Origin of the sequence: Pseudonocardia sp. T1-2H, from assembly GCF_038039215.1 — a bacterium.
GTDB lineage: Bacteria > Actinomycetota > Actinomycetes > Mycobacteriales > Pseudonocardiaceae > Pseudonocardia.
In genome coordinates, this window is the sequence record NZ_JBBPCL010000003.1 from 110,714 (window position 1) to 167,141 (window position 56,428).

Annotated in this window: 56 protein-coding genes and 4 pseudogenes (2 of these 60 cut by a window edge); 31 read left to right on the forward strand and 29 right to left on the reverse strand. The window is 69.8% G+C overall.

The window, feature by feature from the left end; genetic code table 11:
- A protein-coding gene (locus tag WBK50_RS34135; RefSeq protein WP_341339879.1) for a serine hydrolase domain-containing protein crosses the window boundary here: on the forward strand, positions 1 to 225 show its final stretch. The gene continues 975 nt to the left of window position 1, outside the view; 225 of the gene's 1,200 nt are visible here — the last part of the coding sequence; its start codon lies off the left edge, out of view; it ends in the stop codon at positions 223 to 225.
- Positions 226 to 315: 90 nt separating this feature from the next.
- Here WBK50_RS34135 and WBK50_RS34140 read toward each other — a convergent pair whose 3' ends face one another.
- Positions 316 to 918 (reverse strand): recombinase family protein, encoded by a 603-nt coding sequence (locus tag WBK50_RS34140; RefSeq protein WP_341339880.1) that lies wholly within the window; start codon positions 916 to 918, stop codon positions 316 to 318.
- Between the two features lie 357 nt (positions 919 to 1,275).
- On the opposite strand from WBK50_RS34140, the gene WBK50_RS34145 reads away from it, so the two are divergent.
- Together WBK50_RS34145 and WBK50_RS34150 are read left to right on the forward strand one after the other, a co-directional pair.
- Positions 1,276 to 1,734, forward strand: a complete 459-nt coding sequence (locus tag WBK50_RS34145) for a helix-turn-helix domain-containing protein (protein WP_341339881.1) — start codon at positions 1,276 to 1,278, stop codon at positions 1,732 to 1,734.
- Between the two features lies 1 nt (position 1,735).
- Positions 1,736 to 2,287 carry a PIN domain-containing protein gene (locus WBK50_RS34150; RefSeq protein WP_341339882.1) on the forward strand — a complete coding sequence of 184 codons (552 nt, stop codon included), beginning with the start codon at positions 1,736 to 1,738 and terminating at the stop codon, positions 2,285 to 2,287.
- 21 nt (positions 2,288 to 2,308) lie between these two features.
- Here WBK50_RS34150 and WBK50_RS34155 read toward each other — a convergent pair whose 3' ends face one another.
- Positions 2,309 to 2,515: a hypothetical protein gene (locus WBK50_RS34155; RefSeq protein ID WP_298798935.1), complete on the reverse strand. Its 207-nt coding sequence runs from the start codon at positions 2,513 to 2,515 to the stop codon at positions 2,309 to 2,311.
- Positions 2,516 to 2,890: 375 nt separating this feature from the next.
- Between WBK50_RS34155 and moaA the strand changes: the two genes are divergently transcribed.
- Positions 2,891 to 3,940, forward strand: coding sequence for a GTP 3',8-cyclase MoaA (moaA, locus tag WBK50_RS34160; protein WP_341339883.1), 1,050 nt, complete (start codon positions 2,891 to 2,893; stop codon positions 3,938 to 3,940).
- A gap of 71 nt (positions 3,941 to 4,011) precedes the next feature.
- Positions 4,012 to 4,407 (forward strand): hypothetical protein, encoded by a 396-nt coding sequence (locus WBK50_RS34165; protein WP_341339884.1) that lies wholly within the window; start codon positions 4,012 to 4,014, stop codon positions 4,405 to 4,407.
- Here the strand turns inward: WBK50_RS34165 and WBK50_RS34170 are convergent.
- From WBK50_RS34170 to WBK50_RS34225, 12 genes are all read right to left on the reverse strand, one after another.
- Positions 4,361 to 4,819 carry a CsbD family protein gene (locus WBK50_RS34170; protein ID WP_341339885.1) on the reverse strand — a complete coding sequence of 153 codons (459 nt, stop codon included), beginning with the start codon at positions 4,817 to 4,819 and terminating at the stop codon, positions 4,361 to 4,363. The two genes, WBK50_RS34165 and WBK50_RS34170, sit on opposite strands and share 47 nt — an antisense overlap.
- Positions 4,812 to 5,399 carry a hypothetical protein gene (locus tag WBK50_RS34175; RefSeq protein ID WP_341339886.1) on the reverse strand — a complete coding sequence of 196 codons (588 nt, stop codon included), beginning with the start codon at positions 5,397 to 5,399 and terminating at the stop codon, positions 4,812 to 4,814. The genes WBK50_RS34170 and WBK50_RS34175 overlap by 8 nt, the downstream gene beginning before the upstream one ends.
- A gap of 518 nt (positions 5,400 to 5,917) precedes the next feature.
- Positions 5,918 to 6,223: a helix-turn-helix domain-containing protein gene (locus WBK50_RS34180; RefSeq protein ID WP_214371352.1), complete on the reverse strand. Its 306-nt coding sequence runs from the start codon at positions 6,221 to 6,223 to the stop codon at positions 5,918 to 5,920.
- Positions 6,216 to 6,593, reverse strand: coding sequence for a type II toxin-antitoxin system RelE/ParE family toxin (locus WBK50_RS34185; RefSeq protein ID WP_341339887.1), 378 nt, complete (start codon positions 6,591 to 6,593; stop codon positions 6,216 to 6,218). The genes WBK50_RS34180 and WBK50_RS34185 overlap by 8 nt, the downstream gene beginning before the upstream one ends.
- 607 nt (positions 6,594 to 7,200) lie before the next feature.
- Positions 7,201 to 8,229: a site-specific integrase gene (locus tag WBK50_RS34190; RefSeq protein ID WP_341339888.1), complete on the reverse strand. Its 1,029-nt coding sequence runs from the start codon at positions 8,227 to 8,229 to the stop codon at positions 7,201 to 7,203.
- Positions 8,226 to 9,356, reverse strand: coding sequence for a hypothetical protein (locus WBK50_RS34195; protein WP_341339889.1), 1,131 nt, complete (start codon positions 9,354 to 9,356; stop codon positions 8,226 to 8,228). Before WBK50_RS34195 ends, WBK50_RS34190 begins: the two co-directional genes overlap by 4 nt.
- A gap of 99 nt (positions 9,357 to 9,455) precedes the next feature.
- A complete protein-coding gene (locus tag WBK50_RS34200) occupies positions 9,456 to 9,716 on the reverse strand; it encodes a hypothetical protein (protein ID WP_341339890.1) in 261 nt (86 codons plus the stop codon).
- Positions 9,717 to 9,746: 30 nt separating this feature from the next.
- Entirely contained in the window at positions 9,747 to 10,733 is a 987-nt protein-coding gene (locus WBK50_RS34205) for an IS481 family transposase (protein WP_341339891.1), read from the reverse strand.
- 118 nt (positions 10,734 to 10,851) lie between these two features.
- Positions 10,852 to 11,394: a hypothetical protein gene (locus tag WBK50_RS34210; protein WP_341339892.1), complete on the reverse strand. Its 543-nt coding sequence runs from the start codon at positions 11,392 to 11,394 to the stop codon at positions 10,852 to 10,854.
- Between the two features lie 58 nt (positions 11,395 to 11,452).
- Positions 11,453 to 12,166, reverse strand: coding sequence for a hypothetical protein (locus tag WBK50_RS34215; protein WP_341339893.1), 714 nt, complete (start codon positions 12,164 to 12,166; stop codon positions 11,453 to 11,455).
- 200 nt (positions 12,167 to 12,366) lie between these two features.
- Complete coding sequence (locus tag WBK50_RS34220) at positions 12,367 to 13,752, reverse strand: B12-binding domain-containing radical SAM protein (protein ID WP_341339894.1); 1,386 nt, start codon at positions 13,750 to 13,752, stop codon at positions 12,367 to 12,369.
- Positions 13,753 to 13,800: 48 nt separating this feature from the next.
- Positions 13,801 to 15,417, reverse strand: a complete 1,617-nt coding sequence (locus WBK50_RS34225; protein ID WP_341339895.1) for a M36 family metallopeptidase — start codon at positions 15,415 to 15,417, stop codon at positions 13,801 to 13,803.
- Here WBK50_RS34225 and WBK50_RS34230 point away from each other — a divergent pair.
- Positions 15,411 to 15,977 carry a hypothetical protein gene (locus WBK50_RS34230; RefSeq protein WP_341339896.1) on the forward strand — a complete coding sequence of 189 codons (567 nt, stop codon included), beginning with the start codon at positions 15,411 to 15,413 and terminating at the stop codon, positions 15,975 to 15,977. The two genes, WBK50_RS34225 and WBK50_RS34230, sit on opposite strands and share 7 nt — an antisense overlap.
- Here WBK50_RS34230 and WBK50_RS34235 read toward each other — a convergent pair.
- The 7 genes from WBK50_RS34235 to WBK50_RS34265 form a co-directional block, all read right to left on the reverse strand.
- Entirely contained in the window at positions 15,968 to 18,208 is a 2,241-nt protein-coding gene (locus WBK50_RS34235; RefSeq protein ID WP_341339897.1) for a MarR family transcriptional regulator, read from the reverse strand. The genes WBK50_RS34230 and WBK50_RS34235 overlap by 10 nt on opposite strands.
- Positions 18,205 to 18,996 (reverse strand): SagB family peptide dehydrogenase, encoded by a 792-nt coding sequence (locus WBK50_RS34240; RefSeq protein WP_341339898.1) that lies wholly within the window; start codon positions 18,994 to 18,996, stop codon positions 18,205 to 18,207. Before WBK50_RS34240 ends, WBK50_RS34235 begins: the two co-directional genes overlap by 4 nt.
- Positions 18,997 to 19,006: 10 nt before the next feature.
- The gene (locus WBK50_RS34245; RefSeq protein WP_341339899.1) at positions 19,007 to 20,281 is read right to left on the reverse strand and encodes a YcaO-like family protein; all 1,275 of its coding nucleotides are present in this window, start codon (positions 20,279 to 20,281) and stop codon (positions 19,007 to 19,009) included.
- A gap of 44 nt (positions 20,282 to 20,325) precedes the next feature.
- Positions 20,326 to 21,399 carry a TOMM precursor leader peptide-binding protein gene (locus WBK50_RS34250; protein ID WP_341339900.1) on the reverse strand — a complete coding sequence of 358 codons (1,074 nt, stop codon included), beginning with the start codon at positions 21,397 to 21,399 and terminating at the stop codon, positions 20,326 to 20,328.
- 48 nt (positions 21,400 to 21,447) lie between these two features.
- The gene (locus WBK50_RS34255) at positions 21,448 to 21,939 is read right to left on the reverse strand and encodes a hypothetical protein (RefSeq protein WP_341339901.1); all 492 of its coding nucleotides are present in this window, start codon (positions 21,937 to 21,939) and stop codon (positions 21,448 to 21,450) included.
- 363 nt (positions 21,940 to 22,302) lie between these two features.
- Positions 22,303 to 22,647 (reverse strand): transposase, encoded by a 345-nt coding sequence (locus WBK50_RS34260; RefSeq protein ID WP_341339902.1) that lies wholly within the window; start codon positions 22,645 to 22,647, stop codon positions 22,303 to 22,305.
- 619 nt (positions 22,648 to 23,266) lie between these two features.
- A complete protein-coding gene (locus tag WBK50_RS34265) occupies positions 23,267 to 23,605 on the reverse strand; it encodes a transposase domain-containing protein (protein ID WP_341340011.1) in 339 nt (112 codons plus the stop codon).
- Between the two features lie 253 nt (positions 23,606 to 23,858).
- Between WBK50_RS34265 and WBK50_RS34270 the strand changes: the two genes are divergently transcribed.
- A complete protein-coding gene (locus WBK50_RS34270; protein WP_341339903.1) occupies positions 23,859 to 24,578 on the forward strand; it encodes a class I SAM-dependent methyltransferase in 720 nt (239 codons plus the stop codon).
- 503 nt (positions 24,579 to 25,081) lie between these two features.
- Positions 25,082 to 25,588, forward strand: a pseudogene (locus tag WBK50_RS34275) (transposase family protein); the annotation flags it as partial.
- Here the strand turns inward: WBK50_RS34275 and WBK50_RS34280 are convergent.
- Positions 25,523 to 26,709 (reverse strand): annotated as a pseudogene (locus tag WBK50_RS34280) (transposase). The pseudogenes WBK50_RS34275 and WBK50_RS34280 sit on opposite strands and share 66 nt — an antisense overlap.
- Positions 26,710 to 26,783: 74 nt before the next feature.
- Between WBK50_RS34280 and WBK50_RS34285 the strand changes: the two are divergent.
- Entirely contained in the window at positions 26,784 to 27,431 is a 648-nt protein-coding gene (locus tag WBK50_RS34285) for a hypothetical protein (protein ID WP_341339904.1), read from the forward strand.
- 116 nt (positions 27,432 to 27,547) lie between these two features.
- On the opposite strand, the gene WBK50_RS34290 is transcribed toward WBK50_RS34285, so the two are convergent.
- The 4 genes from WBK50_RS34290 to WBK50_RS34305 form a co-directional block, all read right to left on the reverse strand.
- Positions 27,548 to 28,447 carry an MsnO8 family LLM class oxidoreductase gene (locus WBK50_RS34290; protein WP_341339905.1) on the reverse strand — a complete coding sequence of 300 codons (900 nt, stop codon included), beginning with the start codon at positions 28,445 to 28,447 and terminating at the stop codon, positions 27,548 to 27,550.
- Positions 28,425 to 29,645, reverse strand: a complete 1,221-nt coding sequence (locus tag WBK50_RS34295; RefSeq protein ID WP_341339906.1) for an MAB_1171c family putative transporter — start codon at positions 29,643 to 29,645, stop codon at positions 28,425 to 28,427. Before WBK50_RS34295 ends, WBK50_RS34290 begins: the two co-directional genes overlap by 23 nt.
- Complete coding sequence (locus tag WBK50_RS34300; protein WP_341339907.1) at positions 29,642 to 30,163, reverse strand: hypothetical protein; 522 nt, start codon at positions 30,161 to 30,163, stop codon at positions 29,642 to 29,644. Before WBK50_RS34300 ends, WBK50_RS34295 begins: the two co-directional genes overlap by 4 nt.
- A gap of 138 nt (positions 30,164 to 30,301) precedes the next feature.
- Positions 30,302 to 30,823, reverse strand: a complete 522-nt coding sequence (locus tag WBK50_RS34305; protein ID WP_341339908.1) for a hypothetical protein — start codon at positions 30,821 to 30,823, stop codon at positions 30,302 to 30,304.
- Between the two features lie 784 nt (positions 30,824 to 31,607).
- Here WBK50_RS34305 and WBK50_RS34310 point away from each other — a divergent pair.
- The 13 genes from WBK50_RS34310 to WBK50_RS34370 all read left to right on the forward strand — a co-directional run bounded on the left by WBK50_RS34310 (position 31,608) and on the right by WBK50_RS34370 (position 46,503).
- Positions 31,608 to 32,276: a hypothetical protein gene (locus WBK50_RS34310; RefSeq protein ID WP_341339909.1), complete on the forward strand. Its 669-nt coding sequence runs from the start codon at positions 31,608 to 31,610 to the stop codon at positions 32,274 to 32,276.
- A 326-nt stretch (positions 32,277 to 32,602) separates the two neighbouring features.
- Positions 32,603 to 33,607: a MinD/ParA family ATP-binding protein gene (locus WBK50_RS34315; RefSeq protein ID WP_341339910.1), complete on the forward strand. Its 1,005-nt coding sequence runs from the start codon at positions 32,603 to 32,605 to the stop codon at positions 33,605 to 33,607.
- 384 nt (positions 33,608 to 33,991) lie between these two features.
- Positions 33,992 to 34,753, forward strand: coding sequence for a glycoside hydrolase family 16 protein (locus WBK50_RS34320; RefSeq protein WP_341339911.1), 762 nt, complete (start codon positions 33,992 to 33,994; stop codon positions 34,751 to 34,753).
- Between the two features lie 51 nt (positions 34,754 to 34,804).
- The gene (locus WBK50_RS34325) at positions 34,805 to 36,583 is read left to right on the forward strand and encodes a transglycosylase family protein (RefSeq protein ID WP_341339912.1); all 1,779 of its coding nucleotides are present in this window, start codon (positions 34,805 to 34,807) and stop codon (positions 36,581 to 36,583) included.
- Positions 36,580 to 37,638, forward strand: coding sequence for a hypothetical protein (locus tag WBK50_RS34330; protein WP_341339913.1), 1,059 nt, complete (start codon positions 36,580 to 36,582; stop codon positions 37,636 to 37,638). Before WBK50_RS34325 ends, WBK50_RS34330 begins: the two co-directional genes overlap by 4 nt.
- 11 nt (positions 37,639 to 37,649) lie before the next feature.
- On the forward strand, positions 37,650 to 37,964 hold the full coding sequence (locus tag WBK50_RS34335) for a hypothetical protein (protein WP_341339914.1): 315 nt from the start codon (positions 37,650 to 37,652) through the stop codon (positions 37,962 to 37,964).
- A gap of 87 nt (positions 37,965 to 38,051) precedes the next feature.
- On the forward strand, positions 38,052 to 38,828 hold the full coding sequence (locus WBK50_RS34340; RefSeq protein WP_341339915.1) for a hypothetical protein: 777 nt from the start codon (positions 38,052 to 38,054) through the stop codon (positions 38,826 to 38,828).
- A 41-nt stretch (positions 38,829 to 38,869) separates the two neighbouring features.
- Positions 38,870 to 40,360, forward strand: a complete 1,491-nt coding sequence (locus WBK50_RS34345; RefSeq protein WP_341339916.1) for a hypothetical protein — start codon at positions 38,870 to 38,872, stop codon at positions 40,358 to 40,360.
- A gap of 4 nt (positions 40,361 to 40,364) precedes the next feature.
- Entirely contained in the window at positions 40,365 to 41,897 is a 1,533-nt protein-coding gene (locus WBK50_RS34350) for an SCO6880 family protein (protein ID WP_341339917.1), read from the forward strand.
- Complete coding sequence (locus tag WBK50_RS34355) at positions 41,897 to 43,444, forward strand: ATP-binding protein (protein ID WP_341339918.1); 1,548 nt, start codon at positions 41,897 to 41,899, stop codon at positions 43,442 to 43,444. The genes WBK50_RS34350 and WBK50_RS34355 overlap by 1 nt, the downstream gene beginning before the upstream one ends.
- Before the next feature lie 100 nt (positions 43,445 to 43,544).
- On the forward strand, positions 43,545 to 44,294 hold the full coding sequence (locus WBK50_RS34360) for a hypothetical protein (protein ID WP_341339919.1): 750 nt from the start codon (positions 43,545 to 43,547) through the stop codon (positions 44,292 to 44,294).
- Complete coding sequence (locus tag WBK50_RS34365; protein ID WP_341339920.1) at positions 44,294 to 44,620, forward strand: C40 family peptidase; 327 nt, start codon at positions 44,294 to 44,296, stop codon at positions 44,618 to 44,620. The genes WBK50_RS34360 and WBK50_RS34365 overlap by 1 nt, the downstream gene beginning before the upstream one ends.
- Positions 44,617 to 46,503: a type IV secretory system conjugative DNA transfer family protein gene (locus tag WBK50_RS34370; protein WP_341339921.1), complete on the forward strand. Its 1,887-nt coding sequence runs from the start codon at positions 44,617 to 44,619 to the stop codon at positions 46,501 to 46,503. Before WBK50_RS34365 ends, WBK50_RS34370 begins: the two co-directional genes overlap by 4 nt.
- A gap of 338 nt (positions 46,504 to 46,841) precedes the next feature.
- On the opposite strand, the gene WBK50_RS34375 is transcribed toward WBK50_RS34370, so the two are convergent.
- Positions 46,842 to 47,222: a molybdopterin cofactor-binding domain-containing protein gene (locus tag WBK50_RS34375; RefSeq protein WP_445942425.1), complete on the reverse strand. Its 381-nt coding sequence runs from the start codon at positions 47,220 to 47,222 to the stop codon at positions 46,842 to 46,844.
- Here WBK50_RS34375 and WBK50_RS35565 point away from each other — a divergent pair.
- Positions 47,210 to 47,511 (forward strand): annotated as a pseudogene (locus WBK50_RS35565) (IS701 family transposase); the annotation flags it as partial. The gene WBK50_RS34375 and the pseudogene WBK50_RS35565 sit on opposite strands and share 13 nt — an antisense overlap.
- 28 nt (positions 47,512 to 47,539) lie before the next feature.
- Here WBK50_RS35565 and WBK50_RS34385 read toward each other — a convergent pair.
- Positions 47,540 to 47,716 carry a hypothetical protein gene (locus tag WBK50_RS34385; RefSeq protein ID WP_445942426.1) on the reverse strand — a complete coding sequence of 59 codons (177 nt, stop codon included), beginning with the start codon at positions 47,714 to 47,716 and terminating at the stop codon, positions 47,540 to 47,542.
- 1,047 nt (positions 47,717 to 48,763) lie between these two features.
- Here WBK50_RS34385 and WBK50_RS34390 point away from each other — a divergent pair.
- From WBK50_RS34390 to WBK50_RS34420, 8 genes and pseudogenes are all read left to right on the forward strand, one after another.
- Positions 48,764 to 49,576, forward strand: a complete 813-nt coding sequence (locus WBK50_RS34390) for an alpha/beta fold hydrolase (RefSeq protein WP_341339922.1) — start codon at positions 48,764 to 48,766, stop codon at positions 49,574 to 49,576.
- Positions 49,577 to 49,692: 116 nt separating this feature from the next.
- Positions 49,693 to 50,925 carry a Rieske 2Fe-2S domain-containing protein gene (locus WBK50_RS34395; protein ID WP_341339923.1) on the forward strand — a complete coding sequence of 411 codons (1,233 nt, stop codon included), beginning with the start codon at positions 49,693 to 49,695 and terminating at the stop codon, positions 50,923 to 50,925.
- Positions 50,926 to 50,950: 25 nt separating this feature from the next.
- Complete coding sequence (locus WBK50_RS34400) at positions 50,951 to 51,289, forward strand: Rieske 2Fe-2S domain-containing protein (RefSeq protein ID WP_341339924.1); 339 nt, start codon at positions 50,951 to 50,953, stop codon at positions 51,287 to 51,289.
- Between the two features lie 323 nt (positions 51,290 to 51,612).
- Positions 51,613 to 51,747 (forward strand): annotated as a pseudogene (locus WBK50_RS35570) (zinc ribbon domain-containing protein); the annotation flags it as partial.
- A 635-nt stretch (positions 51,748 to 52,382) separates the two neighbouring features.
- A complete protein-coding gene (locus tag WBK50_RS34405; protein WP_341339925.1) occupies positions 52,383 to 53,657 on the forward strand; it encodes an NAD(P)/FAD-dependent oxidoreductase in 1,275 nt (424 codons plus the stop codon).
- A 129-nt stretch (positions 53,658 to 53,786) separates the two neighbouring features.
- Positions 53,787 to 54,350 carry a hypothetical protein gene (locus WBK50_RS34410; protein ID WP_341339926.1) on the forward strand — a complete coding sequence of 188 codons (564 nt, stop codon included), beginning with the start codon at positions 53,787 to 53,789 and terminating at the stop codon, positions 54,348 to 54,350.
- Between the two features lie 277 nt (positions 54,351 to 54,627).
- Positions 54,628 to 54,801: a hypothetical protein gene (locus WBK50_RS34415; protein ID WP_341339927.1), complete on the forward strand. Its 174-nt coding sequence runs from the start codon at positions 54,628 to 54,630 to the stop codon at positions 54,799 to 54,801.
- Positions 54,802 to 54,978: 177 nt separating this feature from the next.
- A complete protein-coding gene (locus WBK50_RS34420) occupies positions 54,979 to 55,344 on the forward strand; it encodes a transposase (protein WP_341339928.1) in 366 nt (121 codons plus the stop codon).
- 595 nt (positions 55,345 to 55,939) lie between these two features.
- On the opposite strand, the gene WBK50_RS34425 is transcribed toward WBK50_RS34420, so the two are convergent.
- On the reverse strand, positions 55,940 to 56,428 hold the 3' portion of the coding sequence (locus tag WBK50_RS34425) for a GntR family transcriptional regulator (protein WP_341339929.1). 264 nt of this gene lie beyond the right edge of the window; 489 of the gene's 753 nt are visible here — the last part of the coding sequence; its start codon lies beyond the right edge, outside the window; the stop codon is at positions 55,940 to 55,942.

The following is a 56,428-nucleotide window of genomic DNA, read 5'->3' on the forward strand; positions in this document are numbered from 1 at the left end:
GGCGTGGTCCGCTCAGGCTCGTGGATCCTGCAGAACCCGCAGTTGAGCGGCTTCTCCGCGACCGAGGCCTACCTCCCATCGCACAAGATTGCGATCGCGGTCGCGGTGACCTACCTTCCCGAGGCGTTCGACGCCCAGGGCAACTTCGCGAACAGCAGCGACCTGCTCTTCCGTCGGATCGGCGCGGTCGTGGCGCCGGACGCGGCCCCACCGATGCCGAAGTAGGGATCGCACGGCCCGGCATGCTCCGAGCCCGGCCGGCACCGGACGGGCCTGACGCGCTTGGCCGAGTTCGGCGCCCGACCGGAGCGGAGGTCAGCTGCTGACCCGCGCCGGCGGCGTCTCCCGCCGACTAGCCTCGAGTTCGTCGAGGCGGTCGAGATGGCGGTAGATCGTCGGCCGGGTGACGCCGAACTCGGCGGCGATCTGGGCGACGGTGAGTTCCCCAGCCTCGTACATCTCCCGCGCCAGCCGGGCTTGGCGCTCCCCCAGCTTCGGCTTCTGCCCGCCCGTCCTCCCCCGCGCCCGGGCGGCGGCGAGCCCGTCGCGGGTGCGCTCGGACATCAGGGCGTGTTCGAACTCGGCGATCGCACCCAGAATCTGGAAGAACATCCGCCCGACCGCGGTCGAGGTGTCGATGCCCTGATCGAGCACCACCAGATCCACCCCCTCGTCCTGCAGCCGGCCGGAGAGGTCGATCAGGTGCTCCAGCGACCGGCCGAGGCGATCGAGCTTGGTGACCACGAGCTGGTCCCCCGCACGCAGCGTCCGCAGGGCCTCGTCGAGCTCGGGCCGGCGCGCCAGCTTCCCCGACGCGGTGTCGATGAACACCCGCTCGCAACCGGCCGCACTCAACGCGTCGGCTTGGGCCTCGGGATGTTGGTCGCGGGTGGAGACCCGTCCATAACCGATCCGCACGCCGTGGAATGTATCGCAAACCCAGTTGTGCGTGACTTAGGCGCGGACACGAGTCTTGTTACAACCTTCACCTGCGGAAACGCCCGGTCGTCGGAAGCGTCTCGCGAACGATCGTTTCTCCGACACCACGTCTCGGACTCCTGGCCTGCTGTCTCCGATGGCGCTGGGACAGGTGAGGTCATGCCGGTGTCAGCTGGCTCCTCTGTTCATCGTGCTCGTATGGCCCACCTCACAGGCCCTTGCAAGACAGTTCGCAAGTCAGGTGTTGCGGTTACTGCGATTATTGCGGATAGTGCATCTAGCGGCTCCGCACGCCCGCGGCAGCCGCTAGCGATACAGAGAGGCCAGGAGGCCGTCATGGCATCCCTACTGCTCGACCCGGTCCGCCCGGACGACACCGACGTCACCACCGCAGTTGAGGCGCTCCCGCACGTCAAGGACTACCTGACCCGGCACCCGGGTCATGAAGCTGTTCGACTGGTCGTCGACGACGAGCGCCAAGACTCCCTGACTGTCCCGCGTGGTGCGGTCGAACTGCTGGCCCGCATCCTCGCGCACATGGCCAAGGGTCAAGGCGTCTCCGTCGTTCCCTCACATGCGGAACTGACGACCCAGCAGGCCGCCGACATGCTCAACGTCAGTCGTCCGTTCCTCATCGGACTGCTCGACGCGGGCGAGATCGAGTACCGCAAGGTCGGCAAGCACCGCCGGATCAAGGCCGAGTCACTGATCGCCTACATGCGCGAGGACGACCGCAGCCACCGCGCGGCCGCGGACGAACTCTCCTCGCTGAGCCAGGAGATGGGCCTGCTCTGACGTGGCTTTCGTAGTCCTCTATGACGCATGCGTGCTCTACCCGAACCTCCTGCGCGACCTGCTCATTCGGGTCGCGCAGGCAGGTTTGGTACAGGCGAAGTGGACGAACGAGATCCTCGAGGAGACCTTCCGCAACCTGAAGGAAGACCGCCCGGACCTGGACCCGGCGATGCTCGACCGCACCCGCGAGCTCATGGGCCGGGCGATCCGTGACGTCCTGATCACCGGCTATGAACCCCTGATCCCGATGCTCGAACTGCCGGACGCGAACGACCGTCATGTCCTCGCGGCCGCGATCAAAGCGCGTGCGCAGGTCATCGTCACCACCAACATCAAGGACTTTCCCAAACCTGCGCTGAGCCCATGGCAGATCGAGGCCCAGCACCCCGATGAGTTCGTGCACGACCTCGTCGACCTCCACCCGAAGGCCGTCTTCGGCGAGGTTCAGCGCATCGCCGACTCGACGAGCAAGCCACCGCTGAGTGTCGATGAGGTGCTCACCGGACTCAGTCGCTGTGGACTGGTCGAGTCCGTCGCCGCACTCCGCTCCTGATAGGTCTGCGGCGCCGGGCCGTTAGACCTCCTCCAGAGGCTCGACCCGCTTGAGGAACGAGCGGACGGCGAGGTAGTCGGCGAGCGGCTGCTTGTGCTCACCGCAGGCCACCCAGACCTTCTCGCGGTCGGGAGTGTGCAGCCTGGGGTTGTTCCACACAACCGCCCAGGTCGCGGGGGCCTGGCATCCCTTGGCCGAGCAGATCGCTGGGCCCTCCTGGCCACTCACCGGGTCAGTCTGGCAGGCGGGCGTGACCTGCCGCCAGGAGAGACCCGCCCGTCGTCGGCCGCCTCGACGGCCGCTCGGCTGTGCCGACGGCACGTCGTACGTCGCGGAGCAGACGCGCGAGGCGCATGCCCAGGTGATCCGCAGCCCCGGAGGCTGAGCTCCTGGCCGAGCACGATCTGCCGTTAGCGTCGAACGACGTGCTGGTGATGCCGTCCGAGGCGTCGGCCGACGGCTGCGGATGACCGAGCTGGCCGGCCGGGTGCTGCTGTTGCGGTCGTGGCTGACCCGGCTGAACCGCCGCCCGTACAGCAAGATCCACTCAGTCGGCGACTCACTACCGACGGCTGGGTGGTGGATCCGGGCCTAGGCTGGGGTATGGCGCAAACATCGGGGGACGCAGGAGGGGACGCGGTCAGGCCGGCGGTCCGCGACCGCCGCGCCCGACCACTGCGCGACCTGCGGATATCGGTCACCGACCGCTGCAACTTCCGCTGCGGCTACTGCATGCCGCGCGACGTCTTCGGCCCCGACCACGCGTTCCTGCCGCGCAGCGAGCTGCTGTCCTACGAAGAGCTCGGCCGGCTGGTACGGGTCTTCGCCGACCTCGGCGTCAGCAAGGTCCGGCTCACCGGCGGTGAGCCGCTGCTGCGCCGCGACCTCGACGCCCTGGTGTCCCTCGTCGCGTCGACACCGGGCATCACCGACGTCGCGCTGACCACCAACGGCTCGCTGCTCGCCAGCCACGCGCAGAGTCTGCGCCACGCGGGGCTGCACCGCGTGACGGTCAGCCTGGACAGCCTCGACCCGACAGTGTTCGCGGCCATGGGCGACACGAAAGTCCCTCTGTCGAAGGTGCTCGACGGCATCGCCGCGGCCGCCGACGCCGGGTTGTCGCCAATCAAGCTCAACACCGTGCTGCGCCGAGGGATGAACGAGGCCGGTCTGCTCGACCTGGTCGAGTTCGCCCGCGACGGCGGCCATGTGCTGCGGTGCATCGAGTACATGGACGTGGGCAACTCCAATGGCTGGGACCGGTCGGAGGTCGTCACCTCGGCCGAGGTGCTGGACCAGATCGCCGCAATGCACCCGGTCGAACCCGTGGCGGCGGCGCGCCCGGGCGAGGTCGCCCAACGCTGGCGCTTCCTCGACGGACGTGGCGAGTTCGGGCTGATCTCGTCGGTGAGCACGCCGTTCTGCAGCACCTGCACCCGAGCCAGGGTCACCGCGGTCGGCGAGCTCTACACCTGCTTGTTCGCCGCGCACGGGCGTGACCTGCGCGGCCTGCTCCGGGGTGGGGTCGACGACGACGCGCTGCATGCTGCGATCGCCGCCGCTTGGGGCGCCCGGGACGACCGCTATTCCGAACTGCGTGGCCTGAGCACCGTAGACCTCCCGAAGCCGGAGATGTCCTACCTCGGCGGCTGATACCCGGCTTTGGTGCGGACGCCGGTCAGGACTGCGATGCCGCGGTCCGGGGCAGGGTCGACGACGAGGGGTTGCCCCAGGTGCTCGCCGACCCGCCGGATCTGCTGGCGCGGCGGCTGGATGAGTGGGTGGTGCGCCACCGCGAGCCCGGCGATCCGATCGCCGGCGAGCATCCGGTCAGCGACGCGCTGGAGCGGATGAACCCGCTGCGCGAGCTGCTGCACCTCGAGGGGGTGCGCCGCGAGCTGTGGGCCTCCTCCGCCGGCGCCCCGCCGCCGGCGCTGCTGGCCCCGCTTGCGGAGCGGGAGGCCGAGCTCGAGGAAGCCCTCGCGAAGGCTGCCCCGCCCAACGAGGCTGGCGAGCACGCCGCAGCGGCGGCGAAGGCCCGCGCCTACGCCGCGCAGTTGCGCGGCCCGACCACTAGTACTTGCGGCGGCGAGTACCCCGCCCGCGGAATACGTCCTTGACCTTCTCCCAAGCCCGCTTCACCTTGCTCTTCACCTCATCGGCCCCGCCTTCGACTTGGAGGCGCCTGTCTCCGGTGACCTCGCCGGTGTTCCGCTTGATACGGCCGCGGAGCTCCTGCGCCTTGTTCCTGACCTTGTCCGCGAAGCTCACAACAGCCCCTTCCTCGTCGCCGAAAGTGGTCAGCCCCGTGCTCGGGGCGCCGCCGGCTCGACCCCACGACGCCCCGATCGGAACCGTGCCGGCCGTCGTCGATATCGCCTTCCGCCACCCGTCCCGAGCCCTTCTCCCTCGGCGCGTGCGCTGGACGAGCGGGCCGAGCCGCCGCTGCCCGGCACCCGCCAGCGCGTCCTTCGGCAGCGCCTCGGTGAGGCCGCCGGTCTTCTCCTGCTCAGTACCCGCGTCGTCAGCCATTGCTGTTGCCCGGACGGGCTCGAGCAGGGCGGGCGCCCTTGCCGGCGGCCGCGGTCTTCTTCACGGCGCGGCCCGGCCCGCCGGAGGTCGAGGTAGCGCTGCGCTTGACCGTCGCGGTCGCGGCGCCGCCTCCGCCGCCGCCTGCTCGGGCCGGTGCCGCCTTCGCTGCCCGGCGGTTTGGACCGCGCGGGGGTGGCTTCACCTCGCCGTTTTCGTCCGCCGCCACGTCGTCGGGCTCGGGTTCAGGTTCAGGCCTCGCGCGGCGCGGGGTGCCGAGGTCGCCCCTGGACTCCACACGCTTGCCGACCCGATCGGCCAGGGACTCCACCTGATGGGCGGCCATGCCCATTGCGGCGCCCTTGCCCGCCTCGATGAGTCGGCCCCGCACCTGATCGGTGAGTTGAGCAAGCTCCGGCGAGCTGCTCAGAAGCTTCGCCCCGCGGGCAAGGAGCTCACCGGGACCCCCGGCGCCCTCGCCCGCTGCCCTACCGGCCAGCATCATCGCGAGCTTCATCTTTTTGGTCCGCCCGAGGACGTAGCCACCGACGATGCCGAGGGCTACCCGCGCTCCGCACTTCACGGGATCTCCTATGTCGGTTTACCGGGCCCCGCCCGTACCGCGTACCGCATCACTCACATGCGAGCGGCCGTTCCTCGCGTCACCGACTCTGCGCAATGCACGACCGCCCGTGGGGACGCCAGGATCCACCTATGATCAAGCTCTTGCACGCCTTTGAGGACTGCTCTGGACCAGATTTGACCATTCGGCTGCACTGACCAGGTCCAATAGCCCTCGACGTGGACACAGATACGACGGTCGAGGGACACGACCCTTGTCCCCGGACGGCGGAACCGGCGGACACGTACCCGGTCTCGCCCAAGATCGTCTGACACGACGGACCCGGCAGCCGGAGCCAGACCCCCGCGGAACGGCTCGCGAACGCTTCGAATCTGACCGTCGAAATTGGGATTCCTCGACCCGGCTCGGCACCCCGGGACGCGCCTACCTGGTGCACGGCCAGAGCTCGGCGCGTGATGATCCAGGCCGGTGACAGGCGCTCGTGGTGAGCAGAGCCGCGTACGGCGATCTGAGGCGTCCTACCCGAGGACGACGCGTTGGTCTCCGAAGTTGGCCACCACATCGACAGTGCCGCCTAGAGCCTCCACGTACGCGCGGATGGTGCCGAGACCAGCCTTCGTCAGCTCGCCGCGTTCAATTGCGGAGACAGACGGCTGGCTGACATGCATCCGCTGGGCGAGCTCGCGCTGAGTTACACCCTGCTCGGCTCGGATCTCGCGGAGCTGGTGTGCACGGACGACTTCGTCAAGGTGTGCACGGTGAAGGGCCACGCGGTCCTCTCGCGGCGGCCGCTTTGCCCGAACCTCGCGCCAGTTACTACTCATCGCCCTCGCCCTCCATCCAGCGTTCGTATCGCTTCTCTGCGACCGGTACGGCTTCGTCGTACCAGTCCTGCCAGCGCCCGGACTTGTCTCCCGCTACCAACAGCACAGCCCGCCGGGCTGGATCGAAGATGAACAAGATCCGCACCTCCGACGTTCCTGCTGATCCGGACCGAAGCTCTTTCAGGTTGTGAAGCGGTGATCCCTTGATCTTGTCGACCAAGGGTCGTCCTAGCGTGGGTCCGTCCTGCTCCAGCTTGTCGATAGCGATCCGGGTCAGGAGCACCTCTGGCGGTGGGCCGGTCGAGCCGCACCGAGTTCCCGGCCCCCGGTTCAGGGCACGTAAACGCGACGCGCGCTGATCGCCGCACACGACGGCTCACCGCCGAAGGTGCTCCTGACCCGGCTCGCCGACCGCGAGCGCACTCTCATCGCGACGGCGTCCGCCGGCCGTGACGGGCTGACCGTTACCCGGGCCGACTGATGGTGTCGACGTCGGCTCACTGGCGCGCGAACACAGCCAGAGCACGCCCGAGCTCGTCCTGCGCCGGCGTGTCCGCCGCCGATTGTCGCGCTGACCTGCCCCGACGAGGAACGGCCCACGGTTCGGGAAGCCAGCGTCTCCGAGGCACGGTAGAGCCGGATGGTGGTGCTCACGTCTGTCGGGGCACGAGGGTCCCCATCCTCTCGATCGTGGTCAACATCCGGTCGAGCAGATTCGCGGCGGCGCAGCGGCGCGCCGGCCGCCGGGACCAGACAGGACGGCCCGGCGTTGGTCTCGGTCTCGGTCAGGTTGGCGAGCGCGGGGAAGCTCGGCTGGTGATTCCCGCGAACGGATCGCGCATCTCGGTCGCTTCCCGCCGATCGTGTTCCGCGGAGGCTCGATCACCGTCGAAGCAGTCCGGCGACGGGTGCAGCGGCTCAGATCCCGAGCATCGTCGTGGCGTTCTCCTGTCACGGCGGCGGCAACCATCCAGCTCTTACAGCCCGAGCTGGGTGGCCGCGTTGTCCTGCCAGGCCGTCTCGAGCCGCACGTAGGCCCCCAGCGTGGCCAGCGACCGGTGTCGGGTCTGGTGGGCGATGGCGCGGTCCGACGCGCCGCGCAGGTGGGCGTAGGTGACGAACCCGGCGCGCAACGAGTGCGCGGAGAACGGGCCGCCGGGCAGCCCGGCCCGCGCGACGGCCGCCTGGACCAGGTCGTTGATCGACTCGGGGTGCAGGGCGCGGCCCAGCACCCGGTTGCCCCGGCTGATCTTGCGGAACACCGGCCCGTCGGCGATGCCGGCGGCGTCCAGCCAGGTCTGCACCGCGGTGACCGGGCAGTGCGCCCGGCGCCCGGCGCGGGGGAGCACGACGAGCTCGTGCTCCTCGCCGCGCTGGTTCGTCTTCGACCGCGGCAGGGTGAGGACCAGCCCGCGGTCGTGCGCGCTGATCTCCTCGACCCGCAGGGCCGCGAGCTCGGAGCGGCGCAGCGCGGCGAAGAACCCGACCAGCAGCAGCGCCCGGTCCCGGAGGCCGGCCAGATCGGGTTCGGGCGGGCGGGTCTTCCAGACCTTGGTCTGCGGGCAGTGGTCGAGCACGTCGAACAGCGCCGGCGGCATCAGCGGGGCGGCCTGGTCGGGCGGGGCGCCGTGGGTGCGGCGGATGCCCTCCCAGACCGCGACCACCCGGGCGCCGGTGGTCGGGTCCGGCAGGTCGCGCAGCTGGTGGGCGAACCGGATCGAGGACAGCCGACGGCTCATCGTGCCGACCTTCGCCCCGGCCCGGGCCAGCTCGGTCAGGTAGGCCGAGATGGTGTCGGCGGCCGCGGGCAGCGGATCGCGGGGCAGCCGGGCGCACCAGGCGGTGAACTCGGCCCAGTCGCTGCGGTAGCCGCGCAGGGTGTTCGGGGCGCGGGCGGCCTCGACGTAGGCGGCCTCGTCCTCGGAAAGCGGGAGCTCCGTGGCAAGCTCGAGCGGGTCGGCGTGGAGGCCTGGGACAGGCGGGCCGCCGCTCGGCTCGATGGTCATGCCGATTCCTCGGAGGCCTGGCGGGCGAGAAGCCGGTCGGTGAGCTCAATCGTGGCCAGGTACCACCAGAACACCCAGTCGTGGAACGCCGGGTCGTAGTCGGTGTGCTGCTTCTCGTTGCTGTGCCGTAGATCGAACCTGTTCGCGATGAGAAAGAGAGCATCCTCGTCTGCGCTGAACAACCCAGCCTTCAGCAGGCCCTTCCGCTTCTCCAGGATCCGGTGCAGCGCGACGACTGCTGAGCGCTTGTCGTGTGTTGTCGCCTCGCGCCGTCGGAACAGCGAGATCGCGTGTTGGACCTCATCAGCGGCTTCGGGGTCGGGGGAGGCCAGGGCCCGCTCGATGAGCTCGCTGCGTGCCTCGTCGGTGACCCGCACCAGCCGGCCCTCGTCCTCGCCGGTGTCGGCGAGCCGCAGGTCGTCTCTGCAGTCGGCCAGGACCCGGTTGACCAGCACGCGGTACACGCGACGACCCGCATCGACGTCGAAGTCCTCGAAGTGCGGGCCACAGACCTCGGGCTCGTGCAGCCAGCGCCGCCGCGGCCGGGCCACGAGGTCGTGGAGGACTTCGACCAGGCCGTAGAACGTGTCCGGATCAAGCGTCTCGGGACGCACCGGCCAGAGCTTCCGGCCGGGCGGCCCGGGGTTGTTCAGGCGTTCCATCAGCTCGGCGTCGAGGTCAGGCTGCTTCGAGGGGCCCTTCTCGACGCACGGCGTACTGAAATCCCGGGCCAGGTAGCCCAAGTCGTCGAGCCGCCAGACAAGGAACGCGAAGTGGAACGGCGCATCCACCGGCGTGAGCGGGGGCTCGATGAGGGCTCCGGGTTGCCGCGCGGGCCAGTAGGGCCGGGGCTCGACGTGCTCGCGGAGCTCGTCGAGGTGCAGGAGGAGCTCGTCGACCCAGCGGCGCCCCGCCCACTGCTCGCCCTGGGCCATGTCGACCTCGAAGACGTGGTGGAAGTCGCCGGCGGGGATCTGCGTGTGGAAGGCCTCCTCCAGCAGTCCGTAGACGTCCGAGGGCGCCCAACCGCGGAAGGGATGTTCGTAGAGCGCGAGCAGCTCGTCGCGGACGAGCTCGCGGGGCCAGTCCAGCGCGTAGTCGACGGAGGTCCAGATCGAGGGCGGCACGCGGGCGCACGCTACCGGCTATTACCCGGGATTCCGTGCATTATCCCGGGTAATACGAGTCGGTGAACGGATCTCGGTCCAGCCTCGGTGCCGGCTCGGTCAGTGGCCGAGCAGGGTGGCTAGCGCCGCCGCGGTGGTGCCGCACGACAGGTAGCCGGTGACCTTGTGAAAGTTGAACACGCCGACCGGAGTGGTCAGGTCGGCGTCGATGCCGGTGAAGTACCCGGCGGCCAGGCCGCACGGGACCGCGATCACATCGCCCGGGTCGGCGATGTTGATCCACCGCTGGACTCCCGGCGGGCGCTGCCCGCGTCCCCTGGTGGGGCCAGGTTGGAGCCGGTCGAAGATGACGTTCGGCATGCCCAGTGGCGACCCAAAGGTGACCAGCAGCTAGATGTGGTGACCCACCAGGTTGTTGACCGGCCCTAGCTTGGGGAGTCGGGTGATGGGTGGGTGGCCGCCGATGGCGGAGTGGGCTCGTTGAGTGTTGTAGGCGTGGACCCAGCTGTCGAGCGCGGCGAGCCGTTCGGTGTTGGACAGCCACGCCTGGGCGTAGGCGAACTCGTCGAGCAGGGTCCGGTTGAACCGCTCGGCCCTCCCGTTCGTCCAGGGACAGTGCGGGCGGGTGAACCGGCGTCGGATCTGGAGTTCGGCGCAGGCCCCGGTCCACTGCCTCCCGACGCGGTAGACCCTGGCGTTGTCGGTCAGGACACGGCGGACGGTGACCCCGTGGCGGGCGAACCAGGCCGTTGCCCGGCGCAGGAACCCGGCGCAGTTGGGGTCACGCTCATCGGGGAGTGCTTCGAGGTAGGCCAGCCGGGAATGGTCGTCGACCGCGACATGGAGGAAGTCGTAGCCGTTGCCACGCCCACGAACCGCTTCGCTGCGTCCGTGTAGCCGCCAGCCGCCGCCCTCGGGGACTCGTCCGAGCTTCTTCACATCGACATGGAGCAGGTCGCCGGGTCGGGGGTGCTCGTAGCGGCGGGGGGAGTGTTGGCGGCGCACCGGGGCGCCGGTGATCGGGTCGATCGCGCGCAGCGGCAGGACCTGGTTGCGGCGCAGGATCCGTCCAACGGTCGAGGCCACCAGCCCGAGCCGGCGGGCCAGGAACACCGGGCCCCGACGAGCGGTGGCCCGCAAGGCCAGGACCCGTGCTTCGATCTCGGCCGGGATCCGGGCAGGGCTGCGGTGTGGGCGGGAGGAACGGTCGAGTAGCCCGGCCCAGCCCTCGGTCTGGTAGCGGCGGATCCACTTGTAGACGGTGGCCCGGGAGATCCCGAGCTGTTCAGCGATCCGAGCCGCCGGCCACCCCGCCCGCCAGCGAGTCACGATCAGCCGGCGGGCATAGACCGTCGTGCGGGCATTAGCGTGTGCCACCGAGGACCTCCGGTGTTCGAGGCGGATGCGTCAGACACACCCACTTCGCCCGGAGGTCCTCCCTCAGATCAACCCGACACGCCCTGCGGCCCGTCAACAACGTCCCGGGTCACCACAGCTAGACCTCAAGATCGGCCCGCGCCCACAAGGTCTCGTAGGCGACCACCGAGCCCAGAGAGTGCGCGAGCACCACCCGCGGCCGCTCGCGCCCGATCGTGTCGGCGACGGTGTCGCGCACGGCGGCCCGTCGGTCTGGGTCGGTGAGATAGCGGTTGACCTCTCGACAGGAGGTGGCGACTAGTAGCCGCACCAGCGCATGATCGAGCCCGAACTCCTTCGCGATCCAGTTCGCCGCCGCCCGGGCTGGTTGGGTCAGCCGCCCCTGCGCCACCTCGGTCGGGGCACCGAGCGCGTGGGCCCACCCGAGCAGGAGCTGCTGCTCGGGATCGGTCAGCTGCGCCGGGTCGCCGACACCTTGCGCGGTATCGCCGGCGAGGTGGTGGGCGTAGTAGGCCACCACCGCCTCGACCTGCGAACCGGTGCCGAGACCCTGACGGACCGCCGGTGTCCACCGGCGGCCCAGGATCGCGGCTGCGTCGTCGGGGGTTCGGCCGGCCTGACAGTTCCCGATCCCGTGGATCCCCACCACACGGACCGTCACCGCGGCTCCTTCTCGGTCCGCTCAAGGATCACGATGTCCCAGCCGATCCCGGCCACGATCACCTCTCCCGCGCCCACTGCAAGCGCCTGGCAGCTCCCCGGCAGATCCACGCGGTCGATCTCCCCCGCCCGGACAGGTCCCAGATCCGCACCCTGCCGCCGACGCCGCCGGTGACGGCGATCGGGCGCCCGTCGAGCGTCGTGCAGGCCACCGCCGTCACGCCGCCGCGGTGGGCGGTGAGCGGGTTGCCGATCGGGGTGCCGGTGGTGAGGTCCCAGATCCGCACCGTGCTGTCGCCGCCGACGCCGACGCCGCCGGTGACGGCGATCGGGCGCCCGTCCAACGTCGTGCAGGCCACCGCCGTCACGGCGGCGGTGTGGCCGGTGAGAGTCGCGCGGAGGGCGGTGTTGACTTGGCTACCGGTAGCCCAGCGTGGCCGCCACCAAGGAGGCGGTGGCACGGCGGAGATGCTCTCACTAAGGCGCGGTACGCCGTAGCGCGCCGCGTCGATGGCCAGGATGTCGCGCCGTTGCCGGGTAGTCCGGGTGGCGTGCCGGTCGGCCGAGGCCCGGTAGGTGGCGGCGGCCAGTCGGGCGTTCGGGTCGATGGCGTGGTCGAGGGCAGGGGTGAGCGTGGCCGGGTCGGCGTGGACGAGGAACCCGGGATCGGTGAGGAGTTCATCGACGCGGTGCGCGTCGGTGGCGTGCTGGATGAGGTGGTGCACCCGCCCGGACTCGCCGTGGCGCCGGGCGCTGCTCCCAGCGGCGGCCACGGGGCTCGATCGGAACGGTGCTCAGGAGGCCGTCGAGGTTTCGGTCGGCGCCGGTGTCGGGGTCAGTGGCACCGATTCGGGGGTCGGTGCGAAGGTGGTCGGCCAGGCCTTGGTGGAACAGCCGGTACAGCGCGGCGCCGTCGGTGTCGGCGGTGGTGCGCAGGTAGAACGACAGCGCCGCGAGCTCGTCGGCAACCTCGTTAACATTCGGCGGCTCCGGGCGCCCCGTGACCGCTGCCAGCACCGCGGGGAGCACCGCGCGTGCGATGCCCGCCCCGCGTGCGGCCGGGCCCCCGCGCCGCGACGTAGATCTTCGCGAAGACCTGGTGGAGCAGGTGATACTGCCGGACGAACTCCGAACGATCCAACGTCGTCTCCACCACGGCGTGCTGCAGGTCGTAGAGGTCCCAGCGTGGGCGGCCGTTGGGCTGCAGCTCGACCACCTGCTCCAGGTGGGCGCCCCACTCCGTCCCGGGGATCGGGGTCAGGATCGTGAAGGTCGGATAGTCGACGTCGTTGTCCCGGATGAAGGCTACGACGTCGGCGAACTGGCGGTGGGTGTAGCTGGGCTTGATGATAAAGTTGGACATGGTCGCGATGCCGAGCTCGCGGGCGGTGGCGAGGGCCTGCACGATTTGGCCCCGGCGCTGGCGCTTGTGGTACTCGGCCAGCTCGTCGTCGAAGATCGACTCGATGCCGAAGAAGACGCGCCGCAGGCCGAGGTCGTGCCAGCGCTCCATCAGCGTCCTGTCCCGCAGGAACGAGTCGATCCGGCAGTAGCTGAAGTACTCCTTCTGCAGGCCTGCCGCGGCGATCCGGTCGGCAAGGGCGTGCATGCGCCGCACATTGACGAAGGGCTCGTCGTCGACGAGGAACACATCGGACTCGGGGATCGCGGCGATCTCGGCCACGACATCGTCGACGTCCCGGACCATGTACTTGCCGTCCATGATCTTCCAGAGGGAGCAGAACGAGCACCGGAACGGGCACCCGACCGTGGTCCGGACCAGCGCGATCGGCTGCATCCAGTCGATGAAGTACCGGTGCCGGTCACCCCGCGTCAGCTCGCGGTCGGGCCAGGGCATCCGCGTGAGGTCGACGGCCGCCGGCGGCCCGCCCGACACGAACTGCCGGTCCCGCAGGCGGCTCCACAGCCCAGGGATGCCGGTGCCCGAGCCGCCGCTCCCGATCTGTTCGAGCAGCGCGCCGAACGGTGCGGTGCCCTCCCCCACCACGACGTGGTCCACCGGCGGCTCGAAGAAGTCGTCAGGGAGCAGCGTCGCGTGGTGGCCGCCGACGACGGTGCGACACGCCGGGAGGACGCGCTTGACCAGAGCGCAGATCTCCAGGTTGCGCAGGACGTGCATCGAGTAGCCGGTCACGCCCGCGACGTCGGGTCGCCATGCCGCGAGCACGCCCTCCAGGTCGTCGGGGTGCAGCCGCAGGTCGAGGATCCGCACCTCGTGCCCGGCCAGCCGCGCGGTCGCACCGACGTACTCGAGGGCGAGCGGCTCGGCGATCGCACCCAGGTCACCCCACCCGATCAGCTCCCAGGCCACGTTCGGGTAGATCAGCAGCACCCGCATCGCCGGCTCCTCATCCGTCGGTCCCCAGGCTCACCGGATCCTTCGCACTCACCGGAGGGTCACCGTCAACGTCCACGACCGGAACACCCCGAGGCTCAACCGGAACCGGTCGGCGACCCTCAGCCGCCACCGTCCGCGGATCGGCTGGCCGGTCAGGCCCAGCAGGCCGGGCGCCGACGCCGCGTCGTACACCATGACGAGGTCCGTGCCCGGGTCGGGATCCGCGGTACGCAGGACGACGTTCGTGCCTGCTGGGCTCGTTACCGTGACCTCGAGGTCGCCGCGGAACTCGTGCGCGACGTCGACCGCCACCTCGACCGTCCCGACCACGCCGTCGACGTCGAATGACACCTCGCTGGAGATCCCGACCGGATCCTTGTCCGGGATGGCCCGCCGGGGCCGGGCCGTCGCGCTGTGCCGCGTGGGAGTAACGACGGGGATCCCGGGCGTCGAGAAGTCCTCGACGAGACCGTCGAGGCGGGCCCCGTCGCTCGACGCCCCCGGCCCCATCCCGAACCGGGCGAAGGCCGTCCACAGCGCGGTCCGCGCCGCGGCGTGCGCGACGGCGGTGAGTTTTCCGCTGGCACGCATGCCCTCGAGCGCGCGCAGCATCGCGTCGCGCGCGTCGAGGAAGCTCGGGTTGGCCGGGGCGAGCTTGAGCGAGTCGACCACGACCTGCAGCGCCAGCGGCGTGCCGGTTCCGCGGGCGAACTCCATCAGGGTCGCACACCACAGCTCGCCGATCTGGTGCTTGGTGGCGAACTCGGGCGTCCCGAGGTCGCCGAAGCTGCCGGGGTAGTCGGCGTCGTAGCGGTGGCGGCGGATCCCGTCCGGATTGTCCACCACCCACGCACCGATGACCGGCTCCTCCGTGATGCTGCAGGCGAAGAAGTCGCTCCAGCCCTCGCTCATCCCAGCGCTCTGCGCTGCGGTGAGCGACAGGGTGTTGATCGGCCCGCCGACGAGGCGGCTGGTCACCCCGTGGGTGTACTCGTGGAACACGACGGTCGCGTCGAGCGCGGTGTGCCGGCCGGTCGCCTCGACGATCCCCACATTGAGGCGAGGCCGCGCCCCGTCCTTCGGGGTCGTCATGTTCGCGGTGGCCGCGACGGTGCCCGGGAACACCGTCGCCACGACCGAATCGCTCGCCACCCCGCCACGGCTGAGCGTGTCGGCCTGGAAGTTCCCGTCGGCCTCCCGGAACCCGAGCAGGTAGAACAGGTCGTGCAGGAGGCAGCAATAGTAGAAGAGGTTGACGACCCGTTGCGGGCCGGCGTCCGCGCCGCTGAACTCGACCTGCCCCCCACGACGGTGCCGCTCACCGGCTCGCCACCCTGCGTGTCGACCGCGGACACGCTGTTGCCCACCGTCTGCAGGCCGACGAGCCAGTCGTCGGGGAAACCGGCCGGGAGCGCGGTCGCGGTCTGCACCGGGTACTCCCCCAGTGGTCGCGGGAACTGCACGGTGGTCCGCTGTTCGGCGCCGTTCTGCAGGAAGACCTCCCCGCGCCCGGCTATGCCCTGCGTGATCGAGGTCGCGTAGAGGATGGCGCCGTCGACGCCGTCGACGATGACCACGACGGACCGCACTGGCTCGGGGAGGTGCAGCTCCATCAGCCAGCCGAGGCGCAGGCCGCCCCGGACCGGCAACCACACCAGGTGGCACGCGATGCCCCTACCGGCGAACGGCCCCGGCTCAACGACCGTCGGTCGGGCCGGCAGGTCGGGAAAGGCGGCGATGACGTTCACCGGTACGACGGCGAGTTCGGGGAGGGTCCCGGTGCTCTGGCCGAAGGCATCGATCTCGGGCTCCCGGTTCTCGGGCTCGTTCAGGAATCCGACGGCGCGGGAGACGGCGTCACCTGCGTCGACCGGAAGGGAGCCCGGGTCAACGCGGCCGACCTCGACGGTCGACCCGATGCTCTCCTGAAGTGCACCGTCGGGCCCGAACAGGACCGTGGTGTCGGCCTGGAACAGCGGGATCCCGCGGTGGACCTGCTGGGCGTGCACCGCGACCGCGCCCGAGCTGGCCGTCTGGACGTTTGGGTCGGTCACGAACTCGATCTGTTCTCCCTCTCTGAGCCCCGACGACGGCCGCGTCTCCTGCAGGTGCAGGAGGGCTCGGCCGAGGAAGGTGCCCGGCCGCACCTCCAGCCCGGAGGCGGCGGCTGCCGACGTCTGGACGTACCGATCGAGGTCGCGGGTGTCGACGTCTTTCATGTCTGAGCCACCTCCCACGGCGCCCCGCCGAGCGCCGTGCTCTCTAGGAGCCGCCGGCCCTCGTGGTCGTCGAGCGTCAGGTCGAGGACACCGGCGGCCTCGAGCCGGCGCACCGTGCGCACGGTCGCGTCCGGGTCGACGCCCAGCCTCTCTAGGAGGTCCGCCATCCGGGGGACGGTCGCCTCCGTGGCGATGTGCAGAACCTCCTGCTCGTCGGGACGGAGCAGGCGAGGTCGCCGGTAGCGGTGGAAGCGGACGCGGTCGTCCCCCGGCGCAGGGCGGCCGACCGCTGCGGAGACCGTCACCCGGAGTCGGAGCAGCGCCGCGCCGGCCTCGACGGGGTCGATCCGGTGCTCGCGCCCGGCGATGACGAGCCGTCGGACACCCAGTCGCAGGGCGCTCTCCACCGCATGCGTCGGTCGGCACGGTAAGCCGCGGCGAAGCCGGTCGTCGACCAGCACCGCCGGGGACCGGCACCAGTCCGGCAGCGGTCGCTGCGTAGCGAGTACGTCGATCACGGCCTGACGCAGGTCGGTACGGCAGTCGTCGCGCTCCGGCGGCGTGACGGTGCGGGCCGCGGCCAGGACGACCGCCCAGTGCGCCTCGACGACCAGGGCGGCGTCCGGGTCGACCGGTGTGTCCGGCGCGAGCCAGGCGATGCCGGCGGGCCGGCCGGACGCGGGCACTGCCCAGCCGCACCCGCGCAGCCGGGCGAGCAGCGCGTCGGTCACCCGCCGCGGATCCGGGGTGCCGCGCAGGTTCACGGTCCCGTCGACCGCCGCGGCGACCCGCGCGCCCACGGCCTCCGGATGATCGATCGCGGCCCACAGCAAGGCCGCGCGCAGCCACGACCACGCCGCCCTCCCGGGCGCCCCTTCCAGCGCGTCGAGGTGTGCCGCGCACAGCTCGGCGTGCAGCAGGTCGAACTGGCTCCCGACGCGATGGGTCGTCGCGAACGCCGCGGCGTAGTGGGCCCGGGCGGCACCGGCCTTCCCGCGCCGCCGGTGCAGGCGGGCGAGGTTCATCTCGTTGACGTAGCGCAGCCGCTGGTCGGGCTCCGCCGACGAGCGCAGCGCCGCCGCGATTTCGTCCTCGAGGGCGAGGGCAGCGGGAAGGTCACCGTTGCGCAGCGCGGCCAGCGCGGTGATGTTCATCAGGTAGAGGAACTCGCGGCGCTGCCGCCAGCCGGCAAGGGAGTCGGCGGCCGCGGTGAACTCGGCGAGTGCCTTCTGCGGTTCCCCGGACATCACCAGCCCCCATCCGCGGCTCTGCTGCAGGAAGCCCCGCAGCTCGGCCGGTGCGGACGCCGGTGCCGGTACGGCCGCCGCGGCGACGTCGAACCGCCGCAGCGCGATCGCGAGCCCGCACAGCTGGGCTTCGCACACGGCGCGCGCATGCGGGGTGCGGGCGCACCGCACGGCGTGGCCGAGCAGGTCGAACGCCGCCTCCTCGTGGTGGTGCGCGAGCTCGGCCCACGCCTGCCGGCACAGGAGGGCGAGGTCGATGAAGTGGGCGTTCCCATAGCGCTGTGCGTAGGCGCACAGGCCGGACAGGCCGCGGGTCCGGGCTGCGAGGCGGTCGAAGTCCAGCGGGCCGGCCGCGGCCGCCGTACACCGCAGCGCGGGCGGCACCACGAACAGCCCAGAGGGGGTCGGGAGCAGGGCCGCTACAGCGGGGTCGTCGGCGAAGGCGCCCTGCAGCGCAGGATCGACCAACCCCGGGACCAGCGCGAGCGTCGTCCGCGCGGCCGAGCCCGGATCGGGACGCCCGAGGTTGCCCGCCGCCGTGAGTGCCTCGGCATCCGCGACGACCAGGGTCAGGTCGGGCTCGATCCGGCGGCGCAGCCCGGCCAGGAACGCGCGGTCGTAGCGGCTCGGCGCCTCCGGTGAGACCGGCAGGACGGCCAGGCAGCCGCCGACCCCCCTGCGGCGCAACCGCTCGCCCACGATGTCCGCGGCCGTGATCGCGTCGATCACCAATAGGTCGCCGAGGGACTCCCGATCAACCGCGTGCCCGATGAAATCCGCGTACTCAACGGCGCGCAGCGACCAGTCGACGTCGGTCGCGGCGGCATCGGCGATGCCCAGGTCGATGCCGGACCCGAGGGCGGCATCGACCTGGGCGGCGAGCTGCGCCGCCGCGCTGCGGCCCCCCCAGGCACCCAGGCTGAGGTCGGCGACGACCCACACGCCCGACTCCAGGCCGCGAGCGTCCAGCCCCGCCGGCAGCACGGTCATCTGTCCGGATCACCGCCTAGTGCGGTGAGGTAGACCGTGGAGTGGTTCAGACCGTCCAGGTCGAGGTAAGCGTCGACGTCACGGTCGAAGTAGCCGCCGACGTTGACAGCTGCGAAGCCGAGCGCCGCTGCGATGAGGTCGATGTTCTGCCCGACATGCCCGGCCTCCAGCAGGACGAACCGGTAGCCCCGGTCCCCGTACTTGAAGGTGGAGCGGTAGAAGATCGCGGTGATGAAGATCGTCGCCGCTGCCGCGCGGGCGATGCCGGGCTGGACGAGCGCCGATTCGAAAGCCGGTGCGGGTTCCTCGCGCAGGAGCCGGAGAACGTGCCGCACCGGCTCGTAGTGGAACAGGCCGGCGGGGAGCCCGACGACGGCGGCGGCGTGGACGTACATCTCGAGCGGGTAGAGCGCACCGCCCGACGGGACGCTGCGGAAGGCGCGGGGGAACGGACCGTCGGGTTGCTGTTCCCGGACGCCGTAGGCGTAGTGGAGAACCGTCGAGAGGTCGCCGAGGGGTATCGCGCAGGAGGTCAGTTTCCGGCCCGTGGCTCGGCGGTCAAGCGCGGTCTGGAGGTCGACGGTGCGCAGCCCGGTCCGTCGGGGCAGCTCGAACAGGGGGTGGCCGCGGTAGGACAGCGACTCGTGCAGGCGCTGCATCTGGTCGACGACGACCTGGTCCGGGGGAACCCCGCGGTGGCGGCTGGTCTTGGAGTTCTCGTGGAAGATCTCCCACGCGACGTCGTCCGACGGCGGTGCCGTTGTGCGGGGGGCCGGGATCCTGCTCACCTCGGGCTCCTCACGGGAAGGGGTGGGGCGCGGGGTTGTCCTCGGCGACGATGCCCGGGTGGCCGAGGCGCTGCGGCACCTCCCACAGCCGCGACCCGCCCAGCGCGCGGTAGCGGTGCCCCATGTAGAGCGGATGCAGGCCGGGCACGATCGCCCGCACGACGGTGAAGCCGGCGGATGCCACGTCCGGTGTGGTCAGATCAAGCAGCAGGACGTCGTGTCCTGCCGCCGCGAGCTGCCCTACGATGTGGCGGAAGCGCTCGCCGTCGTCACGGCCGGGGACCTCGCGCCGCAGGTCCGCCGGCCCGCCGCCGGAGAGGAAGTCGGCCCGATCGGCGTTGCGGTGATCGCACCAGAAGTTGAGGTGGTCGAGCTGGTCGACCACGTTGTCGTGATTCTCGCGCACCTCGAGCCGCGGAAGGCGGTCCATGATCTGCTGGGAATAGCGGCGGGTGTGCTCGAGCTCCTCGAGGGCCTTCCGGACCGCGTCGGCCGGATCTGGGGCGCATGCCGCTGCAAAGACCAGCGCGGCGCGCTCCGGCGACGTCGCGAGCAGAACAGTCATGATCGCGGGCACACCCAGGTCCGTGGTGATGTCGAGGATCCGGACCTCGAAGCCTGCCGTGCGGAACCGCTCCACCCGGTCCCGGTTTCGCGGGTCGAGGCCCGCAGGATCGAGCCCCGGTGGCGCGATCATGGCTTGCCAGGTGATCGTGAACGCGTCGCGTTCGACGACCTCGCACACGGCTCCGAGCGCTGCCTCGAGCGGGCTGCGCCCGCAGGCAAGACCGGTCGAGATCGGTTCCATGACCGGGGCCTCGCCGCTGCCCTGGTAGTAGAAGTAGGGGACGAACACCGCCGGGGCCGGAACGTGCTCGAGCGATCCGGTGGTCGCGTTGAACGCTGGGACCCAGCGGGCCGGCGTGTCGTCGTCAAAGGGCACGAACTGGAAGCCGGGGTCGGCGTACTGGGCGGCGCGGTAGAGGGCGAGCCGGGCGGGCGCGAGGCACGGGAAGTCCGCCTCGCGGCGGGTCACCAGCGGCAGGTCGTTCACATCGTAGACCGCGGCGCAGTAGCGCTCGACGGCCTCGCCGACCGCCTTGGCCGCTGCCGCCTCGGGATCGGTCGAGGCTCCGCCGCTGTTGCGGAAGTTCTGCTGGTGGGTGAATGCCCGGGTGTCGCAGGCCCGGGCGGCGTACTGGAAGAAGTCCGGGGCACCCGCGGCGCGAGGTACCTCCTGCAGCTCGGAAACGATGCCGACGTGCTCGTCGCAGAGCAGACCCATTCGGAAAGGCGGCTCACGAACCACGGTCGCCCGCTGCGCGCTCCTCATCCGTGCGGTCCGTGCGTCCCCGGCAGGAGCACGTTGCAGAACAGCTCCGTCGTCGAACGCCTCTCGGCGGTGCCGCAGACGGGGCACCGCGGAAGTTTTAGGACCGGCCGGGCCGTCAGCTGCGGGGCAAGCAGGTCGACCTCGACGAGGGTGCCGATGGTGCGGGGGCTCGCCCACTCCCCGAGGAACCGCGACACCTCAAGCGCGGCGAGGTTGCCGAGCACGGCCGGCAGCGCCGGGTGGAACGCCGCATTGACGCCCTGCCCCACGAACGCCAGCTCCTCGGCGGCCCGGAACGTCTCCGGGTTGTCGACGTTGGAGTTCCGGCGGACGCGGGCGCACTCGAAGCAGGCGGTCTCGCCGGGCAGGAAGAGCGGTCCGACGTACCCGACGAGGTCTTGGAGGACGACTGGAAGGAACGCGATCCCGCGGCGGGCGCAGTAGACGTTCCAGACCCGCATGAGCTCCAGGCCGCCGAAGTCCGACGTGGCGACCAGGCAGTCCACGTCGTCGCCGACGTCGGACACGGCCGCCCACGAGGCGTACTCGACGGGCTGCGGGAGCGACGGCGTCCACTCCCGCGGCTCGACCGTCCCGCTCTCGTCGAGCAGCCGGAGGTTGCACAGGAAGGGGTAGTTGACGACCTCGACGGACTCGAACCCGGCCGCGAGGAGGTTGCCGACGAGGGTCCGTGACACCTCATTGACGCCGACGACGGTCACCCGGGCCTTGGCTGCCCGTTCCGCGGCGTCTGCGGCGGCAGGTCCGGCCGACCAGTAGAACAGGTCGAGCGGCGTCTCAACGTGACCGTCACCGTCCGCCGACGCCGCGGGGACGAGCAGGCGGTGCCGGTCGAGCTCCTCGAGCAGCCGACGGACGTTCGGGTCGTCGCCGTCGTCCGGGGGCAGTCCGCGCGCCATCCGGTCCAGCACACGCAGGGTGAGCCCGTAGGCGCCCGCGCCGGCCACCCGCAGCTCCATCCGCCCGCGCTTGATGATCACGCCGTCCGTCACAGGGACGAGCTGGAGAGGCAGGACCGCCGCGCGGCCCGGCCGCAGCTCACTGGACATAGAATCGCTTTCCGGACCGGGCACCACAGACGGGACCACGGGCGCCGGTCACGCCGCGCGAATCATGGGCTCCGGGACGGCCGCCGCCGTGCAGCAACAGCACGGGGTGCAGCAGCAGCAAGCGTCGCCGTCGCTCTCGACCGTCTGCAGCCCACTGACGTCGAAGCTCTGGTGGAAGGCCTCTTCGACGGTCTTGAGGTCGTCGAAGGTGATGTTGAGCTCCGCCATCTTCGCTTTGCCACCCGGCTCCTGGAGCGCGAGCAGGTCCGCCTTTGTCAGCTTCATCGCCGCAGGCGACAAGAGCTTCGCCTGGTCCGGCGACAGCATCTTGAAAATCGGCGTGTCGAGCGGGAGCGGGCCGCTGTGCCCGCCGGCCGTCGGCCCCTCCACTTCAGCCGTGGCGTCCAGGGCGTGCCGCAACGCCTGCAACGCCAGCAACGGATGCGCCAGCACCGCATCGCGCAGACTCTGCAGGCTCAGCTCGGGAGCCGCTGGTGGGGCGCTCGTGTCGACAACGAGAATTCGGAACTCGATTGCCATGTGGGCCCCCTCAGGCACGGACTACGCGACATTGCCCACGAGTGTCCCGACGCCCATAAAGTATGTCAACGGTCACATTCTGATCTGGAGAACGTTTTGTCAAGGGCGCAGGGTGAAACGGTGTCCGCGGCCGTCGCCGGGGACACCGCTTCGTTGACCTGGGTGAGGTAAGTGGTGACGAGCGTGTCGGCTATCGACGCGTCGTCAGTCTGATATACGCGGGTTGGTTACCGCAGGACGGTCTGTTCGGCTCGAGCAGGTCCGCTTGTCTAACACCGAGCGTGACCGGCACCCACCCGGGGCGGCGGTTGCTCATAGGACTTTCGCGGATTCGCTCACAGGCGTTGCCGTCACCTCTGCTGCTCATCCAGGACATCTGCCGTTGATCGTGGAGTCGACCGAGACGTCCCAGCGGATCAACCCGCCGGCGTCGGCCCAGGCTAGCAGCGTCGACCACACCAGCGCCCATACCTTCTGGCGCTGCCAGCGCCGGAACAGCCCATAGATCGACTGCCAGTGCTCGTAGCGTTCCGGCACGTCGCGCCACGGCGCACCCACCCGGGTACGCCAGCGGATGCCGTCGATGAGGGTGCGCCGGGGCCACTTGCGGGGGCGGCCGCTGCCGGTCGGGGCCAGGAGCAGCGATTCCAGGATCCGCCACTGCCGGTCCGTCAGGTCCTTACGTGCTCCGATCGATCGGCTGCTCAACGAGGTCTCCGGGCGGGCGGTCTTCTTGGTCGTTGATCACTTACCGGAGACCTCGCCCATGCCCGAGCACCGACACGCTCCCGCCGGCGTCCCGGAGACTTCTTAAACAGCGCCTAGTCCCAATGCCGATCACTTAGGTTGATCTTGCTGGTCGCGGTTGGCGTCCGGACTTGGACGGTGGGGCGATCGTGACTGCGGAGTGCGGTGGCCAGCTATAGCGGTGTCGTTGTTGATGGTGGGGCCTCTTGGCGGCGAAGTTGCTCATTTTCCGCTTGATCACCCGGGGGTAGGAGCGGTCGCGCCGTGGCGGATTGATCTCGGCTGCGACCTTCTGGACAAGGCGCTGGTAGTGATTGTCATTGCAGGTAAGGGGGGAAAGAACCCGGAATCCAGACTCTGGATCGGATGATTCGGACGGCGTTCTTGTGGGATATGCGGTCCGGGTCCAGGCCTGCGTGGCGGATAGGCGGCCTTTCCCTCACCCCGACCTGACCCGGGGCGCCCAAACTCGCGATCGTTTTCCTCGGAGTCGGGCACCGTGAGGTGGTCCCATCGAACGTAGTAAGGCGCCAGTTCCGATACCACACGCCACAGGTTTCCTTGTCCGCCGCGGGTCGAATCACTGCCCGGGCGATTGTTTCCATGGCTCGGATCCCAGCCTGCGACGAGCCTTGACGATCGCAGCGAGCGCCGGCACTCGGCACTCCGCCGTCGGGCGACCGAACGCTCCCATGAGGATCTTCAACATCGACCGATAGGACTCCTGCGGAAACAGACACAACGCCAACACGAAATAGAACACAAGGCGGGTGGGCAGCGCCCGAATCCGCTGTTCCCTGCGCCAGTACTGGTCGATCACCCGATCAAGCAAATCGACCGGAAACGCCTGAGCCAGCACACCGACCGCGGTCCACTGCGCAAAGCGACCGCCTGGCTCCGCGCCCCCCTCAAAATCCACAAAGGTCAAGCTACAGCACCCCTGGCCTCCCTAAGTGATCGGCATTGGGCCTAGCCCCGACGGGCGCGACGAAGATGTGATTGTGCTTGACGGTGCGGGCGTTGGCGTTGGCGGGAACGGCGCGGAGGTCTACCTCGTGCGTCGTCACGACCGCCGAGGGCGCGAGCGGTGTACGGGCCATGCCTCAACGTAGGCCCCCCGATCACCCGAGATGAAGCCGCGCGGCCACCCGGATCTGCCAGTATCGGCCGCCATGGGGCGCAGATCCGCATCGCCGTCGCGGCCAGGCCGGTTCCGGTACGGCGTCGAGGCGCCGTACGCGCTGGGCGGCCTGGCGGCGGCGGGGCTCGTGTTCCTGGCGGCGGCCGGCTGGTGGCGGTCGCCCGCGCTGGCGGTGGCCGCGGTCGTGCTGTTCGTCCAGGCCGGGTTCTTCCTGCACAGCACCGTCCGTGGCAAGCACCGGGTGTGGGAACGCGAGGTGGACCGGCTGAACCTGGACGGGCCTGAGCGCCTGTTGGACCTGGGCTGCGGACGGGGTGCGGTCCTGATTATCGCCGCCCGGCGGCTGCCCTGGGGCCTCGCGGTCGGCGTCGACCTGTGGCGCACTCGCGACCAGAGCGGCAACGCCTCGGGGGTCACACTGGCCAACGCCGCCGCGGCGGGGGTGGCGGACCGGGTCGGACTGTGCACCGTGGACATGACCGCCCTGCCGTTCGCCGACGGCACCTTCGACGTCGTGACCAGCGCACTCGCGGTGCACAACATCCCCACCGCCGACGGCCGCGCCAGGGCGCTCGACGAGGCGGTCCGGGTGCTCCGCCCGGGCGGACGGCTGCTGCTGGCGGACTTCCGGCACACCGAGGAGTACCGGCGACACCTCGGCCCGGCGGCGGACGTGCGCTCGCTGGGACCCTGCTACTGGTACGGCGGGCCCTGGGCCGCCACCAGAATGGTCACCCTGGCCAAGCCGTGAACCAGCGGATCTGCGAGGGCAGGACGACGACATGCACCCCTCGTGTTCGCAGTTTCGCTGCTGCTGGTCCCGGTCGGGCGGTCGTCGTGACACGCCGGTGACGGGTGGTTCGTGGGTCTTGGAATGTGAAGAGGAAAGCATCGACGGTCCTTCCACCGTCCTCGTAAGATGATCCGTCGATGCCTCCCGGCCCCACCCCACAGTGCTCGCTGGCCGGGCTCCTTGCCGTCTTCCGGTAGCACTCTGAACTGGATCTGGATCTGGCCCACATTTCGTGATCATCTCGACCCCGGCGGTCCGGTCAGCGCGCAAGTAGGACTCGCTTGCGGAGCAGGCTGAAGCCGGCCCTGCCGTACATCTGCCGCTTGATCCGGTTCACTGAGCTCTTTCCAACCTGGTGGAGAGCGGGCTCGTCAGACTGCGGCGTGGCGTCACCGGAATGAGTGAAGCTCCTGGTAGACGGGCGAGTGACTAGATCAACTCGTCCTGATCAGGAGCTTCGGGTGCCTTCCTACCCTGCGGGGTTGTCCGTGTCCAACCACGCCCTCATCACCCTCGCCGACGCGCTGCGCCAGCGCCGCTCCTCGGTCGGGACCAGGTGGCGGCGGCTCTCGGTCGGTCAGCAGGCGATGCTCGTGCTCGCGCACCTGCGCAAGGGCGAGACCTATGCCGATCTCGGCGCCGGGTACGGCATCGGCACGACCACGGTGTTCCGCTACGTCCGGGAGGCGATCGAGGTCCTCGCCGCGCTCGCCCCGACCCTGCAGACGGCGATGGCGACCACCGTCTGCACAGCGTTCGTGATCCTCGACGGCACCCTGCTCCGCATCGACCGGGTCGGTATGGGCTCGGGCCGAGACCGGCCCTACTACTCCGGCAAACACAAGTGCCACGGGATGAACGTGCAGGTCATCTCCGACCCGGCAGGGCGCCTGGTGTGGGCCTCACCCGCGCTGCCCGATCTGTTTGAACAGCCGGAAGGTGTGCTCGAGATCGAAGCGGCGCAGGAATGACTGCCAGCCGCGGTCGATGTCCGTGGCCGAGGCGCCGGTGGCCGAAGACCACAGCCAGACCGGCTTCGGGTCGCGGTCACCGGGTAGGTGCTCGACGTGGAGCCGGATGAGGGTCCCCTCGATGACGGGCAGGTCGCCGTCGTGGTCGGCCCAGCAGCCGCGGTGGGTCAACCGCGGATGGAGCCGGTCCCAGCTGGTCGCGGTCGCCGTGCCGTAGCGGCTGGTCTCGGTGGTCGTGGTGTGCGCCGGCCTGGGCCAGGTGGCGGGCTTGCTCAGGGCGAACTCCGGCCCGTGCCTGGGCGGGCGACCGGTGGTTGCGGGGAGCCGGGGTGGCTTTGGTCCTCGCAGGACTCGGTCGGAGCGGATCCGGCCGAGCAGCTCGACGGGCAGGTCGGCCAGGACGAACGCCAGCCGGGTGATGTCGTAGCCGGCGTCGGCGACGATCAGAATCGGCGGATCACCTGTGCGCCAGTGCCCCGCCGTGATCAGCCGCTCGACCACGACGCGGAGCTGGTCGGCGGTCAGCGCGGTGGCGTCGTCGGTCGGTCCGAGGCGGACCGCGTCCAACAGCGCGGTCCACGAGGTGCGTCCGGGCTCCAGCGCGGCGACGAAGGGGTGCGGCCAGCCCGGGACCAGCTGGGCCTGGCCTTTCCCGCGGCCGTAGACGTGGCAGAACAGCCGGTCCGCGCTGGTCGGGGCGTCGGAGCGCAGCCACGGGCTGACATCGACCGCGAGCATGATCCGCCCTCGGTGGAGCTGGGCAGCGGGAGTGAGACCAACGATCGGCGCAGCCGCTGCGGTTCCACCCTGCCCTGGCCGAGCGCGTCGTACATCGCGCCGTGCCCGCGCCGATGCTCGGCCACCAGGGTCAGATCGACCAGCGAGCGGACCGGCCCGTCGGCGCACAGCACCGCGTCGGTCAGCTCGAACAATGCGTCCGCCCGCGCGGTCAAGCACTCGTAGAACTCCACCCGGAACCGAGCAAGCTCACTGCGTCGGGCCGGGTCCTCATCCTGGTCTCGCGCCGATGCCTGCGCCACACGGGCCATCGCGGCCCCCGCCTTGGTCTTCGAGCTCTGCGAGAGGAACCCGAAGATGCCAAGCGGTGGCCGTGCCATGTCCGGTCGACACGCCGGAAGCGAGGAAGAAAAGCCCAGCTCCGAGCGGCACAGGTTAAACGACAAGCTAAGGATTGTCGGTGACCGGCGCTAGGCTTCTGACCAGGATGAATACCAGGCGGGTGGTCGTTCCCGACCTCGGTGACGCGGTCATCGAGGTCGTCAGCGACCTCACGGAGATGCTCATCGCGCTCGTCGACGAAACGCTGGAAAGTGAGCTGCCGTCGGTGCTTGCCGATGGCTTCGGGCTCGAGGCCCTGGACCGGATCTGGTGGGTCCTCAAGCCGACTCAGGAGCGCACGGCCCCGCGGCTGTTCGCCCCTGAGTGGCGAGCGGAGTATCTCCGGCTTTCCGTGGTCGAACTCGACGCCGCGGATCTCGCGACCATGGGTGAGGCGATCCGAGCGCTGGGTGCTGGACTGCTGACCGCAGATCCGCAGATCACCGGAGCGCTTGTGGACTTCGCGGACGCCGCTCCTCCTGCTGCGGTCGCTGGCACGACGCCGGCCGACATCATCGCCTCCTTCGCGAGGCTGCACGGGTTGCTCGATCTCGCCTGGACCGACGACGCCGAACGCCTCGCCGAGCAGCTCAACAAGGCCGGCGCCGCCGAGGAGCTCGTCCTGGACTCCCCTACCGCAGCCGCATACCTGAGGCTGGCCGCGCGCTTCGGCGCGATGTGGGGACCGCACCCCGACCTCGAAAGGTCAGACGAGCGATGACGACAGGGGGCTTGCCTAGGTCGCAAGCTGACCACAAATCTCGTATGAATGGCATCGGTCAGCGTGACTGTGTACCGGTGTCGTGATAGCAAGCTCTTGGCAGCCGGTCTCGAGGGCTAGTTCCCGTAGCCTGCCCAACACTGTTTGCTGCGATCCAATGATGTACCCGTCGAGCATCCGCCGGATGATCGCGTGGTCTTCCTCTGTGAAGCGATGGGCGTTCGCCTTCTCCGGTGGAGGCAGTAGTACATGCTCCCCCTACTGCGTTTGAGGAGCCGCAGCTTGATGGACGCAGCCAACCAGTGGGCCTGTTCGTCGGCATCCGCCGCGATGACCGGCACGCTGACCATGACCTTCGGTTCTGCCTGACCGGTCGTTGGCGCTTGGAAGGACTGACGGTAGGCCTGTACGGCACCAAGGCCGGCCGGGTTGAGGTGCCCGGCGAAGGCGTAGGGCAGGCCAAGCGCGCCGGCGAGGTGGGCGCTGAACTCCGTCGACCCCAGCAGCCACACCGACGGCCGGTTGCCGACTGCGGGAACGGCCGCCGGCCGGCCCGCCTGATCGGGGTCGAAGCAGGAGAGGAGCTCACGGATCTGCTCTTCGAAAGGAATGGCCGTCCGCGCCGCTTCGCTTCTGATCCGGTCGAACACCTGGCGCCGCCCTCCGAGCGCTCGGCCGACACCTAGGTCGATACGCCCGGGGTGAAACACCTCGAGGGTGCCAAACTGCTCAGCCAGCAGCAGCGGAGGGTGATTCGGGAGGAGCACGCCGCCGGAGCCGACTCGGATTCGCTGCGTCGATGATGCAATCCGGCCGATGATGACGCTCGTGGCCGAGCTTGCGACACCTCTCATCCCGTGGTGCTCGGCGACCCAGTAGCGCTGATAGCCGAGTCGGTCTGCGCGTTGGGCCAGATCGAGGGTATTCCGCAGTGCCTCGGCGGCACTTGAGCCTTCGACGATAGGCGACGTATCGAGCACGGAGACCGGCACGCTAGTTGGTGGCTGCGACTCCATCGCACCCCACCCTTCGGTCACCGGAGCGTGTCCTGTCGAGTTCGTGACCGACCTCAGCCATCCAGCGTGCCCTGTCGCGCCAACCGGCGAAATCCGGCTCAATCTTCGGGTACGGCGGAAGCGCAGTCTCCCGTTCTCCCCCGGCCCAACGGACGCGGCGAGCCTCAGCGCGGGCCCGCAAGGCATGGTCAATTGTGACCGCGGCTTGGCGGGGATCCGACACCCCTGCTGGGTCTGCATGGTCTGGTGGGTAGTAAGGGGCCAGGTGAGCTAGCCCGTCGGTGATCTCGCTGATCAGCAGTTCAAATCGGGCATGGACGCTCGTCCGGCGACGCTGCAGGGCGTCGGGCGGGTGGGGAAGAACGATGTAGGGGAACTCGTCGGTCAGACGCTGCCACAGGGGCTGCAGCTGGCGTGTGTACCGGCGTTTCCGCACACCATCGAGGCTGTCTCTGGCCCGGGGCACCAACGCAGCCAGTGGCGCGGCCGCAAGGCCGGCGGCCAGGATGATCTGTCCTCCGAGTCTCCCTATGTTGTACAGATCTTTGAGAAGGGGCCACTTCGAACCGGGGTAAACAATGTAAAGAAGCTGACGGAGAAGTGAGATCGCGTCGACGCCTATCTCCATGGCAGCTGTTCCGAGAACGACTAACGTAACAGCCGTACGCGCCCATGGATGCACCAAGCGGCGCAGATAACGTAGCGCCCTGATTGTGCCCAGAATCCAGATCGCGAAGGTGTATCCAGATGAGCTGAGATAGAAAACAATGTTTTGCCAGGTCCTGTAGTCCTCCGGAAGTCTCGGAGTATGCCAGGTCCCCGGCGGTGCTGTCATCGCAACGACTAGCATCACCGCCATCGCAGCCGCCAGGCCGGCGAACTCGTGAACCGTCCGCCGCCGTGTTTCACCAAGAGTCTTCTGCGTGGGACCAACGAGGAAGAAGAACACAGCATAGCTGCAGATCATGAGCGAGAATGTGATGTTGCTGAAGTAGATTGGATCCAGCGCTTCGTGGAGTGGTTCGAAGAAATCGAAGGGGAGGCCGAGAGTCAGGACAAAAGCGATACTGCTGACTCCCGTAACGAGCACTTGGAGCGGCAGGTCCTTGGGGTTGCGGACGAGCTGGCGCCATTGCCACACCGCGACTGCGACGAGTACGCCGGCGGTCAGGATTTCAAAGATCAGCTTGACGTTCATGTCCAGTCCGTAGCTCTTAGACCGAAGGCTGCGGCGATGCCGTGTTCAGGATGGTCTGAGGGGAGCAAGAGACTGTCCGGACGAGCTCGCCGGCGGGAGAGCTGAGCCAGGATCCGCCCCCCGGCTTCCGCTTCCCACTCCTGCCAACCCGAGTACAAGCTGCCGGTCAGCTCCGGGCTGGCGTCGTCTTCTTCAGCTGGGGCACCGCAGGTCAATGCCGCCTGGCCCGACAGGTGGTCACGGACGAGATGGATCACCTCGTGGTAGATCACCGTCGCTTGCTGTGCGATCGGAGCAGAGCGCTCGTACAGAATCCTGTCGCGTTGCTCCTGCACGACCAGATGGCCGATGGAAGTGGTTGCTCCGAGATCGGCAGCTTGGAGCTTGATCGCCCGGCCTCGACGCCGAGCCAGCCGATCGCAGAGGTCTTGAGGGCTGAACGGCGGCCGAAGAGCGAGGTCGGCGAGAAGCTCGAGACAAAAGGCCTCGAGGTGGGATCGACTGAGTTGGCGAGCCACGCGGAGATCCCCTCCACCAGCTGATGGCCTGAGCCAGACCAGACCGAGTCCCCACCTGCACGTCTTGATCATGATACGTGTCGATCCACCGCGCCGAGAGCCGCGGTAACCCATCGACGTACACGATCATGACCAGAGTCACTGGTCGTCATCATCGAGGAGGGCACGTGCCAACGCCCGCATCATCGAGGCACGTTCCCGCCTATCGACGCCTTCGCCTGCGACCCCCCGGTGGGCGGTCTTCGTAACTCCCGAGGTCCGGAGTGCTCGTTGCAGCTCCAACGCGGCTTGTCGCTCGTCCTCCTGAGCCTTCTGGTCAGCTTCGAGCTTGGACTCCAGGTGAGAGGCTCGCTTATCGAGCTCACGCTCGACCTCCTCTGCGACCTCGGGATCGACGAAGTAGCCAACTCTGATGTCGAAGAACCAGGCCAAGGCCTCCAGGGTTTTCATCGTGGGGTTGCGCTTGACACCCCTGCGCAACTCGCTGAGGTGTGACTCGGAGAGTTCACGCCCGTCAGCCCGGCAAGCGGCCACGACCTCGTTGTTGCGCCAGCGCCGCGCGGGAGCATGTGGTGGTCGGTGGACTTCGAATAGTCGCTCCAGACGCGTGGCCAACGTCTGTGGTGCGCCGCTGGCGCGATCCTGGTTCTGCACGAGCACCCCCGGTCAATGACCACCTACCTGGATAACGCTGCAGCGTAGCTGACCGTGAACTACGACACCGAGAACTTCGCTCAGATGTGTCCGTGTCGCGCTCGCGAGCCGAAGCGCCCGAACGACTTACTCCTGCTGAACTCGGTCGCCGTGTGTAGCGATGTCGGCGCGGATACGTCGCCATCTCGTCCTAGCCCCCGTCCGAGTTAACCCAGGTAGACCAAGCCGCCGTAGCAGAAGGCCCTCCACCGTAGCGAAAGACGCCGTCACGCCCCGCCGCTTGGCGGCGCGGTGGGAAGCGTCCCCTAGACACACGGGACATCTCAGCGTAGAAAATCTTCGTCAGTGTCACCTTCTGGATCGCTACGGCGGACGTCTGCGTCACGCGAAGAAGCATCCAGATTCGCAGGGCGATCGTCGCTGGCTCACCGACACACCGGGGAGGAGGGCTGGCGTGGGGACGTTCATCCGGCGGGCTTCTCGTGATCAACCCGCGCCCGGGTGGCGGATTGCTCCTGGCTACAGCGATCCGCCGCCTACGAACTTCGAGCCCGCGGCGGGGCGATCGCAGTTGTTCCTGCCACGCGCAGGCTCACCAGCGAGCGATCTGGTCTCGCCGGAAGCCGCTCAGGACGACGGTCCAGAAACCCCGTCAGGCCTGCCCCAGCAGACGGGGACGCCTGTGCTCCTTACCCACCCGGCCTCCTTCTCCGCCGCTGTGGGCTCGCCGGCTGTCGAGCTGACGCCACTCCACGCCGGCGTACGGCTCACGGCCGCTGAGGGAGCGCAGTTGTGGATTCCCGAGCCCGGCGGGAACACGCGACCACAGCCCATCGCGCCGACGACCGAACGGCTCACCCCGCGCGCGGCCCAGGCCGCAGATCGTCCAGCGGACCGCGGCGTCCGGCCTCAGACAGCGGGACCGCCCCCGCATTCCTCGCCGGCATGGCAGATCGAACGGGCCCTGTCGGCGTGGGAACCGATCGGAGTGGCGGAAGCGGCCGCATTCGCGGCCCGGTTCGCGGCGGATTACATGTCCTGGGACGAGGACGACCCCACACGACGTGCCGAGGTATTACGCGAGTACCTCGGCGATCCCAGGGACGCCACCCTGGGCTGGTCCGGGACGGGCAGACAGCGCGCCGATGTGGTCCTGCCAGGCCGCACCCTGCGCACCCGCGACGACCGCTTGGTCGTCGAGGTGACGGTGCGCGTGACCACGTACGAGCGCGCCTGCCCGTCCCCGGCCCCCGCCGACCCCCCGGCCGAGGGCCGCGAGCGCCCGCTGGGGAACGAGCCACTTCCGGCCAATGCGGTCGGACGTTCCAGCGCCCCGGATCCGTACTCACCGCGTTGGCGCGTGGTCTCGACGCATTGGGCCCGTCTGGCGCCCCCGATCTCCCGCGATCAGACCGGCCGGCTGGTCGTCGACATCCCCCCAGCCCCTAACCCCGAGTGAGGTTGACGATGCAGCCCGACCGCAGTGCTTCCTGGGCAGAGGACCCCGCGCTCGCGCCGTGGAGTCTTCCGCCGCGCGCCCCGTCCCCCACGTCGGCCACCGATCCGTCGCCGCGCCCGCCGCAGCACAACCCTGCCCCGGCAGCACCCCGGCTGCCGGATCCCGGTGCGCAGGACCGGCAGCCCACGGCCGCGGCGCCACCCCCGGCGGCGTCCTCGTCCTCACACGCCGCCCCGACGCCCGCTGTGCTGCCTGGTCCCTGGCGCCTCGGGCCGCCAACCACTGACGACGTCGACGAGGTCGGTCCGTCCCGCCCGGCAGCTGCGGTGAGTCCGGGACCACGGGCGGAGGGCACCGCGGATTCGCTGTCCTACCAGCAGCTGGTGCGCACCCGCCGGGATCGCCCCCGGGAGGGCTGGCGAGGGGCGGTCTACACCCTGAGCCGGGGCCGGATGAACCCTGGGCTGTCCCCGACCGAGGCGGATCGCCGGCAGAAGATCGCCCGGATCCAGACCCAGCTCGCGGGCTGGCACACCATCACCGTCGCCTCGATGAAGGGCGGGGTCGGCAAGACCACCGTGTCGGCGCTGCTCGGGCTGGTGCTGGCCGAGTACCGCGGGGACCGGGTCGTCGCCCTGGACGCCAACCCCGACGCCGGCACCCTCGCCGATCGTGTGTTGGGCCAGCCGGTCCCGTACACCGTCCGAGATCTGATCAACAACCTGGACACGATCGAATCGCTGACCGACATCGCCCGCTACACCAGCCTGGCCGGGCGGCTGCAGGTGTTGGCGTCCGAGCAGGACCCGCGGATGAGCGAGTCGTTCAACAGGCAGGAGTACGAGCAGGTCACCGACGTCCTCAAACGCTTCTACAACATCATCATCACCGACTCGGGGACCGGGCTGATCCACTCGGCGATGGCCGGGGCGTTGGAGGCCACCCGCAGCCTGGTGCTCGTCGGAGCCCCGACCGTGGACGGCGGGTCCCGGGCGGCGAAGACGCTGGACTGGCTCAAGGAACACGGTTTCGAGGACCTCGTCGCCAACGCCGTGGTGGCGCTGTCGTGCGACCGGTCCTCCCCCGACATCGACCGCGCCGCCGTGGTCGACCACTTCGCCCAACGCTGCCGGGCCGTGGTCGAGATCCCCGGCGACCGGCACCTGGCCAGCGGCGGGCTCATCCAGCTCGAGCAGCTGCGGCCCGCCACCCGCGACGCCGCGATCACCCTCGGCGCCTGCGTGGCCGACCACTTCCACTACTCCCAGCACCACCGCCACCGCGGCCTGGACTCCACTCAGAGTCCGGTCGAGCGGCCCCGGCAGGACTGACATGAGCGTCGGGATGCTGGCCGCCGCGGCCGCGGCGCTCACCCTCGGTGCCGGCCTACTACCGGCTGCGGCCGCGGACGCGTCCGCGGAGTGTGCATGGCGCTTCTCAGCGGTTCGGCTCTACCAGGAGCTCGCCGGCGAGTCGAGCGACCGGGCAGTCGAGCTCCGGGCTCTGCTGGCTGACTCCGGTGTCGCCAAGACGGGGTTCGTGCCCGAGAGCTGCCGCGAGGGTGGCGGCAGGTCCACAGGTGCGGGCTCAGGATCTGGTTCCGGAGGCGGGGGCTCCGGAACCGGTGGGGGACCGGTTCCGGAGGATCGGCCGGGTCGAGCGGCGGTGGCTCGACTGGGTCGTCCTCCGGGACCGGGACTACCGCGGCGGAGACGTTGGGCTGGGGTGAGCCGAACCGGATCAACAACTTCGATGACGCCTCGGAGCTGGGCGACTGGTCGATCTATGACGGTCCGGGGCATGCCGGCAACGGGCGTCGCACGCCGGATGCGGTGGCGATCGCCGACGGTGTCCTGACCCTCACCGGTGATGAGCAGGGCAACACCGCGGGGATGGCATGGAACCCGGGGCAGAAGTACGGCCGCTGGGAGGCCCGCGTGCAGTCCCCGGCCAGCGCCGAGGCCTACCACTCGCTGTTGCTGTTGTGGCCGGACGCGGAGAACTTCCCGGTCGGCGGCGAGGTCGACTTCATGGAGATCAGCGACGCGGCCCGGCAGACGATCGAGATGTTCCTGCACTACGGCGCCGAGAACTCCCAGAAGCAAGGCGACACCGAGGTTGATGCGACGCAGTGGCACAACTGGGCCGTCGAGTGGACCCCGGATCACATCGCCGCCTACGTCGACGGCGAGCAATGGTGGGAGACCACCGACACCTCGATCCTCCCGCCGGGCCCGATGCACCTGTGCATCCAGCTCGACTACTTCCCCGACGACGGTGGCGCCGAGGGTGGCGGGCTCGAGCACGTCGACTGGGTTCGGCAGTACCCGCTCGACGCGACCTCCGGCTCAGGAGGCTCCGCCACCAGCACAGGCTCCACCGGTTCCCGCTCGCCGAGCGATTCGGCGACCGACTCCGGGTCTGCCGAGTCGGGTTCGGGCGGGTCGGGTGCGTCGGGATCGTCCTCCGATCGCTGAATGCCCCGCGTCCTGTTTCTCCCTCTCCCCTCGTTCCCAGGAGCTTCTCCCATGTCCGGAATGCGCAAGGCCGCGTTCGTCGCCGTCACCACGGCCGCGCTGACCGCGGGCCCGGCGGCGGGCGCCGCATTAGCGACACCCGTTCTCACCGACGCCCCGACCTGCACTCAGACCTCCTCCGCAGGCCAGGCTTCTGACGGCCAGGCTTCCGGCAGTGGAACGACCGGTGCGCCTCAGCTCAGCGAGGAGGGGCTCGCCCAGGCCGAGGAGCTCGTCGAGAAGACCCGCGAGCTCCTCACCACGCTCACCACCGCGGCCGGGGACCCCCGAGCCTCGGCACTGGGTGGGCAGCTGCGGGCGATGGGGGTCACCCCGGCGGTAGCCACCGGATGGCGGCAGCAGGCGCACGATCTCGCCGACACCTTGCTGACCAACCCGGACCCGAAAGCCGCCCAGCTCGCCGTCACCCTGGCCGGCTCGGGCTACTCCCCCACCCCCGCGGACCTGCGGACTCCCCCCGCCCAGGACCCCACCCCCGCCTCGACGGGCGGATCCTCCCCGGCGCCGGCGCTGGTCCCGGCCTCCCACCCCAGCACGTCCTCGGCCGGGGGAAGTGCGATGGCGGCGGTACTGCAGAACGCCCTGGACGCCGCCCTCGACGCGGACACCGGGAGCTCGCCGGCCGACACCACGTCCTCGGGGCTCCAGACCTGCGGGCAGAACAGCCCGAGCGCAGGACCGGATCCTGCCGGCGGCTCCGCAGCCGAGGGACCCGGCGCGGGGAAGGGCGAAACCCCGCAGCGTGCACCGGCCGGTCCGGCCGGGTCACCAAATTCCGCAGATGGCGCGGGGTCCGCGGGGCGCGACATCTCCAGCTCGGCACCTCGTTCGAGCGTGCACGACGCCTGGGAGCAGCAGGCCCAGGACCTGGTGGAACAGTTAGACGAGGCGCCCGCGGACCCCGATGCCGCCGCGCTGGCCGAGAAGCTCAAGGCCACGGGCCTCCTCGGCGCGGGTCCGGACGGGGCGGATGCGGGCAACGACGTCGGCACCGGTCGGCAGGACGACAACGCCGCTGCCGGGACGCACCTCGGCGGGCAGAGCAGCTCCGACCCCACCGCCTCGGCCGGGAACACAGCTGGCGCGGCCGGCTCCTCGACCGGGTCCGATGAGCCCGGCACCTCCTCCTCCGGCACCTCCTCCTCCGGCGCCTCCTCCTCTGGCACCGCCGCGGGTAGCGGTGGATGGGAGGCCGAGGCCAGCCAGCTCGTGGCCGATCTGGCCGCCGCCCCGGACGACCCGACCGCCCAGGAGCTCGCCGCCAAGCTCGCCGCGGCGGGGATCACCAGCCCGGCCGCCGACAGCGCTTCCGGCACCACCGGCGCAGAGACTGCCGACCGCAGGACGGGTGAGCCCGCGGACAGCGGCGCCAACCCCGACGAGCCCGCCGGCGCCTCTTCGTCTGGGTCCGGGTCGACGCAGGAGCAGCCCGAGGACGGCGCCCCTACGGCCGGGACGCCCTCCGACGGATCATCCTCGGCTGACGTCGCGACGGCCGAGCCTGCCTCGGAACCCGGGTCATCCCGCACCTGGGAGCAGCTTGCCCGGTGTGAGAGCGGCGGGGACTGGACGACCGCCACCGGCAACGGCTACAGCGGCGGCCTGCAGTTCGACGCGGCCACCTGGAAGGCCTACGGCGGCGATCGATACGCCTCCTCGGCGGAGCAGGCGAGCAAGGACCAGCAGATCGCCGTCGCGGAGAAGGTCCGCCGGGACCGTGGGGGCTACTCCGCGTGGCCTGCGTGCTCGAAGAGGCTGGGCTTGGCATGACCACGGTGGTGAACGGGGCCGCTCGCGGTCGGCCCGGGCCTGGGCGCGGCCCGACGGTCAACGACGTCCATCACGCCCTGGGGCGCGCTGCCCGCGATGGTGCCGGGGACCGGGAGCTCGACGACGTCGACGTGGAGGCCGCGGTGGACGCCGCGGCGGCGATGCTCGCGGGCGGGCACGCCGGCCAGGACGCGGCACGGGTGGCCGAACAGCTCGGGGCGAACACGGCCGCGATGGGCGACCTCGAGCTGCCCAGCTCGGCGCGCCGCCCGGTCGACTGGTCCGGGTTCGGTGCGCTGATCCCGGTCCTGTCCGGCTCCCCCGGCGCGGGCGCCTCGGCGCTGGCCGCGGGAATCGCCGATGCGCTGCAGCTCGCGGCACGCTGCGTGCTGCTGATCGACGCCGCGGACCCGGCCCGGTCCGGTCTGGCCGCGGCGGCCCCGGCGGAGGGCCCGTGGACCTTTCCGCTGACCGCGCAGCTGGCGATCCGGTACTCCTGGCGCGGGCAGGCGCTGCTGGCCCGGCTGGAGTCGGGCCTGCCGGTGATCACGCCGGGGATGATGCCGCCCCCGCCGCAGTGGCTGCCCGAGCTCGAGCCGCTGCACGTCACGGTCGTCGACATCGGGCATGACGGGTGGCGGGCGACGGCGAACCCGCTGGTCGGCGCGGGCGGCTGGCTACGCCGCGGATCCCCCTCGGCGCGTCCGATCCTGGTGGTGCGCCCGACCCGGCCGTCGCTGCGCCACGCCGAGCAGCTCCTCGCCCGCCTCGACCCCTGGGTCTCCGCCGGGGCGGCGATCCCGCCGTGCCAGCTCGCCGTCACCGGCGCGAAGCGGTGGCCCCGCGGGGTGGCCGGGGCCGCCGGGCGCCGGCTTCAGCCGCTGCTAGACGACGCGCTGTTCATCCCGCACGACGGCGACCTGCAGGTCGCCGGGGTCACCGACGAGCTGATGCCCGGCCGGGTCCTCGACGCCGTGGCTCCTCTCCTCGCCGACTGGGGGCTGCTTCCCCCGCCCGGCCGGGCCCGCTCCCGCTCACGAAAGGGACAGTCCTGATGTTCGCCTTGATGACCGCATCCCCCCTCGCCCACCAGGTGCTCGACCTCGCCGGGGCGGTGGTGGCGCAGCTACCGGACAACCCGAACCCGCAGGCGCCACCGGGAGCGGAGAAGGTCACCATGATCCTCGGCTACGTGAAATGGGGGGCCGGCGCGGCGATCGTGGCCGGGTTCTTCGCCGGACTGATCCTCTTCGCCGGGGGCCGCATCGCCGATCACCACCGGTTCGGCCGGATGGGCACGATCACGATGTTCGCCTCGGTCGGGTCCGCGTTCCTCTACGCCATCGGCTACTCGATGCTGTCCACCTTCGCCGGGGGCTGAGCCGACCATGGCGCGGATCCTGCTCGACAGCCCTCCCCGGGCCCGGAGGGCGAGCCCGGCGCGGACACCGGGCCTCGCCGGCGCGCGATGCTGGTGCTCGGCGGCATCGCCGCCCTGATCATCGTGCTGCTCATCGGTCTGGTCGCGTACCTGCTCGGCCTCGGCCGCGACCCCTCCGCTCCCCCGCCGGTGCCGGCCCCCGGCGTGTCGACGCCGCCCAGCGCGCTGGACGGCGGGGGCTGGGACATCGCCGCGGAAACCGAGCTCGCGACCCGGGCGATGCCGCAGTTCCCGGAGACGGCGACCATGCCGCACCCGCTGAGCACCGATTCCGCGGGCCCCCCGATCGTCCTGCCACCGCCCGGGGCGACGCAGGGCCGTTGGGTGCCCGGCGGCTTCCCCGCGACCGCGGAGGGCGCCGCGGCGCAGCAGGCCGCGCTCATGGTCGCCGGCCTCTCCGGTGGGGACCCGCAGACCTACGCCAGCGCCTACGCCTCGATCGCATTGCCCGGCGCCCCCGCACCGGACACCACGGCGATGTTCACCGGCCTGCAGACCTTCCGCTCCCACGCCGGGGCCCCGGCCACCGGCGCGATGGCGAGACTGCAGGTCAGCTGGACGCCGACCTCGGCGCTGATCAAGGGCACCACCGACGGTGGCCGCTACGCGGTGGTGTGTGTGCTCGGTGAGATGACCGCGGCCGGCAGCGGGCAGATCGCCTCGGCCGGGATCGGGGACTGCCAGGCGCTGCGCTACGTCGACGGCGAGTGGCGGATCGCGCCGGGCGCCCCGGCGGCGAAGGGCCCGAGCGCATGGCCGGGGACCGCGGAGGCCGTCGCCGCCGGATACCGGGACCTCGGCTGATGGGAGTTTTCGGGGACGTCGCAGGCTCCTTCGCTGCCTCGATGATCGACAAGATCATGAAGGCGATCTGGGCGGCCGCGCTGTGGCTGCTGCGCACCGCGTTCGAGCTGGTCGACTCGCTTCTCCGGTTCGGCGACGGATCCGGTGTGGCCACCGCGGAGGGGAAGATCCCGACCGACTCGCCGCTGTTCGGGATCTGGCCCACGCTGAGGTGGATCTCCCTGGTGGTGGCGCTCGGGCTGTTCTTCTGGCAGCTCACCACCACGGTGTTGCGCGGCGGGCACGGGTTCTGGCGCGCGGTGTCCGGCCCGGTCGCCTACGCGCTCGCGACCGCGATCACCATCGGTGCGGTCGCGACGCTGCTCGGCGCGGCGGAAGGCCTGACCACGCTGCTGCTGAACGAAGGGCTCAAGGCGGACAGTTTCCGCTCGGTCCTGGACTCGCAGAAGCTCGGCGGGAGCTTCGTCGACAACCCCGATCTGGGCGCCACGGTCGATGAGACCGCCCGGTCGGTGGTGCTCGGGCTGGTCGCGCTGTTCGGGGTCATCCCGGCCGCGTTGGGTTTCCTGCTGCAGATGGTGTTCCGCCAGGCGGTGATCCTGGTACTGATCGCGACTGTCCCGATCACTGCGGCCGGGCTGATGACCAACACCACGGCCGCGTGGTTCTGGAAGTCGCTGCGCTGGATCATGGCCGCGGTCCTGATGAAGCCGGCGCTCGCGCTGGTGCTGGTCATCGGGGTCAACATGCTGGCCGCGCCGACCGGGCTTGGCGGGCTCATGGTCGGCACCGGGGTCTTGCTGGTTGCGCTGTTCTGCCCGATGGCGCTCTACCGACTGCTCGCGTTCGTCGAACCGGGCACCGCGTCCGGGGCGACCGCACGCTCCGCGCTGTCGCTGGGTTCTTCGTCCAGCCGTGGCGCTGGCGCGGGCGGCAGCAGTGGCGGCGGCGCCGAGGAGACCAACACCGCCCGGTTCGATGCCGCCTCCGGAGGCGGCGGCGGCGGTGGCGGAGGCGGTGGGGGCGCTGCGGCGGGCGGCAGTGGGGCCGGTGGCTCCGGCGCGGCCGGTGGCGGGGCCGCCGCCGGTGGCGCGCTCGCGGGCGGGGTGGCCGCCGTGGGTGCGGCCGTGGGAGCTGCGGCGAGTTTCTCCAGCGGCTACGCGAACTCCCAAATGGACGCCAGCGGGATCGGCGCCGGCTACGGCGGTGGCGGCGGGCGTAGCTCCGGGTCCTCGGGTTTGGGGCAGTCCGCCTCGCCGGGCGGCGGATCCGGTGGCGGCGACGGCGGCGCGGCCGCGCTGCCCGGGGATCGGATCAGTCCCCGCTCGGCGGGGGTGACGGCGGGGGTGGTTCGGGTTCCCCTGCCCCGGCCCCGTCGGAAACAGATCATGCCGGCGGCGGGACGGCCGCCCCGTACAACGAGACACCCCCGCCAGATCAGGCCGACTCCCACGTCTCTGCCCAGGCGCCTTCTCCGGGCGGCGGTGGTGGGTCCGGCGGTACGGCGGCCGGCGGAGCGAGTGAGGCGGTGATCCCGTGAACGCGGCGAACCAGGCGACCGGTCCGCGTATCTATCGGGGGCTCAACACCCGTGAACGCGCCGGGTGGGTGCTCGGGTTGACCCCGTTGCAGGCGGCGGCCTGTCTCGGGCTGGCCGCGCCGGTGCTGCTGGCGATGTCGGTCGGCCGCTGGTCGCAGGCGTTCACCCTGCTGTTGACCGACGGGTTGGCGATTGCGCTGGTGGTGGTCCCGGTGCGGGGCCGCTCCGCGCTGCGCTGGCTCGGTGACCTCCTCCTCTTCCAGCTCGGAGTGCTGATGCGCTGGTCTGTCTGGCAGTCCAAGGCCGCGGCCGGTGTGCCCGGCCCCGCCCACGAACCCGACCTGCCCGGTGTCCTGGCCCGGGTCGGGTTCCCCGACGGCCCGCCGTTCCGCGACCAGGGCCGGGTCTGCCTGATCCACGACACCGCCGATGCCCGCTGGGGCGCCACCGCCCGGCTGACCCACACCGGGGTCGGGATGCTGTCCGACGCCGAGTGCGAACGCCTCGCCGCCCGGCTGGGGAACCTGCTCATCGCGATCGGGCACCGCGACGTCGTCGACCGGATGTCGCTGCTGGTCCGCACCGTCCCCGACGACGGCACCGAGTACGACGTCTGGCGGGCCGCGCACGAGCACCCCGGCGCCCCGCATCTGGCCCGCGCCGCGACCGACGAGCTCGACCACACCATCGGTTCGGTCTCGGTGCGCACCGAGCTGTTCGTGACGGTGTCCGGGACCGAGGCCGCGCTGCGCCGCCCCGCGCAGGCCGCCGGGGGCGGTGTCGCCGGGCGCGCGTATGCGCTCTACCGGGTGCTTGACGGCATCGACGACCAGCTCAAGGCCCTGGGCGTGCGGACGGTGTCCTGGCTGACCTCCGCCGCGCTGGCCGAGGCCATCCGCACCGGGTTCAACCCCGCCGCCGCGGCCGGGCTCACCTCCGCCCACCTCACCCACCCGGACCCGGATGGGGAGTCCGGGCTCCCGATGGCCGCCGCCGGCCCGACCCTGGCCCCGACCCCGGCCGCCCGGGCCTATCACCACGACGGGTTCTCCTCGGTCGCCTACAGCGTGCTGATGCCCGAGGCCGGAACGGTGTTCGGCTCCCTGGGCCCGCTGCTCGCGGTCCGCACCGCCGGGGAGCGGCGCACGGTCGCGATCCACTACGAGGTCATGTCGCAGCGCGCGGCGAACCGCGCGGTGCAGGCCGGGCGGTTCCGCAACAACGTCATGACCGACTACAAGGCGACGAAGGGGTTCAACACCACCGCGGCCGACGAACGCAAGGCCGGCGGCGCCCGGGCCCAGGAGTCCGCGGTGGCCGCCGGGCACTCGATGGTCCGGTTCACCGTGGCCGCCTCGGTCACCGTCCCGGCCGGCTGGAACCTCGAGGACCACGCCGCGAGGCTGGAGAACGACGCCTCGGGCCGGTTCCGGCTGCTGCGCCTGGAACTCGCCCAGGACGCCGCGTTCGTCTCCGCCGCCCTGCCGGTCGGGATCGGGCTGCCCCGCCTGAGAGGAGCGCTGGACTGATGGGCTCGCTCACCTCCCACCGCCGCGGACGGCGGACCAACGGACACCGCTCGGCCGGGGAGCTGCTCACCACGTTCGGCGCTGCCCCGGCCCCCGCCGCGGCTCCGGCTCCGGGCGAGCACGGCGGCGAACCCGACGGGCGGATCAACCGGCCGCTGGCCCCACGCCGCGGGCACGGTGACCCGGGGCGGGGATGGGCGCCGGTCGAGGCCGCTGCCCGGGTTCCGGTCTACCAGGCCGCGACCTCGGAGATCGGCGGGGTGTTCCCGCTGCTCGCCGCGAACGGGGTGCCCGCGGTCGGGGCCCGCATGGGCTACGACACCCTCTCCGGCGGCGCGTTCTACTGCCACCCCATCGAATGGCTGCTGCGCGGCATCGCGACCAACCCCAACATCGTCATCTTCGGCGAACCCGGCCGCGGCAAGTCCTCCACGGTGGTGGCGTTCGTGCTGCGGATGATGCTGTTCGGGATCAAGACCCTCATCTCCGGCGACGTCAAGGGCGAGTACACCCCGCTGCTGCGCGCGCTCGGGATCACCCCGATCGCGCTCGGCCGGGGCAGCCCGGCCCGGCTCAACGCCTTGGACCTGGGCCCGCTCGCGTCCAAGTGGGACGGATGGTCGGTCTCGCGGCAGCGCGAGGAGCTCTCCGGGGTGCTCGGTCGCTGGACCAAGCTGCTCGCCGCGCTCGCCGAGACCCAGGGCTACTCCCCCACGGTCACCGACGAGCTCGTGCTCGCCACCGTGCTGCGCCGCCTGGTCGGGGCCGGGGACGGCTACACCCGGCTGCGCCCGGTGACCATCCCCGACGTCGCCCGCGAGCTCGCCGACCCCGACGAGGCGCTGTGGCGTGACGCCCGCTTCGCCGGGCGCCGGGAGTTCCTCGACCACACCCGCCTGATCACCGACGCCCTGCACAACCTGATCGTCGGCCCGCTGGCCGGGCTGTTCGACGAGCCCACCAACTTCACCCTCGACTTCGACGCCCCGATCCAGTCGATGGACCTGTCGCTGCTGCGCTCGCGGGGGGATCAGGCGATCGCCGTCGCGCTGACCTGCCTCGGCTCCTGGTCCTCGATGATCACCGACCTGCAGGACGACGGCGACATTCGCATCGTCGTGCGCGACGAGGTGTGGCGGCAGATGCGCCTGGGGCTGCGCGCGGTGCACGCCGTGGACTCCGACCTGCGCCTGTCCCGGGCCGAACGCAAGATCCAGCTGCTGGTCATGCACAAGCCCTCGGACCTGCTCTCGGTCGGCGCGGTCGGCTCCCAGGAGGTCTCGATCGCCAAGGACCTCCTCGCGCTGTGCTCCACCCGGATCCTGCTCGGACAGTCCACCCGGGTCGCCGACGAGCTGGCCACCGAGCTCGCGCTCACCGAGCGCGAGCAGGAGGTCGCCGGCGGGTGGGCGATGGAACGCCGCGGCCGCGCCCTGTGGAAGATCGAGAACAACCCCGGCTACAAGGTCCAGACCGTGCTCTCGGGCACCGAGATGCGGATCTTCGACACCAACGCCCAGCTGCGCGCCCACCCCGGCCCCGCCTGAACCGGGCGAAGGGACAGCGCAGGTGAAATCACGCAGGCTCCTCGGCGGTTCCGCGCTTATGGTCGTCGCGACAACGGTCGTCGCGACAACCATCGTGGGCTTGACCGTGATCGCGAGCTTCGGCGGCGCGCTCGGCGGGGGCTGCGGCGGTGACGGCGGCCCCGGCGGCGGCACCGCCCAGGTCGGCCCCCGGACCTGGTCGGCCGAGCAGATGACCAACGCCCAGACCGTCGTGCAGATCGCGGTGGAGCGCCGGCTGCCGAAACGGGCCGCGGTGATCGCGATGTCCACCGCCATCGTCGAATCCGAGCTCACCAACGTGCGCTACGGCGACCGCGACTCCCTCGGGTTGTTCCAGCAGCGCCCGTCGCAGGGCTGGGGCTCGGTCGCGCAGGTCCTCAACCCCGCCTACGCGGCCGGCACCTTCTACGACCGGCTCCTCGCCGTCCCCGGCTGGGCCACCCTGCCCGCCGGTGTGGCCGCGCAGACGGTGCAGGCCTCGGCCTATCCCGACCGCTACGCCCCGGCCGAGCCCGCCGCGGCCGCGCTGGTCGCCCAGTTCTGGCAGGGCCCGGACAACCCCGTCCCCCGGCCGGGGCCGCGACGGCCCCCGCCGACCCCGCGGCGGTACAGCGCGCCTCGCTGTCCACGGTGCTGTGCCCGGACCAGGGCGCCGGCGGGCTGCCACCAGGCGGACCGACCGACGTCGACCCCGCCGCGCTGCCGCCCGGCTTCCAGCTCCCCACCGACCCGCAGCAGCGGGCGGCGGTGTCCTACGCGCTCGCCCAGCTCGGCAAGCCCTACGTGTGGGGCGCCAAGGGCCCCAACGCTTTCGACTGCTCCGGGTTGATGACCGCGGCCTGGGCCGCCGCCGGGGTGCCGATCCCCGCCGGCACGGTCAACCAGAAGTTCGCCGGCACCCCCGCCTCCCTCGGGCAGCTCTCCCCCGGCGACCTGGTGTTCATCCCGGGCTCGCTCGGCAGCGCCAGCAACCCTCGACACGTCGGCATGTACGCCGGGAACGGAATCATCGTGAACGCCTACGACGACACCACCGGCGTCATCCTCCAACCGGTCTCGCAATGGGCCGACCAGGTCGTCGCCGTCCGCCACCTCGCCGGCCCGGTCGGCGAACCCGCTGCCGGCTCGGTCCTCGCCGCCGGGGCTCCCGCATGAGCCCCCGCGCCCGCGGCGACCGCTCCCCCACCGCGGACCGCGACCTCGCCCTGGCCGGACTCGGGATGGCCGCCCTCGCCCTGCTCGCCGGGCTGGGCGCGCTCCTCGCCACCGCGCTGGTCGTGGCGACGTCCCTGCTCGGCGGCCCCCTCGCCTGGCCCGCCCCCGGCGGCTGGCTGCTGCTGGTCGCCCGGATCCTCACCCACCCCACCGACCCCGGCCGCGCCGCCGGACCGCCGTGGGACGACCAGGTCAGTGGGCACGCGGGCGTCTACTGGGGCACCGCCGCAGTTCTGCTCGTTCTTGCCACCGCCGTCCTGGCGACCGTCATCCGGTTCGGGTGGAAGCGGTGGGGGCCGACCGGGCCCGGGCACGCTTCCCGCGCGGAGATCCGCCGCGAGCTCTCGCTGCAGGCCGCGCGCCGGACAGCCGCGTGGACCCGTCCGGGCCTGTCGCCGTCCGAGCGCAAACGCGCCCCGCTGGCCGAGGTCGCCGCCCCGCTGCACCGCAGCGCGATCGGGGCGATGTGCACACCGCTGGAGAACCCGACCGGCACGCTGGCCCCGACCCAATCCGGCAAGACCCGCCGCGACCTGGTGCACAAGGCGATCGACGCCCCCGGCGCGCTGCTGTGCTCGACGACGAAACCCGACCTGCTCGAGTTCGCCGCGCTGGCCCGCACCCGCCGGGTCCTCGCCGGCCCGGTCCTGGTCTACGACGCCACCGGCACCACCACCTGGCCCGCGCGGCTGCGCTGGTCCCCCATCAGCGGCTGCGACGACACCCAGGTCGCCTACCAGCGCGCGCACACCATGGTCGAGGCCTCCGCCGTCGCCGTGGAGGCCGGCGGAGGCGGCGGCGCCGGGAACGACCGGGTCTTCCGCGAACGCGCCACCTTCGTCCTCGCCGCCTACCTGCTCGCCGCCGCGCTCAACGGCCGCGGGGTCGACTCGCTGATCCGGTGGGCCACCGCCAAACCCGCCGACACCGAACCCGTCGCGCTGCTCGAGCCCTATTACCCGCAGATCGCCGCGAACCTGCACTCCGAGATCGGGATGGTCGCCCGCACCGCCGACGCGGTCTGGATGTCGGTGCGCCGGGTCATCGAGCCGCTGCTCGACCCGCACCTGCGCGACCTGTGCTCGCCGCACCCCGGCAAGGGGTTCGACGCGCGGACGTTCATCGGCAACCAGGGCAGCCTGTTCCTCATCGCCGGGCAGCACCACGCGGCCCGGGCCATCCCGCTGCTGACCGCGCTGACCGAGCACTGGCTCACCACCGCCCAGCAGATGGGCCTGGAATACCCGAGCCGCCGGCTCGACCCGCCCGCCACCGCGGTCCTCGACGAGCTGCCCACCGCGACCCCGATCCCGTCGCTGCCCGACATCATCTCCGACTCCGCCGGCCGCGGAATGGTCATCCACTGGGCCGCGCAGTCCCTCGCCCAGCTCGAGGACACCTTCACCGAACCCCGCGCCCGCCAGCTCCTGGACAACACCACCACGCTGAGCGTGTGGGGCGCGCTCAAGGACACCGACGCCCTCGAATGGCTCTCCACCCTGTCCGGCCACCACGAACGCATCCGCCACCAGACCCACTCCGACAGCTTCTTCTCCCCCGGCCGCGGCTCGATCGGCACCGAAACCACCCCCACCTACCGGCCGGGCGACATCCGCACCCTTGAGCGCGGCACCGTGCTGGTGATCCATCGCTCGCTGCGCCCGATCCGGGCCAGCACCGTCGACGTCTCCGAACGACCCGACTGGAAACAGCTGCGCGCGGACTCCGCCGCGATCCGCGCCGCGATGCCCCCGGTCGACGACCTCGGCTACAGACTCGACGTCAGGCACGCTCCCGGCCAGCGGACGCCGCAGATCCGATGACAAGCACCACCCCGACATCTCCGGGCCGGTACCGCCAGCCTCCCCGGTTACGAACAGAGGCTCGGCGGCGGGCTGGCCCCGAGCCGTCGGCGAGCAGGGCGGCACGGCACCACGACCGTGCCGCCCTGTCCTGGCGGCCTTTGCGCAACTGGGCTCAGCCGAGTGTTGAGGGCCTGTGCCCGCCGGGGAACACGGCTACGGCCAGACACGCTTCGCGGACGCGAACAGCGCAAGACCCGCGCGGGCCCAGCTCGGCAGCTGTGCTCCTCGATCGAACGCGATCCCGCCCGAGAGAGCATCAGGTCAGCTGGCCGACGTGTTGCCGACCGCCGACGTCGTCAGCCTTCTAGCCCGGCGTCTTCCAGCAGCGTCCAGATCCGCGACGGCGACAGCGGGGTCGCCGTCAGCCCGGCGGCGATCTCGGGTACCGCGTTCGCGACCGCGTTCCCGACCGTCGCTGGGGGTGGCTGGATACCGCTCTCGCCCACGCCCTTGAACCCGCCGGTGATGATCGGGCTCGGAGTGACATGGTGCTCGATGGTGATGTCGGGGACGTCCTCGGACAACGGGATCACGTAGTCCAGGTACGACGTCGCCATCGGCTGCCCGGTCTCCGGGTCGAAGGCCGCCTCCTCCAGCAACGCGATTCCGAGACCTTGGGCGATGGCGCCGATGATCTGGCCGTCGGCGATCAGCGGATTGATGCTTCCAGACCGCAAAGAACGAGGTCGGACTCGACCACTACCAGGTCCGCCGCTACGACGCCTGGTACCGCCACACCACCCTCGCCCTCCTCGCCCACGCCTACCTTGCGGTCACCGCGGCCGTCGCCCCAAAAGACCTGGCAGCGGCCTCATCCCGCTCACCCTCGCCGAGATCCGACGTCTCCTGGCACCTCTGATCCACATCCCCACCCACACCCTCCAGCGGACATGGTCGACCTGGCGACGCCGCCACCAACACCGCGCCCGCGAAGCCCACTACCGACGCCGCGAACGACATACCTAACGAACTGCGGCTGGAGTACAGGACGTGTTTAAGAAGTCCTGGCGGCAAGCGCGCGTAACCAGACGTTGATCGTGGCGACGTGCACGGTGGCCTCGTAGCGCACCGCCAGCTTGTGGTACCGAGTGGCGAGCGCGCGGTGCTGTTTGAGCAGGTTGATGCCGCACTCCACGGCGTGCCGCTGCCGGTAGCTCTGCCCGTCAAACACCGGCGGGCGGCCACCGGCGGAGCCTCGAGCCCGCCGGCGGGCCTGCTAGCACCCTACTGTGCGACAGCCCCAAAGGAGAGTCCGTCGGGCTACCCCACGCGTACATACATCGACTGCTCAACGATGGCTGCGCCGCCCGCCGCCCGCCGCCCGCCGCCCGCCGCCCGCCGCCCGCCGAACACTTCTTGGTCCCCATTAGCCCTGGACTGCAGCTGGTGGCGTGTCCCAACAGCCACGACGAGGCCAGAAACACTGTCCCCGCGTCTGACGAGCTGGCCGCTATCTCCGTCGCGCCGGAACGTGCCCGGGGACCGCCTGAGGACCGGCCCGCTATGGGCGACCAGGAGGTCCCAGCCACCTCAACCGGATCCGGGGCAGCGGCGCCGACAACCGCGCATCCACCGTTTTGTAAGCCAAACCGTTACACCCAGACGAGTGGCGCCTCGACCATCCCCAAGGCCATGACCAGACACGACCGAGCTGCCCAAGCCCCTCGGGGGGCCTCTCGGAACCTCATTCCGGTCGCATGTGAGGTTGACGTACCTCACACGACCCATGTAGGAAGTGGATTGTATGACGAAGTTCCATCCGCGTAGGTGGAGGCGACCATGGGTGTTCGCACGAGGGAGATGGCTGCGCTGGAGCACGGGCGCAGCAGGCCAGAGCGAGAGGGATCGCAGCCCTGCAGCTCCTGGCACAAGGCGCCGTGATCGGGTTGCGCATGACCACAGTGGACCTTCGGGCGAACGTGCGCGGAGGGACACCTTAGGGGCGCAATTTCACCCGAAGGGACTTCAAGGGCCCGGAGCCTTGGCCAGCTGGAACGCGCCGTCTCATACACAGGCTGAACGCGATAGGTGGTTAGTTCCGCTGCTCGCAGTGCTTTGACGAGCGGCTTCTACGACGGCTGCAGCCAAGCAACACAGGATCATATTCTCCACGCCAACGCGTGGCGAATGCGAGAAAGTAACACTGCAGCTCCCTCACCCCATAGACCACGGTTCTAACAGAAAGGCAAGGACGATGACGGCCCCCAGCGGTAAATTCGTGACCACCGGTGACTTTCAAACGCACTACATCGAGGATGGCTCCGGCGACCCGGTCATCCTGCTACACGGCGGGGGCGCCGGGGCGGACAGCTCCTCGAACTGGAGCACCTGCCTGCCCCTGTTTGGCAAACGCAAGCGGGTCATCGCCATGGACATGGTCGGCTTCGGGCACACCGACAAGCCCGATCCCGGAACCTTTACCTACAGCCAGGACGCGCGCAACTCCCAGGTCCTTGCATTCATTGAGGAACTCGGGCTGGAGCGGGTCAGCATCGTGGGCAACTCCATGGGCGGGGCAACTGCGCTGGGCGTAGCGATGCGCCGGCCTGACCTCGTCGAGAATCTCGTTCTGATGGGCAGTGCCGGGGTACCCGGCGACACCAAGATGAGCCCCGCGCTCGAACCGGTCATGAACTACGACTTCACGCTCGAGGGCATGCGGAGGATTATCGCCGTGCTAGCCAACCCCGATTACGTGGCCAGCGACGAGCAGATCCGCTATCGCTACGAGCTCTCAGTGAAGGCGGACACCAAGGCCGCCTATACTGCCATCATGGGGTGGGTGCGCGAGAATGGGTTCGGATATTCATTCGACGAAATCAAGAGAGTGAAGACCCGCACCCTTGTGGTCAACGGCAAGGACGATGAGGTCGTCCCAATTGCTAACGCTTACAAGTTCCTGGAGCTACTGGAGAACTCGACAGGATACCTGATGCCGCACTGTCGCCATTGGGCAATGATCGAGTACCCGGACATTTTCTCGAGCGTTGCCCTCGATTTCATCGATGCCTACGGCGCGGACGAAAACTGAGGTACTGCGGCCCGCCGCGAGTGCATGAACTCACCGCCTGGCCGGAGCGGTTCATCCACGTAGTCCAACAAAGTGCTACTGTCCGATAATTTCAAGACTAAGAGGAAGGCAACACGATGAGCGTTTCTACCGGTGCTCGTGGACTGGCGGGAGCCAACCACGAGCAGGCGCACCCCGAGCCGGCAAGGTATGAGGACGCCGTCCTCGGATTCCGCAATCACTGGTATCCGGCCATGTTCAGCTCGGATATCAGGGAGACTGAGATCAAGACGCTCAAGCTCCTGGGCGAGGACATCCTGCTCAAGCGCGTGGACGGCCACGTTTACGCCGTCCGGGACGAATGTTTGCATCGAGGGTTCCAGTTCTCGGCCAAGCCAGAGTGCTTTACGAAGAACACCATTACCTGCTGGTTCCACGGCTTCACCTACAGCTTCAAGGACGGCAGTCTCGTCGGGATTCCGTCGGACCCGGAGAGCAAGTTGATCGGGAAGCTAAAGCTGCACTCATACCCTGTCGAGGAGCACAAGGGTATGCTGTTCGTCTTCGTCGGAGATCTGAACCCGCCGCCGCCTCTGGCGGACGATCTTCAGCCTGGCTTCCTCGACGAAGACAGATATATCGTTCCGTTCCATCAGGAAGAGGTCGCATCTAACTGGCGAATCGCTGCTGACTCGGCTTCGGAGTTCAATCACACCTTCATCCACAAGGAGGACGACCTCATCCACTATTGGCGGCAGCCCCTGCCGTTCGCGGAAACGCCAAGAAGTGACAATCCCTACGAGGGGTTCACTCTGCACGAGGGCCCTGGCCCTAAGGGATTCACTGATTCTTTCACGGACGTCATTCCGGTTTTCGAGTTCAAGATCGAATGTGACGATGAAGTTGAGGTTGTCCGGTCGGCGTACAACCCGATGACCGAGCAGGGGAGCCTAAGCGTCCAGGCCATTGATGCGACGTTGACACTGCCTTGTGGTCTGCGCATCGGCCCTTGGGGCGCAAATCCCGGCGATCCAGCGTCTGCCGACTACGTGCAGTACGAATGGTACGTCCCGGTCGACGAGACCCACCATCGCTACATCATCGCTTGGGCGAAGAAGGTGTCGTCGGAGGTCGAGGCGCTCAAGGTCGAGCACGACGTCCGCACTCGGTGGTCCTACATCGCGTACGACGGCTTCAACGCCAGCGACGTCCGCGCCAACGAAGGGTCTCAGCGCGCCTATTCCGAGGATGGGTACGAGTTCGGAGAGAAGGAGAACCTCTCGCGCATCGACGCCTACGTGCTCACGTGGAGACGGCTCGCGGCAAAGCATAACCGAGGCCTCCAGGTACGGTACGGCGGCAAGAAGTAGCTCTTTCGTCGGGAGGGTTTATCGCATGACCTGGCAGGTGCTCTGTTCAGCGCATGAGGTCGTCGCTGACGAAATTAAGGAATGCACGCTCCCCGACGGCGGTAGGGCGATCGCCGTACGGTTTGCGTCCGGGGAGGTGAAGGTGTTCCAGGGGACGTGCCCGCACCAAAAACGAGCGCTGGCCGATGGGGACCTGTACGGTGATGTTCTCACTTGCAGCGCCCACATGTGGGAATTCGACCTGCAGACCGGGGATGGCCTTAACGGAACTCCGGCAGGGCTCGCCGAGTATCCGACAAAGATTGAGGGGGACGACGTTTTGGTTGACGCGTCCCTTGTCGAACCGGTAGCACTCTGGCGCTAACGCAGACTCCCAATGTTGACCGGCGATCGCGCGCGGAATTCCTCCCAATCATTCAAAGGGGTGACATCCACGAACTGACGACCTCGAATGCGGCTGGTGCCCGCGCGATCGCCAACGGAGGGACGAGAACCGGACATCGACGGAGAAGTCTGGGGCCACCGTTTCTCACCCGAGCAGCGTGATTGGACTGATGCCGAGGTCATGGCCACGTATTCTGTCCGTTTATTCAAGCCTAACCGGCGACGATCGGCCACATCCTCGTCGCCGACGGCGACACCGAACATCCCCGACCGGGGCAGACCGGCTGGGGCCGGAGGGTTGCGATGACGCGTGTCGGGGCCTCAGTCCCGTCAACTCCCACGTCGTGCTTCATCTGGGCGTCGAGCAGGGATGGGTGGCTACGCATTTTGCGCTGCGAGCGGTGCGGGCACTGGGTCCATCCGCCACGACCGGATTGCCCTGCCTGCGGCACTTATCCGCTCGAGCCCACGCCTGTGAGCGGCCTAGGCCGCGTCGCGGCGCTGCTCGATGGCGAGATCCCGCGCGCTGGTGAAGCGGCCGGCACTTTCGCCTCCGTCGAGCTCGACGAGCAACCCGGATTGCTGGTGGCTGCCCACGTACTGGCCGTGAATCGCGATGAGCTGCTTATCGGCACGCCCGTGCAGCTTCGACCGGGCGATGCTCGGCCGGTGACTGTGCCAACATTTGTGCCGACCCGGCCCCCTGCTGGCTGACCCGCAGTAGAGCGAATGGTCGCTCTGTTTGCTCAATGGCGTCGGTGCTCCGGTCGGTGTCGTGCGGCCCTCGGAGGCGCACACAGTCCCATCGGGGTCGGCCGCGCGACGAGTATGTATGAGACGGCGCGGCCAAGTGGTTAGTATCCCTCAACGGGCGGCGAGCATCGGGATCATAGTGAAAGGATTGAGCGTGCCGCTTGTTACGCAGAAGGTCAAAGAACGGAGCGCCATGCCAGTCTTGGAGACCGTCCTAGGTTTCAACGAGGGCTACGTTGTTCTCGTAGGCAGCGGGCAGAGTGTCGTGGACGCCGGCTCGCATAGCTACTCCCCCCCTCTGCACTGGCGGAGGAGGGCGAATGAGTCCGACCACCGTCATTGTCGGCTCTTCGGTCGGCGGAGTCGGTACGGCGCGGGCGCTGCGAATCGCGGGATACGCAGGGGAGGTGGTGCTCGTTGGCGAGGAAAGGACCCTTCCCTACGATAAGCCCCCGTTATCCAAGGCATTACTCGCGGGAACCGCAACTGCCGAGAGCATTGCGCTCATCACCGAGCAGGACGCCGCCGACGCTGAGATCCGGTTGGAGCTTGGCCGAGCTGCCACCCATCTTGACGTCGCTGAGAAGAGAGTTGTTCTCGCTGACGGCACCGCACTTGATTTCGATGACGTCGTGATCGCCACCGGCGCGCGTGCGCGGCCGTCGCCTTGGGGCCGCCCGCCTGGCGTCCATCTGCTCCGCACCCTGGATGACGCGATCGCGCTGGGTGAAGATCTGCGCCGTGGGGGGCAACTGGTCGTTATTGGCGCCGGCTTCATCGGCGCTGAGGTCGCTGCGACTGCTCGGGGTATGGGGGTGGAAAAGGTCGTCGTCGTCGATCCGATACCGGTACCCCTTAGCCGTGTGCTTAATCCGGAAGTTGCGGGGATCTTCGCTCGGCTTCACCAGGACCGCGGCGTTGAGACGCGCTTCGGCGTGGAAGTATCCGACATTCAGATGGCGGACGATGAGCTAGAGGTCCTGCTCTCCGATGGCACCGTCCTTCCCGCAACCACGGTCGTCGTCGGCATCGGTGCAATCCCGAATGATGATTGGCTGCGCAACTCTGGTCTGCAGATCGACGACGGTCTTATTTGTGACGAGTACAGCCGGGCTATCGGCGCGCCGCACGTGCACGCCGTCGGGGACGTCGCGCGTTGGCTTCACAGTCGCCGCGGCCGTCTGAACCGGGTCGAACACTGGACCAACGCGGTCGAGCAGGCTGGCTGCGTCGCCCACAACATCACCCAGCCCGAGCAACTGAGGGCATATAATCCGGTCGAGTACGTTTGGAGTGACCAGTACGACTGGAATATCCAGTTTGTCGGGCGTACTGATGGCGAACTCGAGTACATAGTGATCGACGGCTCAGACCCGGCCCGTTCGTTTGCCGTGCTCTACGCTGAGCCTGGCGGCAGGTTGGCAGGCGCAGTCATCGTCAACTGGCCTAGGGCTGCCGTCGCTTCGCGGAGAGCCTTGCTTACTCCTGCCTCACTGGCGGAGACCCGAGAGGTAATCGTTAAATTGATCAAGGTGCCAGTCGGGCCACTGAGCGCCGATAGGCCGCATTCTCGCCAAACCCGGATACACCGTTGAAGTGCGGTTGATACGGCGCGCCTGAAAGGCCAAATGCCTCTGAGCAGGGACGATGTGGTTCTCGACGCTAATCGTTCCCCGGCCCGGAAGGCACCTGGTAGATGCGAGCTACCCACAATCTCAGCAGCCGTGTCGGTCAGCTGCGACGAGCCGAATCTCGTGTCGGGCGCCGGGCTGTGGCCCGTGGCCGTGCTGGCCCAGAAGATCGGGCTCGCCGGCCTGGTCGAGCAACGGGTGCGGCTGGCCCGGCCCGGCGCGAACGGCGGCACGAAGGCGCTGACGGTGGTCGGGGCGATGCTGCTGGGCGGGGACTCGGTGGCCGACACCACGCTGTTGCAGGGGGCGCGACCGGCGAGTTGTTCGACCGTCTCCGTGCGCCGTCGACGATCGGTCGTGGCTGCGCACCTCAAGTGGGCAGGCGTGCGCGAGCTCGACGCGGTGACCCGGGAACAGCTGGCCCGGTTGTGGGCCGCTGGCGCCGCACCGAATGATCCGGCGGGCCCGTTGACGATCGATCTGGACTCGACGATCTGCCCGGTCTACGGCCGGACGAAGCAGGCGCCGGGTTCGGCTATACCAACGTTCGAGGCTATTACCCGCAGCTGGCGACGCTGGCCGAGACCGGGCAGGTGGTCTTTTCCGGGCTCCGCGGCGGGCCGGCCAGCGCCGCGCGGGGCGCGAAGTCGTTCCTGACCGAGACGATCAGCCGGCTCCGCCGCGCCGGGGCCACCGGAGAGCTCACGGGCCGCGCGGACTCGGCGTTCTACTCCCGGGCGGTGCTGTGCACCGCCCGCCGGTCCGGGGTCCGGTTTTCAGTCACCGCCCCGGCAGGACAAGAAGATCCGGGCCGCGATCTCCTCGATCTCGGAGGCGGCGTGGACGCCGCTCCCGTAGTGGCGCTCCACCCCGGAGGTGTCCGGCGCGGGCGACGCCGAGGCCGCCTACACCTGCTTCGCCCACACCCCCGGCCGTGATCACGGTGCGGCTAGTCGTGCGCCGGGTGCGCCCGACCCCGGGCTCGCAGCTGGCGCTGTTCACCGACTGGGACTACCACGCCATGGTCACGACCGGGATGGTGACCTTGTGCAAGTCGAGCCGGAGCACCGCCGTCACGCCGTGGTCGAGCAGTCGATCGCCGAGCTGAAATCGGCCGGGCTGGCGTACCTGCCCTCCGGACGGTTCATGGCCAACGCCGCATGGCTCGCCCTCGCCGTGATCGCGCATAACCTGGGCGCCGTGCCGTCGGTGCGCTGGCCGGCATCGGCCGGGCCACCGCGCAGGAAGGGCAAGTCCGACCATCGTCAACGACGTCGTCCCCGGGTTGATCGAGCGTCGTGGCATCGGCCCGGTCAGCGCCGCCCAGGCCATCGAGTCGTTCTCCCCCGGGCGGTGCCGCAACGACGCCGCGTTCGCCCTGGCCGGTGCCAGACCACTGCAGGCCAGCAGCGGGCGCACCGTGCGGCACCGGCTCCACCGGGGCGGGGACCGCGCGCTGAACCGGGCCTCGCGCACCATCGCCGTGACGCGGATGCGCGACTGCCCGACCACCCAGGCCTACGTCGCCCGCCGCCCCGCCGAAGGCAGGAACCCGAAGGAGATCCGGCGTTGCCTGAAGCGGTACATCGCCCGCCAGCTCTCCCCCTCCCTGACCACCGCGATGACCCGCACCGTCGAGGCCACCGGATGAACCATCAGCGCGATATCGTTACCCCCCGCCCGGCGACCCCGGGCTCTGCACGGACCATCCCGGCTGCCTGGCCTGCCGCTGCACCCGCTGGCTCTGCGAGCGCACCTTCCACACACCCCTCATCCAGCGCGGTCAACCCCGCCGCTACTGCAGCCCGGCCTGCCGCGTCGCCGAACACCGCAGACCCCGCATATGATCACCAGGCGCCTGGACACGGACCCGGCTGGAGGAACTTCCTCCGGAGGCTCTTGGCATACATAGAAGTCTCGGAGAAGCCGGCCGACCGGCAGCTCGATCATGCGCAAACCCGACTCTGAAACCGCCCAAACCAAACCCCGACCTTATCAATCAGCAGGTCGGCGAGACGGTGCATCCGGGCAAAGTTAACTCCAACGGCGCCTCGGATCAGTCGACGCCCGAGGTCGTCCGAGCACACCCTAACGGGACTTCGACAGCGGGGCGGAATTACGCACAGATTCTGCGTTTCACCTAGTAGCTAGCCAGTGGAAAATTTAGGAAGTTACTGAAGACATTCGCACCATACCTGCGAGTTGAGTTCATTCATGTAGATCGGAAGACTCGGCTCTATTTCTATTTACATATCCCCCGGCGACGAAATAAGTCCTGGGTTCAATACGAGATTGAACTCGTGGTCGGGCAAGCCGTGGACGGCCGCGGCGACGCGATTGGAGTGTTCCCGGGCGTAGCGCTCGGCCGCGCGGCTGTCGCCAGCAAGGATCGACTCTGCGATGCGGAAATGGTCGTTCATCGAAGCCTTTAGGTCCGCCAGCCGGTATCGCTGGAAAAAGCTGAGCCGCTGCACGGGAAGCTGAAGACTGTCCCAGAACTTTACGACAAGCTGGTTCCCACCAAGATCAATAATTAACTGATGAAATTGATGGTTGTGTTTCGCGTATTCTTCTTTCCCGCAGGACTCCGGGGCTGCAGTCCATTCCTGCAGCCTTAGCATGTGATCGATGAGGCGGCCCCGCTCGGCATCGCAAGATGGCTCTCTGATGCGTCCCGCCGCAGCGGCTGCGCTGTTGCTCTCAAGCATGGAACGAACCTGAAAGAACTCTGCTAT

What these genes read in the sequence shown, in the direction of transcription:
- WBK50_RS34245 (WP_341339899.1), bottom strand. Translation starts at nt 20,281, where the DNA reads ATGGGTCTGCTCTGCGACGAGCACGTCGGCATCGTTTCCGAGCTGCAG.
- WBK50_RS34235 (WP_341339897.1), bottom strand. Translation starts at nt 18,208, where the DNA reads ATGACCGTGCTGCCGGCGGGGCTGGACGCTCGCGGCCTGGAGTCGGGC.
- WBK50_RS34295 (WP_341339906.1), bottom strand. Translation starts at nt 29,645, where the DNA reads ATGAACGTCAAGCTGATCTTTGAAATCCTGACCGCCGGCGTACTCGTC.
- WBK50_RS34180 (WP_214371352.1), bottom strand. Translation starts at nt 6,223, where the DNA reads ATGAGTAGTAACTGGCGCGAGGTTCGGGCAAAGCGGCCGCCGCGAGAG.
- WBK50_RS34405 (WP_341339925.1), top strand. Translation starts at nt 52,383, where the DNA reads ATGAGTCCGACCACCGTCATTGTCGGCTCTTCGGTCGGCGGAGTCGGT.
- WBK50_RS34365 (WP_341339920.1), top strand. Translation starts at nt 44,294, where the DNA reads ATGACCGCGGCCTGGGCCGCCGCCGGGGTGCCGATCCCCGCCGGCACG.
- WBK50_RS34395 (WP_341339923.1), top strand. Translation starts at nt 49,693, where the DNA reads ATGAGCGTTTCTACCGGTGCTCGTGGACTGGCGGGAGCCAACCACGAG.
- WBK50_RS34190 (WP_341339888.1), bottom strand. Translation starts at nt 8,229, where the DNA reads ATGACCATCGAGCCGAGCGGCGGCCCGCCTGTCCCAGGCCTCCACGCC.
- WBK50_RS34330 (WP_341339913.1), top strand. Translation starts at nt 36,580, where the DNA reads ATGACCACGGTGGTGAACGGGGCCGCTCGCGGTCGGCCCGGGCCTGGG.
- WBK50_RS34170 (WP_341339885.1), bottom strand. Translation starts at nt 4,819, where the DNA reads ATGGCTGACGACGCGGGTACTGAGCAGGAGAAGACCGGCGGCCTCACC.
- WBK50_RS34340 (WP_341339915.1), top strand. Translation starts at nt 38,052, where the DNA reads ATGCTGGTGCTCGGCGGCATCGCCGCCCTGATCATCGTGCTGCTCATC.
- WBK50_RS34325 (WP_341339912.1), top strand. Translation starts at nt 34,805, where the DNA reads ATGTCCGGAATGCGCAAGGCCGCGTTCGTCGCCGTCACCACGGCCGCG.
- WBK50_RS34400 (WP_341339924.1), top strand. Translation starts at nt 50,951, where the DNA reads ATGACCTGGCAGGTGCTCTGTTCAGCGCATGAGGTCGTCGCTGACGAA.
- WBK50_RS34145 (WP_341339881.1), top strand. Translation starts at nt 1,276, where the DNA reads ATGGCATCCCTACTGCTCGACCCGGTCCGCCCGGACGACACCGACGTC.
- moaA (WP_341339883.1), top strand. Translation starts at nt 2,891, where the DNA reads ATGGCGCAAACATCGGGGGACGCAGGAGGGGACGCGGTCAGGCCGGCG.
- WBK50_RS34200 (WP_341339890.1), bottom strand. Translation starts at nt 9,716, where the DNA reads ATGCCGAACGTCATCTTCGACCGGCTCCAACCTGGCCCCACCAGGGGA.
- WBK50_RS34290 (WP_341339905.1), bottom strand. Translation starts at nt 28,447, where the DNA reads ATGGAGTCGCAGCCACCAACTAGCGTGCCGGTCTCCGTGCTCGATACG.
- WBK50_RS34345 (WP_341339916.1), top strand. Translation starts at nt 38,870, where the DNA reads ATGATCGACAAGATCATGAAGGCGATCTGGGCGGCCGCGCTGTGGCTG.
- WBK50_RS34250 (WP_341339900.1), bottom strand. Translation starts at nt 21,399, where the DNA reads ATGTCCAGTGAGCTGCGGCCGGGCCGCGCGGCGGTCCTGCCTCTCCAG.
- WBK50_RS34370 (WP_341339921.1), top strand. Translation starts at nt 44,617, where the DNA reads ATGAGCCCCCGCGCCCGCGGCGACCGCTCCCCCACCGCGGACCGCGAC.
- WBK50_RS34355 (WP_341339918.1), top strand. Translation starts at nt 41,897, where the DNA reads ATGGGCTCGCTCACCTCCCACCGCCGCGGACGGCGGACCAACGGACAC.
- WBK50_RS34255 (WP_341339901.1), bottom strand. Translation starts at nt 21,939, where the DNA reads ATGGCAATCGAGTTCCGAATTCTCGTTGTCGACACGAGCGCCCCACCA.
- WBK50_RS34220 (WP_341339894.1), bottom strand. Translation starts at nt 13,752, where the DNA reads ATGCGGGTGCTGCTGATCTACCCGAACGTGGCCTGGGAGCTGATCGGG.
- WBK50_RS34270 (WP_341339903.1), top strand. Translation starts at nt 23,859, where the DNA reads ATGGGGCGCAGATCCGCATCGCCGTCGCGGCCAGGCCGGTTCCGGTAC.
- WBK50_RS34335 (WP_341339914.1), top strand. Translation starts at nt 37,650, where the DNA reads ATGACCGCATCCCCCCTCGCCCACCAGGTGCTCGACCTCGCCGGGGCG.